The 56924-nt window shown below is 72.5% G+C and carries 49 protein-coding genes and 1 pseudogene (2 of these 50 running past the window's edge); 27 read left to right on the forward strand and 23 right to left on the reverse strand.

From position 1 onward, the window contains the following. A protein-coding gene (locus ACWDRB_RS09690; protein ID WP_364249057.1) for an FkbM family methyltransferase crosses the window boundary here: on the forward strand, nt 1–133 show its 3' end. It extends 851 nt beyond the left edge of the window; only the last 133 of its 984 coding nucleotides appear in the window; its start codon lies beyond the left edge, outside the window; the stop codon is at nt 131–133. 26 nt (nt 134–159) lie between these two features. Here the strand turns inward: ACWDRB_RS09690 and ACWDRB_RS09695 are convergent, their stop codons facing one another. Together ACWDRB_RS09695 and ACWDRB_RS09700 are read right to left on the reverse strand one after the other, a co-directional pair. Next, on the reverse strand, nt 160–798 hold the full coding sequence (locus ACWDRB_RS09695; protein WP_449892660.1) for a response regulator: 639 nt from the start codon (nt 796–798) through the stop codon (nt 160–162). After that, nucleotides 738–1865, reverse strand: coding sequence for a sensor histidine kinase (locus tag ACWDRB_RS09700; RefSeq protein ID WP_449892662.1), 1128 nt, complete (start codon nt 1863–1865; stop codon nt 738–740). The genes ACWDRB_RS09695 and ACWDRB_RS09700 overlap by 61 nt, the downstream gene beginning before the upstream one ends. 90 nt (nt 1866–1955) lie before the next feature. Between ACWDRB_RS09700 and ACWDRB_RS09705 the strand changes: the two genes are divergently transcribed. Both ACWDRB_RS09705 and ACWDRB_RS09710 read left to right on the forward strand, forming a co-directional pair. Beyond that, entirely contained in the window at nt 1956–5444 is a 3489-nt protein-coding gene (locus ACWDRB_RS09705) for a protein kinase domain-containing protein (RefSeq protein WP_449892663.1), read from the forward strand. A 51-nt stretch (nt 5445–5495) separates the two neighbouring features. Beyond that, nucleotides 5496–6032, forward strand: a complete 537-nt coding sequence (locus tag ACWDRB_RS09710) for a GNAT family N-acetyltransferase (protein WP_449892664.1) — start codon at nt 5496–5498, stop codon at nt 6030–6032. Between the two features lie 9 nt (nt 6033–6041). Here the strand turns inward: ACWDRB_RS09710 and ACWDRB_RS09715 are convergent, their stop codons facing one another. Further along, nucleotides 6042–7016 (reverse strand): helix-turn-helix domain-containing protein, encoded by a 975-nt coding sequence (locus ACWDRB_RS09715; protein ID WP_364249047.1) that lies wholly within the window; start codon nt 7014–7016, stop codon nt 6042–6044. A 154-nt stretch (nt 7017–7170) separates the two neighbouring features. Between ACWDRB_RS09715 and ACWDRB_RS09720 the strand changes: the two genes are divergently transcribed. After that, nucleotides 7171–11133 (forward strand): S8 family serine peptidase, encoded by a 3963-nt coding sequence (locus tag ACWDRB_RS09720; protein WP_449892665.1) that lies wholly within the window; start codon nt 7171–7173, stop codon nt 11131–11133. A 39-nt stretch (nt 11134–11172) separates the two neighbouring features. On the opposite strand, the gene ACWDRB_RS09725 is transcribed toward ACWDRB_RS09720, so the two are convergent. Both ACWDRB_RS09725 and ACWDRB_RS09730 read right to left on the reverse strand, forming a co-directional pair. Continuing rightward, nucleotides 11173–11649, reverse strand: a complete 477-nt coding sequence (locus ACWDRB_RS09725) for a hypothetical protein (RefSeq protein ID WP_449892666.1) — start codon at nt 11647–11649, stop codon at nt 11173–11175. A gap of 7 nt (nt 11650–11656) precedes the next feature. After that, a complete protein-coding gene (locus ACWDRB_RS09730; protein WP_449892667.1) occupies nt 11657–12460 on the reverse strand; it encodes an SAM-dependent methyltransferase in 804 nt (267 codons plus the stop codon). Between the two features lie 250 nt (nt 12461–12710). Here ACWDRB_RS09730 and ACWDRB_RS09735 point away from each other — a divergent pair, with 250 nt between their 5' ends. After that, nucleotides 12711–13556 (forward strand): PP2C family protein-serine/threonine phosphatase, encoded by an 846-nt coding sequence (locus ACWDRB_RS09735; RefSeq protein ID WP_350742927.1) that lies wholly within the window; start codon nt 12711–12713, stop codon nt 13554–13556. A 45-nt stretch (nt 13557–13601) separates the two neighbouring features. Continuing rightward, on the forward strand, nt 13602–14456 hold the full coding sequence (locus ACWDRB_RS09740) for an aldo/keto reductase (RefSeq protein ID WP_449892668.1): 855 nt from the start codon (nt 13602–13604) through the stop codon (nt 14454–14456). A gap of 61 nt (nt 14457–14517) precedes the next feature. Here ACWDRB_RS09740 and ACWDRB_RS09745 read toward each other — a convergent pair whose 3' ends face one another. The 4 genes from ACWDRB_RS09745 to ACWDRB_RS09760 are packed head-to-tail and all read right to left on the reverse strand — an operon-like array spanning nt 14518 to nt 17562. Then, entirely contained in the window at nt 14518–15300 is a 783-nt protein-coding gene (locus tag ACWDRB_RS09745) for an IclR family transcriptional regulator (RefSeq protein ID WP_449892669.1), read from the reverse strand. Nucleotides 15301–15314: 14 nt separating this feature from the next. Further along, the gene (locus ACWDRB_RS09750; protein ID WP_449892670.1) at nt 15315–16262 is read right to left on the reverse strand and encodes a PDR/VanB family oxidoreductase; all 948 of its coding nucleotides are present in this window, start codon (nt 16260–16262) and stop codon (nt 15315–15317) included. Then, nucleotides 16259–16489 (reverse strand): hypothetical protein, encoded by a 231-nt coding sequence (locus tag ACWDRB_RS09755; RefSeq protein WP_449892671.1) that lies wholly within the window; start codon nt 16487–16489, stop codon nt 16259–16261. Before ACWDRB_RS09755 ends, ACWDRB_RS09750 begins: the two co-directional genes overlap by 4 nt. 20 nt (nt 16490–16509) lie before the next feature. Then, nucleotides 16510–17562 carry a Rieske 2Fe-2S domain-containing protein gene (locus tag ACWDRB_RS09760; protein WP_449892673.1) on the reverse strand — a complete coding sequence of 351 codons (1053 nt, stop codon included), beginning with the start codon at nt 17560–17562 and terminating at the stop codon, nt 16510–16512. A 269-nt stretch (nt 17563–17831) separates the two neighbouring features. Here ACWDRB_RS09760 and ACWDRB_RS09765 point away from each other — a divergent pair, with 269 nt between their 5' ends. From ACWDRB_RS09765 to ACWDRB_RS09775, 3 genes are all read left to right on the forward strand, one after another. Further along, nucleotides 17832–18947, forward strand: coding sequence for a glycoside hydrolase family 53 protein (locus ACWDRB_RS09765; protein ID WP_449892674.1), 1116 nt, complete (start codon nt 17832–17834; stop codon nt 18945–18947). Nucleotides 18948–19072: 125 nt separating this feature from the next. After that, complete coding sequence (locus ACWDRB_RS09770) at nt 19073–20068, forward strand: hypothetical protein (RefSeq protein WP_449892675.1); 996 nt, start codon at nt 19073–19075, stop codon at nt 20066–20068. Nucleotides 20069–20261: 193 nt separating this feature from the next. After that, a complete protein-coding gene (locus tag ACWDRB_RS09775) occupies nt 20262–21926 on the forward strand; it encodes a VanW family protein (protein ID WP_449892676.1) in 1665 nt (554 codons plus the stop codon). A gap of 36 nt (nt 21927–21962) precedes the next feature. Here ACWDRB_RS09775 and ACWDRB_RS09780 read toward each other — a convergent pair whose 3' ends face one another. Continuing rightward, nucleotides 21963–22769, reverse strand: coding sequence for an isocitrate lyase/PEP mutase family protein (locus tag ACWDRB_RS09780; RefSeq protein ID WP_449892677.1), 807 nt, complete (start codon nt 22767–22769; stop codon nt 21963–21965). A gap of 242 nt (nt 22770–23011) precedes the next feature. Beyond that, entirely contained in the window at nt 23012–23629 is a 618-nt protein-coding gene (locus ACWDRB_RS09785) for a DUF305 domain-containing protein (protein ID WP_449892678.1), read from the reverse strand. A gap of 174 nt (nt 23630–23803) precedes the next feature. Here ACWDRB_RS09785 and ACWDRB_RS09790 point away from each other — a divergent pair, with 174 nt between their 5' ends. Further along, a complete protein-coding gene (locus ACWDRB_RS09790; RefSeq protein WP_397369286.1) occupies nt 23804–24076 on the forward strand; it encodes a GlsB/YeaQ/YmgE family stress response membrane protein in 273 nt (90 codons plus the stop codon). Between the two features lie 18 nt (nt 24077–24094). Here the strand turns inward: ACWDRB_RS09790 and ACWDRB_RS09795 are convergent, their stop codons facing one another. After that, complete coding sequence (locus ACWDRB_RS09795) at nt 24095–24901, reverse strand: ion transporter (protein WP_355195490.1); 807 nt, start codon at nt 24899–24901, stop codon at nt 24095–24097. Nucleotides 24902–25023: 122 nt separating this feature from the next. On the opposite strand from ACWDRB_RS09795, the gene ACWDRB_RS09800 reads away from it, so the two are divergent. Then, nucleotides 25024–25998: a GlxA family transcriptional regulator gene (locus ACWDRB_RS09800; RefSeq protein ID WP_363964931.1), complete on the forward strand. Its 975-nt coding sequence runs from the start codon at nt 25024–25026 to the stop codon at nt 25996–25998. Here the strand turns inward: ACWDRB_RS09800 and ppk2 are convergent, their stop codons facing one another. Then, nucleotides 25999–26793, reverse strand: a complete 795-nt coding sequence (ppk2, locus tag ACWDRB_RS09805; protein WP_355195486.1) for a polyphosphate kinase 2 — start codon at nt 26791–26793, stop codon at nt 25999–26001. A 73-nt stretch (nt 26794–26866) separates the two neighbouring features. On the opposite strand from ppk2, the gene ACWDRB_RS09810 reads away from it, so the two are divergent. Continuing rightward, complete coding sequence (locus ACWDRB_RS09810; RefSeq protein WP_449892679.1) at nt 26867–28531, forward strand: SulP family inorganic anion transporter; 1665 nt, start codon at nt 26867–26869, stop codon at nt 28529–28531. A 7-nt stretch (nt 28532–28538) separates the two neighbouring features. On the opposite strand, the gene ACWDRB_RS09815 is transcribed toward ACWDRB_RS09810, so the two are convergent. Continuing rightward, nucleotides 28539–31622 carry a BTAD domain-containing putative transcriptional regulator gene (locus ACWDRB_RS09815; RefSeq protein ID WP_449892680.1) on the reverse strand — a complete coding sequence of 1028 codons (3084 nt, stop codon included), beginning with the start codon at nt 31620–31622 and terminating at the stop codon, nt 28539–28541. Between the two features lie 315 nt (nt 31623–31937). On the opposite strand from ACWDRB_RS09815, the gene ACWDRB_RS09820 reads away from it, so the two are divergent. The 7 genes from ACWDRB_RS09820 (at nt 31938) to ACWDRB_RS09850 (ending at nt 38607) form a co-directional block, all read left to right on the forward strand. After that, complete coding sequence (locus ACWDRB_RS09820; protein WP_449892860.1) at nt 31938–32414, forward strand: anthrone oxygenase family protein; 477 nt, start codon at nt 31938–31940, stop codon at nt 32412–32414. A gap of 91 nt (nt 32415–32505) precedes the next feature. After that, nucleotides 32506–34833, forward strand: coding sequence for a GAF domain-containing sensor histidine kinase (locus tag ACWDRB_RS09825; RefSeq protein ID WP_449892861.1), 2328 nt, complete (start codon nt 32506–32508; stop codon nt 34831–34833). Continuing rightward, the gene (locus ACWDRB_RS09830) at nt 34808–35449 is read left to right on the forward strand and encodes a response regulator (protein WP_449892681.1); all 642 of its coding nucleotides are present in this window, start codon (nt 34808–34810) and stop codon (nt 35447–35449) included. The genes ACWDRB_RS09825 and ACWDRB_RS09830 overlap by 26 nt, the downstream gene beginning before the upstream one ends. 76 nt (nt 35450–35525) lie before the next feature. Beyond that, nucleotides 35526–36062, forward strand: coding sequence for a hypothetical protein (locus tag ACWDRB_RS09835; protein WP_363964921.1), 537 nt, complete (start codon nt 35526–35528; stop codon nt 36060–36062). Then, the gene (locus ACWDRB_RS09840; RefSeq protein WP_355195477.1) at nt 36059–36511 is read left to right on the forward strand and encodes a hypothetical protein; all 453 of its coding nucleotides are present in this window, start codon (nt 36059–36061) and stop codon (nt 36509–36511) included. Before ACWDRB_RS09835 ends, ACWDRB_RS09840 begins: the two co-directional genes overlap by 4 nt. A gap of 5 nt (nt 36512–36516) precedes the next feature. Next, nucleotides 36517–37983: a multicopper oxidase family protein gene (locus ACWDRB_RS09845; protein ID WP_449892683.1), complete on the forward strand. Its 1467-nt coding sequence runs from the start codon at nt 36517–36519 to the stop codon at nt 37981–37983. A gap of 12 nt (nt 37984–37995) precedes the next feature. Continuing rightward, entirely contained in the window at nt 37996–38607 is a 612-nt protein-coding gene (locus ACWDRB_RS09850) for a hypothetical protein (RefSeq protein ID WP_449892684.1), read from the forward strand. A 56-nt stretch (nt 38608–38663) separates the two neighbouring features. Here ACWDRB_RS09850 and ACWDRB_RS09855 read toward each other — a convergent pair whose 3' ends face one another. Then, entirely contained in the window at nt 38664–39560 is an 897-nt protein-coding gene (locus tag ACWDRB_RS09855) for an SDR family oxidoreductase (RefSeq protein WP_449892685.1), read from the reverse strand. A gap of 100 nt (nt 39561–39660) precedes the next feature. Here ACWDRB_RS09855 and ACWDRB_RS09860 point away from each other — a divergent pair, with 100 nt between their 5' ends. The 3 genes from ACWDRB_RS09860 to ACWDRB_RS09870 all read left to right on the forward strand — a co-directional run bounded on the left by ACWDRB_RS09860 (nt 39661) and on the right by ACWDRB_RS09870 (nt 41797). Beyond that, entirely contained in the window at nt 39661–40239 is a 579-nt protein-coding gene (locus ACWDRB_RS09860) for a helix-turn-helix domain-containing protein (RefSeq protein ID WP_449892686.1), read from the forward strand. Between the two features lie 158 nt (nt 40240–40397). Beyond that, the gene (locus ACWDRB_RS09865) at nt 40398–40832 is read left to right on the forward strand and encodes a MerR family transcriptional regulator (RefSeq protein WP_449892687.1); all 435 of its coding nucleotides are present in this window, start codon (nt 40398–40400) and stop codon (nt 40830–40832) included. Continuing rightward, nucleotides 40832–41797: an NAD-dependent epimerase/dehydratase family protein gene (locus ACWDRB_RS09870; RefSeq protein ID WP_449892688.1), complete on the forward strand. Its 966-nt coding sequence runs from the start codon at nt 40832–40834 to the stop codon at nt 41795–41797. Before ACWDRB_RS09865 ends, ACWDRB_RS09870 begins: the two co-directional genes overlap by 1 nt. A 105-nt stretch (nt 41798–41902) precedes the next feature. Here the strand turns inward: ACWDRB_RS09870 and ACWDRB_RS09875 are convergent, their stop codons facing one another. From ACWDRB_RS09875 to ACWDRB_RS09885, 3 genes and pseudogenes are all read right to left on the reverse strand, one after another. Next, nucleotides 41903–42862 (reverse strand): YceI family protein, encoded by a 960-nt coding sequence (locus ACWDRB_RS09875; protein ID WP_449892689.1) that lies wholly within the window; start codon nt 42860–42862, stop codon nt 41903–41905. A 63-nt stretch (nt 42863–42925) separates the two neighbouring features. Then, entirely contained in the window at nt 42926–43537 is a 612-nt protein-coding gene (locus ACWDRB_RS09880; protein WP_449892862.1) for an MSCRAMM family protein, read from the reverse strand. A 231-nt stretch (nt 43538–43768) separates the two neighbouring features. Beyond that, nucleotides 43769–45220: pseudogene (locus tag ACWDRB_RS09885) on the reverse strand (MFS transporter); the annotation flags it as partial. Between the two features lie 163 nt (nt 45221–45383). Here ACWDRB_RS09885 and ACWDRB_RS09890 point away from each other — a divergent pair. Both ACWDRB_RS09890 and ACWDRB_RS09895 read left to right on the forward strand, forming a co-directional pair. Next, entirely contained in the window at nt 45384–46034 is a 651-nt protein-coding gene (locus tag ACWDRB_RS09890) for a TetR/AcrR family transcriptional regulator (protein ID WP_350738041.1), read from the forward strand. A 116-nt stretch (nt 46035–46150) separates the two neighbouring features. Beyond that, nucleotides 46151–47476 (forward strand): phytase, encoded by a 1326-nt coding sequence (locus tag ACWDRB_RS09895; protein ID WP_449892690.1) that lies wholly within the window; start codon nt 46151–46153, stop codon nt 47474–47476. 50 nt (nt 47477–47526) lie between these two features. On the opposite strand, the gene ACWDRB_RS09900 is transcribed toward ACWDRB_RS09895, so the two are convergent. Next, entirely contained in the window at nt 47527–48684 is a 1158-nt protein-coding gene (locus ACWDRB_RS09900; RefSeq protein ID WP_449892691.1) for an alkaline phosphatase PhoX, read from the reverse strand. A 180-nt stretch (nt 48685–48864) separates the two neighbouring features. On the opposite strand from ACWDRB_RS09900, the gene ACWDRB_RS09905 reads away from it, so the two are divergent. The 3 genes from ACWDRB_RS09905 to ACWDRB_RS09915 all read left to right on the forward strand — a co-directional run bounded on the left by ACWDRB_RS09905 (nt 48865) and on the right by ACWDRB_RS09915 (nt 53573). After that, complete coding sequence (locus ACWDRB_RS09905) at nt 48865–49800, forward strand: hypothetical protein (RefSeq protein WP_449892692.1); 936 nt, start codon at nt 48865–48867, stop codon at nt 49798–49800. A 161-nt stretch (nt 49801–49961) separates the two neighbouring features. Beyond that, nucleotides 49962–50996: a glycosyl hydrolase 53 family protein gene (locus ACWDRB_RS09910; RefSeq protein WP_449892693.1), complete on the forward strand. Its 1035-nt coding sequence runs from the start codon at nt 49962–49964 to the stop codon at nt 50994–50996. Nucleotides 50997–51014: 18 nt separating this feature from the next. Next, a complete protein-coding gene (locus ACWDRB_RS09915; protein WP_449892694.1) occupies nt 51015–53573 on the forward strand; it encodes a sugar-binding domain-containing protein in 2559 nt (852 codons plus the stop codon). A 17-nt stretch (nt 53574–53590) separates the two neighbouring features. Here the strand turns inward: ACWDRB_RS09915 and ACWDRB_RS09920 are convergent, their stop codons facing one another. The 4 genes in view from ACWDRB_RS09920 to ACWDRB_RS09935 are tightly spaced (at most 55 nt apart) and all read right to left on the reverse strand, a layout consistent with a single transcriptional unit that may run on beyond the window. Then, nucleotides 53591–54379 (reverse strand): N-acetylmuramoyl-L-alanine amidase, encoded by a 789-nt coding sequence (locus ACWDRB_RS09920; RefSeq protein ID WP_449892695.1) that lies wholly within the window; start codon nt 54377–54379, stop codon nt 53591–53593. Nucleotides 54380–54406: 27 nt separating this feature from the next. Then, nucleotides 54407–55063, reverse strand: coding sequence for a response regulator (locus ACWDRB_RS09925; RefSeq protein ID WP_449892696.1), 657 nt, complete (start codon nt 55061–55063; stop codon nt 54407–54409). Beyond that, nucleotides 55060–56319: a sensor histidine kinase gene (locus tag ACWDRB_RS09930; protein WP_449892697.1), complete on the reverse strand. Its 1260-nt coding sequence runs from the start codon at nt 56317–56319 to the stop codon at nt 55060–55062. Before ACWDRB_RS09930 ends, ACWDRB_RS09925 begins: the two co-directional genes overlap by 4 nt. Nucleotides 56320–56374: 55 nt before the next feature. After that, nucleotides 56375–56924: the final stretch of an FAD-binding oxidoreductase gene (locus tag ACWDRB_RS09935; RefSeq protein ID WP_449892698.1), read on the reverse strand. 1082 nt of this gene lie beyond the right edge of the window; 550 of the gene's 1632 nt are visible here — the last part of the coding sequence; the start codon falls outside the window, past its right edge; the stop codon is at nt 56375–56377.

Here is a 56924-nt window from a genome sequence, read left to right on the forward strand (position 1 = left end):
CCTGCGGCCGTGCACGCGGGCCGAGCTCGACGACCCGCACGCGATCGGCCTCTACCGCTCCAACCTCGCCGCCGTCGGCAGGCCGGAGCACCTCGACGCGTTGCGGCAGTGGCACGGCCTCGGCTCACCCTGAGGGATCACTGAGGGATCACTGAGGAATCACGGCTCGGCCCTGCCGGTGGCCCAGGCCCACGCGGCGATGGCGACCCGGTTCCTGGCGTCGATCTTGCGCTGGATCGCGGCGATGTGGTTCTTGACCGTGCCCGGCGCGAGGAAGAGCTCCGCGGCGATCTCGGCGTTGGTCCTGCCGTGCGCCACCATCGCCACGATCTCGTCCTCGCGCTCGGTGAGGACGACGTGCGGCGCCCCGGGGGGTGTCTCGGGCAGGCCGCGCTGCCGGAGCAGCCGGACGGTGAGCTGGGGGCTGATGAGCATGTCGCCGTTCATCGCGGCCCGGACGGCCTCGACGAGCAGCGCGGGGCCGGAGCGCTTGAGGATGAATCCTGAGGCGCCGTTCCGCAACGCCGCGTCGACGTACTCGTCCAGCCCGAACGTGGTGACGATCACGACGTGGACGCCGGTGCCGGCCAGCGCGCGGGCCACCTCGATGCCGTCGGCCCCGGGCATGCGGATGTCGGCGAGCACGACGTCGGGCCCGATCGCCCTGGCGGTCTCGATCGCGGCCCGGCCGTCGGCGGCCTCGGCCACGACGGTCATGTCGGGCTGGGCGTCGAGGATCAGCCGGAAGGCGGCGCGGATGCCTTCCTGGTCGTCGGCGATGAGGATGCGGATGGCCACCCCGGCGATTGTGCCAGCGGCAGGCGGGCGGTCAGCGACCACCCGTCCGGTACGGCCCGCGCCACCAGGTCACCGCCCTGCTCCCGGACGAGCTCGGCCAGCGCCGGCAGGCCGGAGCCGCCTCGCCGGCCGCCCCGCGTTCCCGCCGCGCCGTCGTTGGTCATGGTGATCTCGAGCGCGCCGGACCCGGCGGTCACGGCGAGATCGACCCGGGCCGCCCCTGGGGCGTGCCGCCGCACGTTGGTCAGCCCCTCGATCACGATCCGGTAGGCCAGGGCCCCGGTGTCCGCGGGCACCGCGGGCAACGCGGGCAACGCGTCCATGCGCAGGCGGACCTCGGCGGGTCCCGCCTCGGAGAAGCGCTCGGCGGCGGCGCGGATGCCGTCGAGGTCGCCCGCGGGGGTGAGGGGCCGGTCGTGGTGCAGCGTGTCCAGGGTCCGGTCCAGCATCGACAGGGCGCGCTGGCCGGCCGCCTCGACGCGTTCGAGGGCGTCCAGCGGATCGCCCGCCACCATGCCCGCCTGGGCGTGCGCCACCATCTCGCTGATGTCGTGGGCGACGAAGTCGTGCAGGTCCCGGGCCAGTCGCAGCCGCAGCTCGGTCCGGGCGTCGGCCGCCGCACGCGCCTGCCGTACGTCGAGGAAGCGCAGGTAGCCGCCCACGGCGGCGGCCAGGAGCGCGCCCAGGCCCCAGAACGCGGACGCGCCCACCGCTTCCAGCCACGAGACCGGGAAGAAGAACCGCAGCAGCCAGGCGGCCCCGGCCAGGCCCGCCGCCGACGCGGCCGGGGCCGCCCGCCGGGGCGGGGCGTACCGGACGACCAGGCCGGCCAGCGCCGCGAGCGCCAGCCCCTCGGCCATCCCCAGCGCGTCGGCGCCGGGCGCCGCCTCCACCGCGCCCATGACGTGGGCGAGCGTGACGGCCAGGGAGACGGCCGCGGCCAGGAGCGTCAGCTCGGGCAGGCGCGACCTGAGCCGCGGACGGAACGACGTGGCCCCCACCAATGAAACCGCGAACGAGACCGCGGCCAGCGCCGGTACGGCGTCGGCGACCCACATCAAGCTCACCGGACCGACGATACGCGCAGACCGGACACCGACCGGAACTCCCCGCGTGCTCACCGCAACTTTGGCGGATCCGGGGGCATCTAACCCGCCGTGGAGGCGCTGATCGCGGGGGATCCGCAGCAGATCGGGGACTACTGGCTGGCCGGGCGGCTCGGCGCGGGAGGTCAGGGGGTCGTCTACGACGCCTACGACCCCGACGGGCGGCGGGTGGCGGTGAAGGTGCTGCACGCGGCGGGCGACCGCGGGCGCTTCGCCAAGGAGGCGGCCGCGGCGGAGCGGGTGGCCTCGTTCTGCACCGCCCGGCTGCTGGCGGCCGATCTCGACGGCGGCAAACCGTACCTGGTCTCGGAGTACGTGGCGGGCCCGAGCCTGCGCGAGGCCGTGCGGGAGGGGCGGCGCTTCACCGGCGACGACCTGCACCGGCTGGCGACGGCGGTGGCCACGGCGCTCACCGCGATCCACGAGGCGGGCGTCGTCCACCGCGACCTGAAGCCGGACAACGTGCTGCTCGGCCCGGACGGGCCACGCGTGATCGACTTCGGCATCGCCAGGACGGCGGAGATGTCGCTGACCAGGACCGGCGAGCTGGCCGGAACGCCCGGTTACATGGCGCCAGAGGTGCTGACCGGGCAGCGGGCGGGGACGGCGGCCGACGTCTTCGCGTGGGCCGCGATCATGGTGTTCGCGGCCACCGGGCAGGACGCCTTCGGCGGCGAGAACCTGGGCGGCGTCATGCACCGCGTGCTGACGCACCACCCCGACGTGAGCGCGCTGCCCCCGGGGCTGGCCACGCTGATCGAGGCCGCGCTGGAGAAGGATCCGCGAGCCCGGCCGTCCGCCCGCGACCTGCTGCTGGCGCTGGTCAGCGGCGACGGGTCCGACGTGGGCGGACTGCTGGCGGCCGGCAGCCGCCGCGCCGGGGGGATGCGGGCGCCCGACCGGGACGACCCCGCGCTGGGCGCGATCGCCGAGGACGCCTACGGCTCGCTCGGCCCGGAGGCGCGCGACCTGGCGGCCGAGGTGTTCCTGCGGCTGGTGGCGGTGAACGCCGAGGGCCAGGAGACGCTGCGGCGGGCCGGCCACGAGGAGCTGTTCGGCGGCCGGCCGGACCACGAGGCGGCGGCCGTCCAGCGGATCCTGGAGGCGTTCTCGTACGTGGTCACCACCAGGGACGGGTCGGTGGCGCTGGCGCGTCCCGGCCTGGTGCGGGCCTGGCCGCGCCTGCGGACGTGGATGGATGCCGAGCGCGCCGGGCTGGCGATGCTGGACGAGATCAACGCGGCGGCGCGGCACTGGGCGGAGCACGGCCGGCGCGACGGCGACGTGCTGCAGGGCAGCCGCCTGGAGCAGGCGCTGAGCTGGGCGGCGACCGGCCGCAGGCACCTGACGCTGACCCCGTTCGAGCGCGATTTCCTGCGTGCGGGCACCGAGCTGACCAGGAGGCGCGGCCGGCGCAGGACGCTGGTCACGTCGGCGCTGGCCGGGCTGCTGGCGGTGGCGCTGGTGGCGGGCGGGCTGGCCGTGTGGCAGCGCCGGCAGGCCGTCGAGCGGCTCGACATCCTGACCGCCAAGCAGGTGGCGGCCGAGTCCGACCGCATGCGCACCGCCGATCCGGGCCTCGCGATGCTGCTCAGCGTGGCCGCGTACCGGGTCTCGCCGCAGCCGGAGGCCCGCTCCAGCCTGATGGGCTCGCTCCAGCAACTGGAGACGGCCGCCTTCCGCGACCCCCCGGTCAAGGGCATGGGCCGGCGGACGCTGAGCCGCGACGGGCGCACGCTGGTCAGCTTCAGCGAGGGCGGCGTCAACGTCTACGACGTGCGCACCGGCAGGCGGACGGCGAGCTGGCCCGGCATGACCCTGCGCGGGACGATCATCCAGGGCCCCGCGCTCAGCCGCAGCGGGCGCCTGCTCGCCCAGACCACCTCGGACGAGCTCGGCGTCTGGGACCTGAAGACCGGCAGGACGCTGGTGCGCAGATCTCTTGAGCCGACCGGGAACGGCGGCTACGGCGTCGTGTTCGGCGAGCACGAGACGACGCTCGTCGTCACCATGGCCGACGACGTCCCCTTCCTCATCGACGTGACCACCGGGAAGCAGTTCGGCCGGATGGTCTACGCGGACCGGACGATGGCGCAGACCCCCGCGCCGCTCGTGGATCCGACGGGGAGACACCTGCTGCTGCCCGGCTACCGGTTCGACCAGATCGGCCTGCCCGGCTGGACCACCGAGCGCCCCTTCCCCGCCTGCGTGAAGAACCACGTGCTGGCGGCCTACAGCGCGGACGGAAAGACCCTGGCCTGCTCCGACGTCGCGGGCGACATCGTCCTCGTGGACGCCGTCACCGGGCGCCAGCGCAAGCTGAAGGAAACGCTGAACTGCGGGATCTGCCACGACTCCGGACGGCTCCGGTTCAGCGCCGACGGGCGCTACATCGCCGGCTTCTACGGCCGCGACCTGGAGGTCATGCGGATCAGCGACCAGCGGACCGTCCTGCGCTACCGCGCCGAGGGCGAGTTCGGCGACGTCCGCTTCGACCCCGACGGCAGGACGCTGCGCTACCTCGTCGACGACACCGTCATCAGCGTGGACCTCATGCCGCGCACCCCGTCCGTCGCCGTGCCCGACACCCCGACGCTCAGCCGCGACGCCCACTGGGCGGTGTCCTGGACGAACGGTGCCGAGCTGAGCGTGTTCGACCTGCGGACGCGTAAGGAGGCGGGCCGCCTGCGGGTCGGGGAGGAAGGGTCCATCCTGGGCATGGACGACGCCGGCACCAGGCTGGCCGTCGCCGGCATGGACCGCACGATCACCCTGTGGGACCTGGCGAGCAGGAGGAAACTCTGGTCCAAGCGGGTGGGGGAAGGCGACTACCAGCCGGCGTACGTCAACTTCACCCCCGACGGGCGCAGGATCGCCATCACCCTCCTGCTGGGCGAGAGTCCGTTGATGAGCGTGGTCGTGCTGGACGCCGCCGACGGCCGCGCGGTGGCCGCGTACAAGACCCGGCTGAGCATCGGCCCCTTCCTTCCGGGACGGCAGGTGTTCGTCTCGGGAGACGGCAGGCTCGTCGACGTGATGACCGGCAAGGCCGTCGGCTCTGGGCTCGGCGACGCCGGCACGCTGGCCGTCAGCCGTGACGGGCTCCTGGCCGTCCAGGAGTCCGCCACCCACCGGATCGGGCTGTGGGACGTCAAGGGCCCGACCCCGCTACGTCCCGTCCTGCCCCGCGCCGCCGGCGCCAGCGACGTCATCGTCTTCTCGCCGGACGGCAGGACCCTCGCCACGTCCACCGACGAGGGCGTGCTCGAGCTCTGGGACGTCCGGTCCAGGCGCCGGCTCGGCAGTTCGTACCGGGTCGGGGAGTTCGCCCCCTCGTCCATGGCCTTCGGCGCCGACGGGAGCGTCCTGTACGTCGGCATGCAGGACGGCCTGGTGGCCGGGGCCGTGCGCGAGGTGCCCGTCGGCGACGCGCTGATGATCGGGAAGGTGTGCGCGCGGGCGGGTCGCACGCTCACGCCAGCCGAATGGGACCGGTACCTCCAGGACGTGCCGTACCAGGACGTGTGCGCGGCCCGATGACAGAATGCATTACTCTTGCTCTTGCGAAATACTCGCAATTAGGCTTCGCGTGTGCATCACGACGGACCTGGCATCACCGCGATATCCGCCCAGATCATCGACCTCTACCAGCGTTGCTACGCCGCCCCGCCGTGGTCGGAGGCTCCCGAGCAGCTCGGCCGCTACCCCGCCAAGCTCGCCGCAGGCGCCGCCAAACCGGGTTTCAGCGCGCTGACCACGACCGACGACGCCGACCGGCTCACCGGCGTCTGCTACGGCTGGCCGACCCCGGACGAGCTGAGCGGCAACCGCGTCTATGACGCCCTCGTCACGGCCTTCGGCCTGCCCGCGGCGACCGCGCTGACCCGCGGCGCCTTCGAGGTCGTCGAGCTCTTCGTCCACCCCGGCCACCAGGGCCAGGGGATCGGCGCGCGGCTGCTCGACGGGATGACCGCCGGCCGGCCCTCCGCCTGGCTCATCACCGACCCCGGCGCGCCCGCCGCCGGCCTCTACCGCAGGCTCGGGTGGCGGGAGGCGGGCCCGCTGCCGGCCGGCTTCTACCCGCAGTCGCGGGCGTCGGTCTTCACCCTGACCCGTCCGGACGCGTGATGCCCGGGTCTAGATCCACCCGCGCTCCCGGGCCGCCAGCCCCGCCTGGAAGCGGGTGATGGCGTTCAGCTCCTGCATGACGGCGTGGATGCGGCGCTGAACGGTGCGCAGCCCGAGCCCCAGCGCCCGCGCGATGGCCTCGTCCGTCAGGCCGCCCGCGAGCAGCGCGAGCAGGTCCCTGGTCAGCTCGTCGGGCTCGCCGGGGCCGGCGGCGGGCCGGGGCTCCCCGCGCAGCGGGAACCCCCGCCGCCACTCGAGCTCGAACAGCGCGATCAGCGCGTCGAGCAGGGCGGACCGGTGCAGGATGAACGCCGCGTCGATGGAGTACGCCCCGTTGCGGATGGGGATCAGCGCGAGCGCGTCGTCGGCGATCCACATCTTGGCCGCCGCCCCGGCCACCACGCGGGCCTTCTCGCCGTGGGCCACGGAGTCCTGGACGAGCCGCAGCTTGCCGGGCAGCGCCAGCGACTCCAGGTCGTACACGCTGCGGTAGTCGATGCCCGACCTGAGCATGCGCCGCTCGCGCTCGACGTTGTCGGCGTGGCCGCGCATGACGTACGGGGGCTTGTCGATGTTGCGGAACATGGTCTGCGCGCTGTCCTGGAGCGCGTACGCCCTACTGATGATGTTGTCGGTCCCCGTGACGACCTCGACCTGCTCGGCCGGGTGCGCCGCGTAGCGGGAGGCCAGGTGGAACGACGTGGTGAGCTCGTGGATGGCCGTGCGCACCTGGTGGAGCTCCTCCTCCTGGCGGGTGAGCAGCGGCCTGAAGGCGATGTCGGGGGCGACGGCGACGTAACGGGCGCGGCGGCCCGGCAACCTGCTGGCCAAGCCGCGCCGCGCGAAGGCCGCCAGCGTCCGGGCCGCCAGGGGCGTCGAGACGCCGCAGTGGGTGGCGAGTTCGGCGGCGGATGATCGCGGGTTCTCGACGAGCGTCGCGTACAGGCGGCTCTCTGCCGGTGACAGGCCGATCGCTTTGAGCATCGGCGACGCCCTTCCTCCCGCCGCGGGGATGGCGGGTTACCGCCACCTGGCGGGTTTTGGCCCGTTCGGCGGACTTGTGCCCTGACTCAATCCCAGATTAGGTCAGCGAGGAAACGATCTCCGGCGTTTCCCAGGTCTGGAGAAAGGTGTGCGTATGCTGTCCACCCCCCGGCGCCGCGGACTCGTGGCCTTATTCGCGTCCTTACTCGCGGCGCCGCTCGCCGCGGTCCCGCAGGCGGCCGTCGCGGCGACCGTCACGACGGCGACCACGACGGCGGCCACGAGGGCGAACGCGCCGGTGACCGGCCTGCCGGCGGTCAAGATCACGCTGATCACCGGGGACACCGTCACCTACGCGAAGGACGCCTCGGGCCGCGCCTCGGCCACGCTGGAGCCCGTCGAGGGTGCGGAGGCGCGGACGTACCAGGCCCAGCAGGACGACCACGGCTACTACGTGATCCCCGCTGACGCCGCCCCTTACGTCAGCGGGGGCCTGCTGGACAAGGAGCTGTTCAACGTCGGCTACCTGGCGGCCAACGGCTACGGCGACGCCAAGACCGCGCAGCTGCCGCTCATCGTCCAGTACCAGCCGCAGACCAAGGCCGCCGACCTGGCGGGCAAGGCCAGGTCGCTGAAGGGCGGCACGGAGCCGATGGTGCTGGAGAGCATCGACGGCGCCGCGATCAAGGTGGACAAGAAGCAGGCCGCCGCGTTCTGGCAGTCCCTGGGAGGGGGCCGGAACGACGCCAGGGCCCTGACGAGCGGCCTGCGCAAGGTGTGGCTCGACGGCAAGGCCAAGGCGCTCGACGACGTCAGCAACCCGCAGATCGGCGCCCCCGCGGCCTGGGCGGCCGGCTACGACGGCACGGGCGCCAAGGTCGGCATCATCGACAGCGGCATCGACCTGGCGCATCCCGACCTGCAGGGCAGGATCGTCGCGTCCCGCAACTTCGTCCCGGCCGGCATGCCGGGCGGCGGCAACCCCGACGAGGTCACCGACCGGGTCGGTCACGGCACGCACGTGGCGTCGATCATCGCCGGCAGCGGCGCCGCCTCCGGCGGCAAGTACAAGGGCGTCGCCCCCGGCACCAAGCTGACCATCGCCAAGGCCCTGGACGACACGGGCAGCGGCAACAACTCCGAGATCATCGCGGCGATGCAGTGGCAGGCGGCCACCGAGCGCGCCCGGGTGGTCAACATGAGCCTGGGCAGCAGCAGCCCGACCGACGGCACCGACCCGCTGAGCCAGGCGGCCAACGAGCTGACCGCCGAGTACGGCACGCTGTTCGTGGTCGCGGCGGGCAACTCGGGCCCCGGCCGGTACACCATCGCCTCCCCCGGCGCGGCGACCTCGGCGCTCACCGTCGGCGCGGTGGACTCGGCCGACAAGATCGCCTCGTTCTCCAGCCGCGGCCCGCGCCTGAGCGAGGACTTCGCGATCAAGCCGGAGATCACCGCCCCCGGCGTGAACATCATCGCCGCGCGCGCGGCGGGCACCTCGCTGGGCGAGGGCAGCAGCGTCCCGGGCGGCGGCCCGATCGACGACAACTACACCGCGGCGTCCGGCACCTCGATGGCCGCCCCGCACGTGGCCGCCTCCGCCGCAATCCTCGCCGTCCAGCACCCCGACTGGACGCCCGAACAGCTCAAGACCGCGCTGACGGGCACCGCGAAGCCGACCGACGGCACGGTCTACGACCAGGGCTCGGGCCGGCTGGACATCGGGCAGGCCGTCACCCAGCAGGTCTTCGACGACCTGGCGACGGTGCACGCGGGGTTCACCGACCCGTACACCGGCCAGACGCTGGCCAGGAAGGTGACCTTCCGCAACACCGGCAAGGACCCCGTCACGCTGGCCCTGTCGATGACGCTCAAGCGTGGTGACGCCCAGCCGCCCGCCGGGATGGCCACGCTCACCCCGTCGTCGCTGACCGTCCCCGCGGGCGGCACCGCGAGCGCGGACCTCACCATCGAGCCCACGCTCGGCGACCCCGGCTGGTACGAGGGCCGCCTGACGGCCACCGCGGGCACGACCCGGTTGACCGCGCCGATCGCCCTCCACAAGGGCGCCAAGCTGGACACCGTACGCGTCAAGCTGGTCGGAAAGCCGGAATGGACGCTCAACCCGGGGGTCCTGACCGCCCTCCGGGTCAGCGACACCGACCCGCTCCTCCAGGGCGAGCCGATGACCACGGCCACCGGTAACTGGCGGACCACCGACACGCCCGGCACCGTGGAGACCGAGCTCAAGCTCGCGCACGGCGGCGTCTACTCCATCGGCGACATGCCCTGGTGGTACACCAGGCCGGACCGGCAGATCCAGTACGGTACGCTGCTCGCCCCCGAGATCAAGCTCGACGGCGACACCACGGTGACCCTGGACGCGACCGCGCTCGAGCAGATCCAGGTGAGCACGCCCCGCACGTCGGAACCGGTGTTCATGAACCTGATGGTCGCCCGCACGACCGCCTCGGGCCAGATGTACGCGGGCGCGTCGCTCCTCAGCTACGAGCCCGTGAACAGGGGCAGGTTCTGGGTCACGCCGGTGCGCAAGGCGCCCACGGTGGGCACCTCCACGGTGCTGTTCGACCAGATCCGCCGGGCGCCGGAGGTCGAGCTGGCCGTGCCGGGGCTCCGGCTCAACCCGCACTACGTCAGCGAGCACGACCCGCTGGTGCCGAAGTTCGCCGCCGACCAGCGCCTGAGCCTGACCACGGGCGACGACGTGCGCGGCGGCGCGGACGCGCGCGGCAAGCTCGTCTACCTCCCGGCCAGGGACTCGCTCGACCTCTTCACGGCCGACGTGGACCTGGCGATCAAGGTGGGGGCCGCCGGCGTGGTCACCAGCGACCGGTTCGCCTGGCTGCTCAGCGACTCGCACTACACGGACCACAACAAGATCCCGGTGCTGTGGATCGACAGCGGCGAGGCGGACCGGCTCGGCAAGGCCCTGGCCCGCAAGCCGTACCCGAGCGCCGCCCTGCGCGTCACGCCGACCACCCCGTTCGAGTACAAGCTGGCCTACTACGTGAAGGGGACCACGGCGGGCCGGCTGAACTTCGCCCCGAAGGCGCGCGACCTCACCGAGATCGACACCACCTACCACGCCCGGTTCGCCCCCCAGCCCGGCACGTGGGGCCCGTACACGAACTTCACCGAGGTCAACCACACCTACAACCCCGAGCAGCGCTTCAGCATCCGCGGCTCGCACGCCTTCGCCGGGCCCACGGCCAGGACCGAGTACTACAACGCGCCCGGCCGGGACGTGCTGTGGGAGCGTGAGTTCACCTTCATCGACCCTGCCTCGGGCGGCGCGCGCTTCGCCGCTTCGGCCCGCGGCTTCAACCACGCGACCAAGGAGCGGGAGGACTGGAACGAGGCCATCATGCCCTCGCAGTTCGCGGCCGGCGCCGGCCTGCCGGACTGGGTCACCCCCATCATCTACTGCGACGGCTGCCGCCAGGGCGACCGGCTGCGGCTGCGCGCGCTCAGCCCGATCGGCTTCGGCTACTACTCCGACGCCTCCGACCCGACCCACATGTACCAGGGCGCGCCGGGGACCGAGGAGCTCCGGCTGTTCAGCGGCGCCGCCGAGGTCAAGCCGCAGTACGACGACCTGGGCGTGCCCTACTACGGCGTCCCCGCCGGGTCCGGCACGTACCGGCTGACGAGCTCGTGGAAGGACGCGTTCCCCGGGAAGCACGCCGGCACCGGCGTGGAGACCAGCTGGACGTTCCGCTCCGCCCGCCCCACGGGCGACAGCAACCCCTACCCCTGCCTGGACTCCGTGCTGTGGGAGGACAAGCAGCCCTGCGCGCAGGTGCCGATGATCCGGCTGCGGTACGAGCTCGGCCTGCCGGAGAACGACACGGTCCAGGGCGGCGGGCCGTTCGCCTTCACCGTCAGGACCGAGGGCGGCCGCTCGTCGTCGCTGCGGGCGGTCTGGATCTCCGGTGACAAGGGCGCGCACTGGACCCGGGCCACGGTGCTGCCCGGCGGCAAGGTGCTGGCGCTCAACCCCAAGGGCCCCGGCAGCATCTCGATCAAGGTCGAGGCGCAGGACAAGGACGGCAACTCCGTCCAGCAGATCCTCTCCGACGCCTACCTCGTGAAGTGAGGGCGGTAGCGGGGGCCGGGACACCCCTGGCCCCCGCTCTCAGCCGCCGGGTCCTCTCCGCCGGATGGGAGCGGCGTCGCCGTTCCGGGGCAGATCGCCGCGCTCCACCGGGGCCGGTGGCGAGGGAGCGGGCGGGCCCGTGCCGGTCGCCGGGCGGGCGCCTTGCGCGGCCTGCTTCAGCACCGCCCGGTCCACCTGGCCGACCGGGCAGATCAGCCGGATGTGGTGGTCCTTGCGCACGGCGACGTACTCCTGGTCGCCGCCGTTCACGACGTACCAGCCGCCGCCGTCGCGCTCGCACGGGCCCGTGCGCACGTACGGCCCGCGGTCGATCCGCAGCTCCACCCGCTTGCCGTCGGGCGAGGTGTAGACCGCGCCGAAACCGTCGTCGTTGATCACGCCGACCGACTGCTCGGACACTTCGTACCCGGGCAGGTCCACCACGTACATCAGCTCGGGAGCCGCGCCCTGCCGCCGGGCCAGGTCCATGGCCGCCCGGCTCAACGCGGTCCTCACGCCGCGGTCAGGGCTTGCGGGCGATGCCGCCGAACATGAGGCGCTGGCCCACGGTCAGCTCCTCGGGGACGTCCGTCTCCGGACGCCACAACGGCAGCGGCACGACGCCCGGCTCCACCAGCTCGAACCCCTCGAAGAAGCCGGTGATCTCCGCGACGGTGCGGAACCTGCCGGTGCCGAGGAGCGCGAGGTACTGCTTCTCCGCGTCGCGGGACTCCTGGCTCGAGTCGCAGAAGTGGGTGATGAAGAGGTAGCTTCCCGGCGGGACGGCGGCCATGTACGCATCGACGATCCCCTGCGGGTCCTCGTCGTCGTGCAGGTGGTGCAGGATGCCGACCAGCATCACGCCGACCGGGCGGTCGAAGTCGATGAGCTGCTTGACGGCCTCGTCGCCGAGGATCGCCACCGGGTCGCGCAGGTCCGAGGTGACCACCGCGGTGCGCTCGTTCTCGGCCAGGAGGGCCCGGCCGTGGGCCAGCACCATCGGGTCGTTGTCGACGTAGACCACGCGGGCCTCGGGGTTCGCGCGCTGCGCGACCTGGTGGGTATTCTCCACGGTCGGCAGCCCCGAGCCGAGGTCGATGAACTGCGTGATGCCCTGGTCGATCATGAAGCGGACGCCGCGGTCCAGGATCTGGCGGTTGTAGGCCGCCACGTCGTAGATCTCCGGGATGACCTTGACGATCTCCGCGACGAAAGCGCGATCGACCTCGAAGTTGTCCTTGCCGTGCAGGACGACGTCATAGGCCCTGGCGATGCTGGGCCTGGTCGTGTCGATCGCGCTCTTCCACTCATCCGACTTCTCGCCCACAGGTGCCCTTCCTCACGGAGTCGATCATCAGGATCATAGGGCGGATCCGGCCCGACAAATGCGCTTATCACCGCATTGTCGCCAGCCGTCTGCTTCGCCGCGCGGCACGCCGTACGCGCCGCGGCCCCGGAAGACGGCTTCGGCCCGGCCTCCCGGTCTAAGCTGATCACGGCGGTGAGCGAGCTGGCCCGCGACTGCTACGGACAGGGGGGCTGGTGGTCGAGCAGCCTCGGCATGGGCGGGGGGCGGTGTGAAGTCCGTCCCCGATGAGCCGCTGCGGCGGATCCGCACGCTGGAGGGCGAGCTGGCCGACGCCCGCCAGGACGTGCTGGCCCTGGTCGCGGAGCTGGAGGAGCGCGACGTACGGCTCAGGCGGGCCCACCGGGCGATCTTCCGCGAGCTGGAGGACGCCCTGCGCCCGCCGATCCCGCACGTGGAGCAGGCGCGGCTGGCGGTCTACTACTCCTCCTCCGAGGACGACGCGCCGACCGGCGGCGACCTCTACGACGTGGTGATCATGCCGGGCGGCGAACTGCACGTCGTCGTGGTGGACGCGGCCGGCCACGGCGTGGCCAGCACCCGCGCCGCGCTCAACATCATCCACGCCGTCCGCGTGCTCTCCCTGGCCGGGCTGCCGCTGGAGAACGTCGTGGAGCGCGCCGCGGCCATCCTGCAGCCGGTCTACCCCGATCTGGCCGGCACCGTACTGGTGGCCCGCTTCGACCCCCGTACCGGCGTGCTCCGGGTGGCCACCGGCGGCCACCCGCCACCGCTGATCGTGGCGCCCGGCGAGCCGGCGACGTACCTGGAGGCGTGGGGGCGCGGCCTCGGCTACCCGGATCCGGGCAGCGACCACGTGGCCGAGCGGTGGCTGGGGCCCGGCACGCTGGTGCTGTTCTACACCGACGGGCTGGTGGAGGCCCGGCGCGACCTCAACGCGGGGCTGGACGAGCTGGCCGAGCTGGCGGGCCGGCACCGGGACCTGCCGGTGGACGAGCTGACCGACACCCTCGTACGGATGATGCGCCGCGAGGTGCTGCACAGCGACGACACCCTGCTCCTGGCCATGCGCTGGACGCCGGCGCGCGAAAGTTGACCTGGAGCGCGCTCCAGCAGGCAGGGTGGACCCATGCACAACGCCATGCGAACGCGCACCATCGGAAACCGCCAGGTCGGGGCCGTCGGGCTCGGCGCCATGCCCATGTCGGTGGCCGGGCACATGCCCGACGAGGACCAGTCGATCCGCACCCTGCTCGCGGCCCTGGAGGCCGGTGTCACGCTGATCGACACGGCAGACGCCTACACGCCTTCGCACGACGACGTCGGCCACAACGAGCGCCTGGTCGCCCTCGCGCTGGCCCGCTGGGGCGGCGACGCCGACACGGTGCTGGTCGCGACCAAGGGCGGCCACACCCGCGTCGCCGGGGGCGGCTGGTCCGTGAACGGCGACCCGTCGTACCTCAAGGAGGCCTGCGAGCGCTCGCTCAAGGCCCTCGGCGTGGAGAGCATCGGCCTCTACCAGCACCACCGGCCTGACCCGAAGGTGCCGTACGCGGAGACCATCGGCGCGCTGAAAGACCTGCACGACGCCGGCAAGATCCAGATGGCCGGCATCTCGAACGCCGATCCGGAGCAGATCAGGCTCGCCCACGACATCCTGGGTGAGCGCCTGGTGAGCGTGCAGAACGAGTATTCTCCGCGCTTCCGCTCCAGCGAGCCCGAGATCGACGTCTGCGCCGAGCTCGGCCTGGCGTTCCTGCCCTGGTCGCCGCTGGGCGGCATCGGCCGTACCGGGGAGCTGAGCCAGAGGGACGCCTTCACCGAGATCGCCGAGACGCGCGGCGTATCCCCCCAACAGGTCTGCCTCGCCTGGGAGCTGGCCCGCAGCCCGGTCGTCATCCCCATCCCCGGCGCCAGCCGGCCGGAGACGATCCTCGACTCCATCGGCGCCGCCGACCTGGAGCTCACCGAGGAGGAACTGGCCCGCCTCGGCTGACCTCAACCGTCACGACCCGAGCGTGACCGGGCCCGTCACGAGCCGAAAGTGACCGGGCCCGTCACGAGCCTCGGGTGGACGGCGGCAGCGCGCGGGAGATGGCGCGGGCGCTGGTGCGCAGGAGCGGGGCGAGCGCGTGGGGCGACGTGCTGCCGTGGTGGACCACGAGGGACACCGCGGCCACGACGTCGCCCCGGGCGTCGTGGATCGGCGCCGCGACCGACACGGCGTCCATGGTGACCTGCCGGTCGCTGACGGCGTAACCGCGGGCACGGGTGTCGGCGAGCGCGGCGCGGATCTGCCGCGGGGTGGTCATGGTCCGTTCGGTGTAGCGGGTCATGGGGCCGGCCACGACCTGCTCCTGCACCTCGGCCGGCGCGTACGCGAGCAGCACCAGGCCGACGCCCGTGGCCGTGAGCGCGAAGCGGCCGCCGACCCGGGTCAGCACGGGGACGGCCTTGCTCCCGGCGATCCGTTCGACGAACACCACCTCGGTGCCCTCCCGGACGGCCAGCTGCACGTTCTCGCGGGTGACCTGGGACAGGTCCTCCAGGTACGGCAGCGCGGCCTCGCGCAGGCCCAGGCCGCGCGGGGCGAGCGAGCCGATCTCCCACAGGCGCAGGCCGATGTGGTAGCACCCGGCCGGATCCCGTTCGAGCGCGCCCCAGGCCAGCAGCTCGGCGGCCAGCCGGTGCACCGTGGAGACCGGCAGGCGGGAGTGCCGGGACAGCTCGCTGAGGGTGAGCGAGCGCCGGTCGGGCGTGAACGCGCCGAGGATCTGCAGCGCGCGGGCCACGACCGGGCCGGTGCGTTCGGCCGTTTGCCTGGGGGCTGGGATCTGCATCGGCGGCTCCCTGGTCAGAGTTCGAGGACCAGCTTGGGGCAGGCGGCGCGGGAGACGCAGACGAACATGGTGTCGTTCACCGCCCGCTCCTCGGAGGTGAGGAGGGAGTCGCGGTGGTCGACCGCGCCGGCCAGCACCGCGGTCTCGCAGGTGCCGCACGTCCCCTCATGGCACGAGGATAGGACCTGAACGCCGGCCTCCAGCACGACGTCGAGGATCGAGCGGTCCGGGGGCACGGTGAGGGTGACGCCGGTGACGGCCAGTTCGACCTCGAAGGACTCCGCCCTTACGGGGTCGGCCGCCTCCTTGGGCTCGAAGCGCTCCACATGCAGCGTGCCGGACGGCCGGTCCGCGCAGCGGCTCTCGACCGCCGCCAGCAGCGGGGCGGGGCCGCAGCAGTACACGAGGGTGTCCGGGGTGGCCCGCGCCAGGAGGGCGTCGAGGTCGAGCAGGCCGTGCTCGTCCTGCGGGCGCAGCTCCACCCGGTCTCCGTGCGCGGCTTCGAGGTCGCGGGCGAACGCCATCGAGCCCGCCGTACGACCGCCGTAAGCCAGATGCCACCGGGCGCCGGCGGCGTCGGCGGCCCGCACCATCGGCAGGATGGGCGTGATGCCGATGCCTCCGGCGACGAACAGGTAGCGGGGCGCCGGGTGGAGCGGGAAGTGGTTGCGCGGGCCTCGGGCGAGGACCGTCGTGCCCGGGTGGAGGTCCTCGTGCACGTACGCCGACCCGCCCCGGCCGTCCGGCTCGCGCAGCACGGCGACGCGCCAGGTCGTGCGGTCGGCCGGGTCGCCGCACAGCGAGTACTGGCGGACGCGGTCGCCGCCGAGCACCAGGTCGATGTGCGCGCCGGGCTCCCACGCGGGCAGCTCGGCGCCCGCCGGGTCGCGCAGGTCGAGCGCGACGACCCCGTCGGCGACCGGGTCCCGAGCCTGCACGACCAGCTTGCGCTCAGCGCTCATCGGGCGGCTCCCGTCCCCGACAGGGCGTCCGGACGCGCCGTCCCGATAGGTGCGCCGGGTGGCGGCGGGTTCGTGGGGGTGTTGTGGCCGGTCGGGTGGCCGAGGAGCCATTCCCAGACCTCGACGGGCCCGTCGGCGACGTGTACGGCGCCGCAGTGGCAGGTGCCCTGGAGCAGGTCGCTCCCCGGCAGCCACACCACGCGGAGCAGCCCACGCCGGGTGGGCACGCGTCCGGGCTCCATGCCCGTCACGCCTGCCGGGCCGGGGCGCCCTGCCCCGCCAGTCCGGCCAGCATGCGCCGGGCCGCCAGCCCGCCCGTGTCGATGTTGATCGACAGCTCCTGGTAGCCCGCCGGCTCGGTCGCGATCACCCGTTCCAGCACGTCGAGCGCGGCCACGTCCTGCAGCACCACCGTGCGGTTCTGTTCGGCCAGGAAGTCGGACACGCCCTGGTCGTCCAGGGCGAAGTCGCGGGCCACCGCCCAGAAGTCGTGCGTGGAGTGCTCGGTCTCGGGCGTGATCGCGTACACGACCTCGACGTGGAAGGCGTCCGGGTCGCCGCCGTCGGCGTTCGGCAGCACGCCGAGCGGGGCGATGCGGGAGTGCAGCTTGTACAGGCACGGCGGGGTGTACTCGATGTCCTGCCAGCGCATGATGCGGCCGGTCAGCCCGGTGGACTTGGCGTAGAACGGCGGGCATTCGGCGTCGTCCATGTGGCGGCTGACGTGCACGATCCCGGCCTCCTCGTCCACCGTGGTGGTGATCGGGGTGGCGGCCACCTCGGGGGTGCCGATGTACCCGCCGTGCAGGTACGTCTCGTGCGACAGGTCCATGAGGTTGTCCGCCAGCAGCCCGAACCGCGCCTGGAGCGGCTCCATCCCCGACACCGTCGTGTACTCGGGCGAGTCCAGCCAGGGCGCGCGCGGGATGCGGGCCGCGTCGGCCCGGGCGGGGTCGCCGATCCAGACCCAGACGAAGGAGTCCAGCTCGACGACCGGGTAGCTCTTCAACCGGGCGGTACGCGGCACCCTGGTCTGGCCGGGGACGGCGACGCAGCCGCCGTCGGCGCCGTAGGTGAAGCCGTGGTACCCGCAGACCACCTGGTCCTCGACGAGTCGGCTGGGCGGCTGCGACAGCGGGAACCGGCGGTGCACGCAGCGGTCGGACATGGCGGTGACGGTCCCGGCGCGGGTGCGCCAGAACAGGATGGACTCGCCGCATATGGTGCGGGTGAACAGCTCCTGGCCGATCTCTCGCCCGTACGCGGCGACGTACCACTGATCGCGGGGGATGCTCGACACGGCGACTCCTTCGTGGTGCGGCTGCCGGTGGGAACGATGGTGGCTCGGCCGCCCGGAGCGCGGAACAACGATTCCCGGATGCCGGAAAACTCGCCCTTCCCGAGTGCCGGATTCTTCTTTATCCTCATGCTCAAGCAGTCTGTGAACGTTCACAGTATGCATAAGGCCGATTTCGCCCCCCAAAGGCGCATTTTTCGGGCTGCTCGTCGCCACATGCGTCCGTGAACGTGCACACAGTCCGGAATTCGGCTCTATCAACGGGACCGATCATGACCACGTACCACTTACGAAGGATCCGGGTCACCCTCCTGCTGACACTCGCGGCGCTGATCGCGGTCGCGCCGGCGACGCCCGCCCAGGCCGCCACGCTGAGCATGCGCGGCGCCGACATCTCCTCGCTCCAGCGGAGCCTGGACCTGGGGGCCAAGTACTACAACGCCTCCGGGACGGCCGCCGACCCGCTGGACATCCTCATCGGCGCCGGGGTCAACTACGCCCGGCTGCGCATCTGGAACAACCCGGCCAGCGGCTACAACAACAAGGCGAAGGTGCTGGCCTACGCCAGGACGGTCAAGGCCAAGGGACTCGGCCTGATGATCGACTTCCACTACTCGGACACCTGGGCCGACCCGGGCAAGCAGTTCAAGCCGGCGGCCTGGGCCAGTCACGGCATCGCCCAACTCCAGACGGACGTCTACAACTACACGTACGACATCTGCACCAGCCTCAAGGCGCAGGGCACCACGCCGGACAGCGTGCAGATCGGCAACGAGATCAACGTCGGCATGCTCTGGAACGACGGCAAGGTCATCAACAACGACTTCACCAACCTCAGCCTGCTGCTCAAAGCCGGTTACAACGCGACCAAGGCGTGCAACAGCGGCACCCAGGTGATCATCCACACCGCGGACGCCGACAGCCTCGCGAACGCCCGCTGGTTCTACGACGGGATCCGCGCCAAGGGCGTGCCGTGGGACATCACCGCCCTGTCGTACTACTGCATGTGGCACGGCTCGCAGTCCACCCTGTCCAGCGTGATCAACGACGTGCGGACCCGTTACGGCAAGCCCGTCATCGTGGCGGAGACCGCCTACCCGTTCACCGCGAACAACGCCGACAGCGAGCCGAACGCGATCAACGGCTCGGCGCCGTGCTCCGGCTACCCGGCCACCTGGGCGGGGCAGGCGAGCAACTTCACCGCCGTCCAGAACACCGCCCGCGGCGCGGGGGCGATCGGCGTCTTCTACTGGGAGCCGACCTGGTACGCCATCCAGGGCAACGGCTGGGACCCGGCCAACATCAACGGCACCGGCGACCAGTGGGACAACATGGCCACCTTCAACTGGACCGGCGGCGTCAACCCCGGCATCAGATGGACCCCCTAGCCTGACCCGCTCCCCGGCTCGATACGGCGTCGAGCCGGGGTCCAAGACGTCCGCAAGTGAGCGCCAAGACGTTCAGGAGAAGCCTTCCGCACACTGTCTCCGGAGGGACGGAAGGGAGACAGGCGATGATCACAGGCTTCACGACCACAGCCCCTGCGGGCGGGGTCCTGCCCGCGGAGGTGCGGCAGGTGTTCGAGCGCTCGTCCGTGTGCGAGTACACCTCGCTGACCCGGACCGGCCGCCCGGTGACCTGGCCGGTCACGCCGTACGTCGGCGAGGGCGGGACGCTCGACGTCACGACCGGCCTGTCCTACCCCGACAAGGCCGAACGCGCCCGCCGTGACCCGCGGGTGGCGCTGCTGTACTCCGACCCGGCGGGCAGCGGCCTCGACCGGCCGCCCGTGGTGCTCGTCCAGGGACGGGCCGCCGTACGCGACGCCGACCTGCAGGCCAACACCGACCGGTACGTGCGCGAGGCGCTGACCAAGGCCGGGAGCGGGCTCGCCGACGCGCCGCTGTTCCTGCTCAGGGGGCTGACCTGGTATTTCGCCCGCATCTACGTGGAGGTGACCCCCGAACGCGTCACCTGGTGGCCGGAGGGCGACCTCTCCTCCGCGCCCCGCACCTGGACCTGCCCGGGCGGGACGAGCTTCCCCCGGTCCGACCTGGCGCCGTCGGGGCCCCGGCTGCCGAGCCGGTCGGCGCCGCCGGTGGACTGGCGGCCCTACGCCGCGCGGGCGATGGGGCTCGGCGCCCCCGTCGTCTCGATGGTGGCCGACGGCCTGCCGGTGACGGTGCGTGCCCGCTCGGTCGTCCGTACCAGGCGGGGGTTCGAGGTGCTGCTGCCCGCCGGGGTGACGGGCTCGCCGGGGCCGGTGTGCCTGACGTTCCACCGGTCCTCGGGGACCGGAGGGCAGGAGAACGTCGTGCTGCTGGGATCGACGACGGGCTCGGGCGACCTGCTGGAGGTCGAGGTGGAGCGGGCGCTGAACGACTGGAGCCTGGCCGGCGGTCCGGTGGGCCGTACCTGGTCGTTCGTCCGGCACGCGAAGGAACTGCGGAAGCGGGTCAGGGCGGAGGCCGCCCGCCGTGACCAGCCGGTGCCCGTCGTCCGGCGGTGACGCGCCTACTACATCTGCTAGTACACTCCGTCACTATGCGCGACCCCCGGGCATCATCGCAGGTCAGGTCGGCGGAGAACTCTCAACGGGTCGCCAGCCGTATCCAAGACCAAATGGACATCACAGTTACCGGATCCGGGCCCCTCCCGGCCGGCGGCCCGCACCCGGGCCACATGCACACTCAGGCGCCGTCGTGAGCGCCCCTCGCTCGCGGCGCGTGCTCATCATCACCGCCGCCGTCGTCCTGGTCGCGGTGCTCGGCTACGCCGTGCCCGCCATCTCTCTCTCCGGCAAGGTTCCCCCGGGCACGCGCGTGGACGGCGTGGACATCGGCGGGCTGGCGCCCGAGGCCGCCCGCTCCCACCTCGACCGGCAGCTGGCCCAGCGCGTACGGCAGCCGATGACGCTGGTCGCGGGCGACAAGCGGGTCCAGCTCACGCCCGCCGAGCTGGGGCTGGACTTCGACGCCCGGGCCACCATCGAGGCCGCGATGGCCGGGGCCGCCACCCCGGCCGGCATCGCCCGCTCCCTCTTCGGCAGCCGGCAGCTCCCGCCCCGGGTCATCGTGGACGAGCAGCGGCTGGCCGCCGGACTCGCCGGCCTGGCCAAGAGCGTGGACACCAAGCCGGTGCAGGGCGGCGTCCGCTACCAGGGGCTGGAGCCGCGCACGGTCCTGCCCAAGCCCGGACGCGCGCTGGACCGCGACGGAGCGGCCCAGGCGGTGCGGGCGGCCTTCGCGGCCGGGCGCAGTTCCGTCGAGCTGAAACTCCAGGTGACTCCTCCCGCGCTCACCGCCGCCCAGGTCAAGGAGGTCGCCTCCGCCACGGCGCGCACCGCGATCGCCTCCCCGCTCACGCTGGCCAGCGGCGGCAAGCAGGCCACCGTGTCCAGGGAGCAGCTGGCCGCCGGTCTCCGCTTCGTCCCCGACGGCAAGGGCGGCCTGCGCCCGTCGTACGACGCCGGCAAGATCGCCGCGGACATGGCCAAGTCGCTGCTGATCACGCCGCCCAAGGACGCCTCCTTCACGATCGTCAAGGGCAAGCCGAAGGTCGTCCCCTCCCGGGCCGGCCACGGCGCCGACATCAAGACACTCGGCCCGGCCATCGCCGAGGCCGTCGCGGCGGGCAGCCGCCGCGTCGACCTGCCCGCCACGGCCCGGCAGCCCCGGGTGACCACCGCCGAGGCGGCCAAGCTCGGCGTCAAGGAGCAGGTCAGCTCGTTCACCACCCAGCACCCGTGCTGCGCGCCCCGCGTGACCAACATCCACACCATCGCCGACATCGTGGACGGCTACGTGGTGCAGCCCGGGGAGACGTTCTCCCTCAACGACGTGGTCGGCAAGCGCGACAAGGCCCGCGGCTTCGTCGAGGCGCCGATGATCCTCAACAACCGGTTCGTCAACGACGTCGGCGGCGGGGTCTCCCAGTTCGCCACCACCATGTTCAACGCCGTCTTCTTCGGCGGCTTCCAGGACGTCCAGCACCGGGCCCACCAGTACTACATCTCCCGCTACCCGGCCGGGCGCGAGTCCACGGTCTCCTTCCCCCAGCCGGACTTCCGCTGGCGCAACGACTCCCGCCACGGCGTCCTGATCAAGACCTCGTACACGAGCACCGCGGTCACCGTGCAGTTCTGGAGCACCAAGCGCTACGACATCGAGTCGCAGAGCTCCGACCGCTACAACGTCAAGCCCGTCGAGACCCTCAGCGAGAAGGGGGACGAGTGCATCCCCATGGACGGCTCGGAGGGCTTCGCCATCGACGTGTGGCGCATCTTCAAGAAGGACGGCAAGGTCCTGCGCAAGCAGCGCTTCCACACCGTCTACGACGCCGAACCCCGCCTCACCTGCGAGAAGTGACCTCGGGACCGGTGAGCGCGGGCGAGGACGGTGTCCTCATCGGAGGAGGGCGTTGAGGCCGCCGTAGTCGAGGCCGCCGTCGAGCGTCGCGTACGTGCCGCCGCCGAGCAGTTCGGCGGCCGCCCGCGCGGCGCAGGCGTAGGCGGCCTGGGCGATCGCCGAACCGACGCTGACCCGCGCCACGCCGGCCGCCGCCAGCCGCTCCACCGGCGGGGCTCCGGGCCCGGCCATCACGTTCAGCGGCAGCGGCCCGCCGGCCAGGCGGGCGATGGCGTCCAGGTCCAGCAGGCCCGGCACGAACAGCCCGTCGGCCCCGGCCTCGGCATAGACCCGCGCCCGCTCCTCGACCTCGGCGAGCCGGTCCCCCGGAGCACCGGCCAGGTAGACGTCGGTGCGGGCGTTGACGAACAGCTCGACCCCCGCGGCGTCGGCCGCCGCCCGCGCCGCGGCGATGCGCCGGGCCTGGTCCGCGGGTGACAGCAGCGGTGCGCCGTCGGGGCCGGGGGAATCCTCGAGGTTGACGCCGACCGCGCCGGCCTCGATCACCGCGTGAACGGTGCCCGCGACGTCGCCGTACCCGCCCTCGATGTCGGCGGTGACCGGCACCGTCACGGCCGCCACGATGGCGGACACGGCGGCCACCATCCGCTCCCGGCCGAGCCCTTCCGCGTCCGGCGCCCCGTTGGCCCAGGACACGCCGGCGCTGGTCGTCGCGATCGCCTGCGCGCCCGCGGCCTCGATCAGGGCGGCGGAGGCGGCGTCCCAGGCGTTGGGGAGCACGAGGACCGTGCCCTCGTGCAGGTCTCTGAACCGGGCGGCCTGGGTGACCGTGGTCGGCGTCATGCGGATCTCCTTGGCGAAGCAGCTCTACGGACACCAAAGGATCTTCTGTGCCGCAGGCTCAGGTCCGGCCATATCCGGACATCCCGCTGTGACCGTGCCGCTGGCCACCAGAGCGCACGCGACCTCGAAAACAGTCAGGGCGCGGCTGACGGGCAACTCCCCGTCGCGCGCCCCGACCAGCGTCCCCCGCCCGGACGCGAGGCCGGTCACCCGTGACCTCCCGCCCGGTCGAGACCCTCGCGTCATGGAATCCGGGCGAGGAGCTTCTTCATCTGCGTCACCTGGGTCTGCTGTTCCTTCATGATCCGATCGGCCAGCTTCTTCGCCTTCGAACTCTTCCCGTGCTTCCGCTCGACCCGCGCCATGGCGATCGCCTCCTCGTGATGATCGACCATCATCGTGAGGAACTCCTTGTCGAAGGCCGAGCCCCGGGCGTCCAGCAGTGTCTTGATGTTCGCGTCGGATATGCCGGCCGCCGCCTCGTGCCCCGCCTCGCTGATCGGCGTGGTCTTGCCCCACTCCTTCAACCAGCCCTGCAGGGTCTCGATCTCCGGCTGCTGCCCGGACTTGATCTTCTCCGCCAGTTCTTTGGTCTCCTCGTACGTTGCCCGCGTCGTGGCCAGCTCGGCCATCTCGATGGCTTCCTGGTGGTGCGCGATCATCATCTGCGCGAACATCACGTCGGCGTCGTCGAAAGCGGGTTTCGACTGAGCGCTCGCCGTCGCGACCGGCACGGCTCCGGACATCATGGTCGTGTCCCGCCGCGCCGGGCTACTGCCGCAGGCGGCGAGGGCGAACGCCCCCACCGCCAAGGACGTGGCCAGTGAGACGCCGTGCACTGCCGCTGGTTTTATGGTCATCGCCGCTGAACCCCCCGATTTCAGCACGTCAGCCCAAGCCGTCTACGCGGGGCTGACCTGGCCATATGTTCCCCGGGAAGGGCCGTTGCTACCGTGCTGGGAGCGTCAGGAACCGGCCGTGGAGCGCGTTCGTTGTGCGGGACAGACGGACCACCGAGCGTCGGGGAGTTCAGCATGGCGATCACCGGCATCATTTCCGGACTCATCATCGGCATCGTGATCGGCGCCCTCGGGCGGCTGGTCATCCCGGGGCGGCAGCGCATCCCCGTCTGGCTGACGATCGCGATCGGCGTCGTCGCGGCGCTCGTCGGCACCGCGATCGCCTCCGTTCTGGGCGTCGCCGAGACCGGCGGCGTCGACTGGATCGAGCTCGCCATCCAGGTCGCCCTGGCGGCCCTCGGCGTCTCGCTGACGGTCGGCCTCTACGGCGGCAAGCGGCGAAGGTAGCGGCGGCAGCCGTCCCCGTCAGGGGCCCTTGCCGCCCGCGGGCGTGGGCTCGCGCGTCAGCAGCTGGTCGAGCTTGGCGTTGACCGCCGCCAGCTCCTGCTTCACCTCTTCCAGCTCCGCCTGCGCGCGGGTCTCCGCCGGGGACGGCTCCGTCTCGTGCATGGCGTTGACCACCACCGCGATGAACAGGTTCAGCGCGACGAAGGTGGACATCAGGATGTAGACGATGAAGAAGACCCACGCCCACGGCTTGTGCTCCATCACCTCCTGCGCGACGTTGCCCCAGTCGTCGCCGGTCATGATCTGGAACAGGGTGAACAGCGAGCGCGGCAGGTCGGCGAAGCGGTCGGGCACGAGCTCCCCGAACAGCTTCGTGGAGATCACTGCCGCGATGTAGATCATCAGCACCAGCAGGCCGATGATGGAGGCCATCCCGGGCATGGCGGTCAGCAGCGCGCCCACCACGCGCCGCATGCTGGGCACCGCCGAGACCAGCCGCAGCGCCCGCAGGATGCGCAGCGACCGCAGCACCGACGTGGGCCCGGAGGCCGGGACGAGCGCGATGCCCACGATGGCGGCGTCGAACCAGTTCCACGGGTCGGCGAAGAACGACTTGCGGTAGGCGTACAGGCGGGCGGCGATCTCGACCGTGAAGATCGCCAGCGCGATCCGGTCGACGGCGTGCAGCAGCCCGCCGACCTGCGCCATCAGGTCCGCGCTCGTCTCGCATCCGATGGTGATCGCGTTGATGACGATCACGGCGATGACGCCGCGCTGCACGAACTTGCTCTCCAGGACGGCACGAACGCGTTCTGGCCCTGACAACTTCTACCGCCCCCGGGTGACGACCACAATTATTGATCATCGTAGTGGGCCGCGGCGCCCGCGCCGGCTGGGCCGGAGGTCCGGGATCGCCGTGGCGAGCGGCGCACCCGTACGATGTGGCCATGGTGGCACGGCTGATCGTCATGATCGGTTACGACGGCATCGAGCTCGTTGACGTGGCGTCCGTGACGACCGGGTTCGACCACGCCAACCAGCAGGGCGCCGACCCGGCGTACGAGGTGGTGTTCGCGACGCCGATGGGCCGGCCCGTGCGCTGCGACTCCGGGCTCGAGCTGTCCGGGCAGCACCGGATCGACCGGATGGACGGCCCGATCGACACCCTGGTCGTCTCCGGCGGGCGGGGACACGCGGCCGCCGCCGCCAACCCCCGGTTCGTCAGCCAGGTCCTGCGGCTCGCCGGGCTGTCGCGGCGGGTCGCGTCGGTGTGCACCGGGGCGACGGTGCTGGCCGCCACCGGGCTGCTCGACCACCGCCGGGCCACCACGCACTGGCACTACGCGGGGCAGCTCGCCGCGCGCTACCCGCGGGTCGACGTCGACCCGGCGCCGATCTTCATCCGGGACGGCGCGGTCGCGACCTCGGGCGGGGTCACCGCCGCCCTCGACCTCACGCTGGCCTTCATCGAGGAGGACCACGGGGCCGAGCTCGCCCGCCGCGTGGCCATGGGCATGGTCGCCTACCTGAAGCGCCCCGGCAACCAGGCGCAGGTGAGCCTGTTCAACCGGATCCCGCGCTCCGACCAGGCCCTGGTCCGGCGGGTCATCGACCACGTGATCAGCAACCTCACCGGCGACCTGAGCGTGCCCCGGCTGGCCGCGCTCGCCGGGGTGAGCGAGCGGCACCTGAGCAGGCTGTTCGTCGAGCACGTGGGCCGGACCCCGTCGCGGCTGGTCCGCGACGCGCGGCTGGAGGCGGCCTCCCAGCTGCTCGCCGGATCGCGCGAGCCGGTCGCGGCCATCGCCCGCCGGTGCGGGTTCACCTCCGCCGAGTCCTTACGGCAGGCGTTCGTGGCGTGGGCCGGCGTCTCGCCGTCGCAGTTCCGCTCCAGGGCCGTCGGACGCGAGCCCGGCCCCTGATCAGGTGAGGTCTCCGGTCACGTCCGGGACCGGCGTCTCCACCCGCGGCAGCCTCCGGTAGCCGCTGGGGGCGGGCCGCGGCGGGATCTTCAGGGGCGCCCGCCGCACCTCCTCGTACGGGATCGTGGACAGCAGGTGGGAGATCATGTTGATCCTGGCCCGCCGCTTGTCCGCGCTCTCCACCTCGTACCACGGCGCCTCGGGGATGTGCGTGTGGATCATCATCTCGTCCTTGGCCCGCGAGTACTCCTCCCACCGCGTGATCGACTCCAGGTCCATCTCCGACAGCTTCCACCGCCGCATCGGATCCTCCAGCCGCGACCGGAACCGCCGCTCCTGCTCGTCGTCGCTCACCGAGAACCAGTACTTGCGCAGCAGGATCCCGTCCTCCACCAGCAACCGCTCGAAGATCGGGCACTGGTGCAGGAAGCGGGTGTACTCCTCCTGCGTGCAGAACCCCATGACCCGCTCCACCCCGGCCCGGTTGTACCAGCTCCGGTCGAACAGCACGATCTGCCCCGCGGCCGGCAGGTGCTCCACGTAGCGCTGGAAGTACCACTGCGTCCGCTCCCGCTCGGTGGGCGCGGGCAGCGCCGCGATCCTGGCCACGCGCGGGTTGAGATATTCGGCGACCCGCTTGATCGTGCCCCCTTTGCCCGCCGCGTCCCTCCCCTCGAAGACCACGACCACCCGCTGCCCCTCCGCCTTCACCCACTCCTGCAGCTTCACCAGCTCACCCTGCAACTGGAGCAGCCGCTTCTCGTAAGGCTTGCGCCGCAACCCGTCAGAACTCATGCCTTCGGACTCCCTCCACCGGTCAGGGCGCGTGATGCTGGCGCCCGCGTGCCATCATGCGCCATCCTCGGGCGTGATCCGTTTTCTGCCCGGCCTGGCCACCCTGACCGCCTACCGGCGCGAATGGCTGCGTGGCGACCTGCTCGCCGGGCTGACCGTCGCCGCCTACCTCGTCCCCCAGGTCATGGCCTACGCCACCGTGGCCGGGCTGCCGCCGGTGACCGGGCTGTGGGCGATCCTGGCCCCGCTGGCCCTGTACGCCCTGCTGGGCTCCTCCCGCCAGCTGTCGGTCGGGCCCGAGTCGACCACCGCGCTGATGACCGCCGCCGCCATCGGCCCCCTGGCCGCCGGGAACCCGGCCGGATACGCGTCCCTGGCCGCCTCGCTGGCCCTCATCGTCGGGCTGCTCTGCCTGGGCTGCCGGCTGCTGCGGCTGGGCTTCGTCGCGGACCTGCTGTCCAGGCCGATCCTGGTCGGCTACCTCGCCGGCGTGGCCGTCATCATGATCGCGAGCCAGCTCGGCAAGCTCATCGGCGCCCCGGTGACGGGAGAGTCCCTCATCGACCAGGTGTCGTCGTTCGTCCGCCTGCTGCCCCGCGCTCATCCCGGCACCGTCATCATGGCGGCCGCGGTGCTCGCCTTCCTGTTCCTGCTGCAGTGGCGGCTGCCCGCGGCCCCGGCGCCCCTGCTCGCCGTGCTGCTGGCCACGCTGAGCGTGTCGGTGTTCCATTTGGAGGTGCGGGGCATCAAGGTGGTCGGCGCGATCCCCGCCGGGCTGCCCGCCCCCTCGCTGCCGCCGCTGGAGAACCTGCTGCTGCCCGCCGTGGGCGTCTTCCTCGTCGGCTACAGCGACAACATGCTGACCGCCCGCTCCTTCGCCGCCCGCCACCACCAGGAGGTCGACGCCAACCAGGAGCTCCTCGCGCTGGGCGCGGCCAACCTGGGCGCGGGCGCGCTGCACGGCTTCCCGGTCAGCAGCAGCGGCAGCCGCACCGCCCTCGCCGACGCGGCCGGCGCCCGCACCCAGCTGTACTCGCTCATCTGCCTGGTCGCCGTCGTCGCGGTGCTCATGTTCGCCGGGCCGCTGCTGGCCGACTTCCCCACCGCCGCCCTCGGCGCGATCGTCGTGTACGCCGCCACCCGGCTCGTCTCACTGCCCGACTTCGTGCGGCTGGCCCGCTTCCGCCGCACCGAGCTCCTGCTCGCCCTCGGTGCCTTCGCCGGGGTCCTGATCTTCGACATCCTGTACGGCATCCTGCTCGCCGTGGCCCTGTCGGTCGCCGAGATGCTCGCCCGGGTGGCCCGCCCGCACGACGCGATCCTGGGCGTGGTGCCGGGCCTGGCGGGCATGCACGACATCGACGACTATCCGGCCGCCCGCACCATCCCCGGCCTGGTGATCTACCGCTACGACTCGCCGCTGTTCTTCGCCAACGCCCAGGACTTCCACCGCCGCGCCCTGGCCGCCGTCGACCAGCAGGACACCCCCGTCCGCTGGTTCGTCCTGAACACCGAGGCCAACGTCGAGGTGGACATCACCGCCCTGGACGCCGTCGACTCCCTGCGCCAGGAGCTGGAGCGGCGCGGCATCGTCTTCGCCATGGCCAGGGTCAAGCAGGACCTGCGCACGTACCTGGACGCCTACGGCCTGACCGCCACGGTCGGCGAGCAGCGGCTCTTCCCCACACTCCCGACCGCGGTCGCCGCCTACCGGCAGTGGGAGCGCGAAGCGCCCTGATCAGCGCTCATCGCGGGGAGGGGCCGAGCGCGCGAGGGGCGTCCACGGCGGCCAGCCTGAGTTGCAGGCGGGTGTGGAAGGACAGCGTGGAGACGAGCGTCTGGTGGCCGGCCCGCGGCATGGCGGTGCGGAACGCCTCGTGGAGCAGGTCGTCGGCGCCGGCGACGCATCTGATCTCGTGGCTGACGGTGAGAGCGCGCCGGAGGTAGCGCGTGGTCTCCGCGTTCCGCCCCGAGGCCAGGCTGGCGAACCCCATGGCGGTGAGCGCGAGGCTTTCGCTCCAGCGGTCGCCGATCTCGCGGGAGATGGCGAGCGCCTGGCACAGCGGGTGGGACGGGTCCCCGTACTCGCCGTTGATCAGCAGGCCGAGGCCGATCACGATGAGGGCCATGCTCTCCCCCCAGCGGTCGCCCATCTCCCGGGAGATGGTGAGTGCCCGGTAGAGAGGGCGGGTGGCTTCCGCGCCGTAGCCGCCGGTCAGGCGGGTGAAGCCGATGGCGGTGAGGGCCAGGCTCTCGCCCCAGCGGTCGCCGATCTCGCAGGTGATGGCGAGCGCCCTCTTGAGGTGGACCATGCTCGCGCTGTGGTGCCCGAGCTGGCGGTAGGCGTTGCCGATGCCGACGAGCGCGCGGCCCTGGCCGCACAGGTCGCCCGCCTCCCGGTAGCGGGAGAGGGAGCGCTGCTGCTGGCGCAGCGCCTCGGCGAAGTGGCCCGCGCGGTCGTGGATGAACCCCAGATGGTTGCGCGTCTTGGCCTCGCCCCAGCCGTCGCCGCTCTCCTGGTCGAGGACGAGCGCCCGCCTGTGGTGGTCCAGCGCCTCGGAGAGGTGCCCGGCCCGCCAGTACGCGAAGCCGAGGTTCTTCATCGTCTCGGCCAGGACGCGGGGGTCGCCGATGTCGCGCGCGGCGTCGAGCGCCCGGAGATGCGTGTCGACCCAGTCGCGGACGTGCCCGGTGATGAGGAAGAACCGCCAGAGCGCATGCGCCAGCCGCCAGGTGAAGTCCTCCCAGCCGTGCTCGGCCGACAGCGCGACGGCCGCCACGAGGCCGGCCCGTTCCTCCTCCACCCACATCAGCGCGCCTTCCGGGCCCTCCAGCGCGGGCGGCTCGGCGGGGGCGCGGTCGATCACGTCGGGGAAGCGTCTCCTGGTGGGTTCGACGAGGTCCGCGGCGCGGCTCGCCGTGTGGAGGTACCAGTTCAGCACGCGACGGACGGCGGCCGTCCGTTCGGCCGCGCCGTCGGTCTGGGCGCTCTGCTCGGCGGCGTACGCGTGGAGCAGGTCGTGGAAGCGGTGCCGTTCCCGGCCCTGTTCCCGGCCCTGTTCCCGGCCCTGTTCACCGCTGGGCCTCTCGAGCAGCGACCGGTCGGCCAGGACGTCGAGCAGCCGCCGCGCCTCGGCGACCGGGACGCCCGCCAGCGCGGCCGCCGCCCCCGGGCCGACGTCGGGACCGGGATGCAGGCTCAGCAGGCGGAACATCCGGGCCGCCGGCGGCTCCAGCGCCAGGTACGACCAGGAGAGCACCGCCCGCACGCTCGCCTCGTGGTCGTCGGAGGTGTCCAGCGCGTCCAGCCGGGTCCGCTGGGCCCGCACCTCCTCGGCCAGGCTCTGCAACGGGCTGTCCGGGCGGTACATCGCGTGCTCGGCCGCGATCGTCAGCGCCAGCGGCAGGTGGACGCACGACCGAGCCAGCTCGGCGGCGGCCCACGGCTCGGCGCCGATCCGTTCCGGGCCGAGGATCGCGGCCAGCAGGGCGGTCGACTCGCCGGGCGAGAACCGGCCGAGCACGAGGGGCCGCGCCCCCTCCCGTACGGCCAGGCCGCGTAGCTGGTTGCGGCTGGTGACCAGCACGAACGAGCGCGAGCCCGGCAGCAGCGGACGCACCTGGGCCGCGTCGCGGGCGTTGTCGAGCAGCATCAGGACCCGCCGCCCGGCCAGCACGCTGCGCAGCAGCGCCGAGCGGGCGTCCGTCTCCTTGGGAACCCGCTGCCCGACCACGCCCAGCGCGTTGAGCAGCAGCTCCAGCGCGGCATGGGGCTCGACGGGGTTGCCCGGGCCGAAGCCGCGCAGGTTGAGATGGAGCACGCCGTCGGGGAATCGGTCGGCGACCGAGTGCGCCCAGTGCACGGCCAGCGCCGTCTTGCCCACTCCGCCCATGCCGCTGACGGCGGCGATCACGATCGGCGGCGACGCGTGAGCGTCCTCGCGGTCGAGGAGGGCGTTCAGGGCAGCGAGCTCGTCGCGGCGCCCGGTGAAGGAGGCGAGGTCGGAGGGAAGCTGCCGCGGGCGTACCGGGCTCGGCGGCGGGTCGTCCGGCTGGGAGGCCGGCGGGAGGTGGCCGTCATCGAGCACGCGCGCCGCCTCGGGGTCGCCTGCCAGGATGGCGGAGTGCAGGCGGACCAGCTCCTGGCCGGGGTCGACGCCCAGCTCATCGCGCAGGAGGGCGACGACGCTCCGGTACGTCTCCAGCGCCTCCGCCCGGCGGCCGGACCGATGCAGCGCGACCAGGAGCTGCGCCCACAGCCGCTCGTGGAACGGATGCTCCGCGGTCGCCTCCTTGAGCACCTTGACCATCTCGTCGTCACGGCCGAGCCGCAGGCCGAGCTGGAACCACCGGTCGACGGCCCGCAGCCGCTCCTCCACGACCGGCGGCACCTCGTCACGGTGCAGCGACTCCGAAGGAACGCCGGCCAGCACGGGGCCGCGCCACAGCCCCAGCGCGCGGCCGAGGAGATCCGCCGCGCCGGCGGCGTCCGTGCCGGCGCCGGCGCGCGCGACCAGCGCCCGGAACCGCGACAGGTCCAGCGCCTCGGGCGGCACATCGATGACGTAGCCGTCGTCGGACGTGCGGATCAGCCGGTGGGAGCCGTCACCGCCCGGGTCCTCGCCCAGCGCGCGCCGCAACCGCGCCACGTGGGTGTACAACGCGCTGCGGGCGTTGTGGGGAACGTCGTCGGCCCACAGCCGCTCGATCAGCTCGTCCGGCGAGACGTTCCGGTTGGCGCGCAGGAGCAGCGTGGCGAGCACGATCCGCTGCTTGGCTGCCGGAAGGGAGATCGGCCGGCCGTCACGTACGACTTCGAGCGGGCCCAAAATCCCGAACCGAAATCCGGCATTCGACCTTATGTCCACATTCATCCTGACGTCGCGAAGTGATGGACGACAGCACGGGCGGGTGGGACGTCGTCGTGCCGCAACCGGTCCATCGACACGTGCCGCTACGAACTACGGTAGCCACCGGCGACGCCATCGTTCTTGCACAAACCTTGCGTCGCGCGGACCGCCTCCTTTCGCCGGGTTTCGGCGTGGCCCGGGCGACAGGTTCAGGACAGGTCCACGAAAGGAGCCGATGGGATCGTGAGGACCGGACGACATCGCTGAGCCCGCTGGGAGGACTCTGTGGAAGGCATGCGGATCACGGCGCTGATGGCCGCCACGCTGTCGATGGGCCTCGTGGCGGGGGCCTTCGCCCTGTACGCGCACACGGTCATGCCGGGCCTCGAGCGGACCGACGACCGCACCTTCGTGGGCGCGTTCCAGGCGCTCGACCGGGCGATCATCAACCCGTGGTTCATGGGAGGCGGCTTCCTGGGCGCTCTGCTGTTCACGCTCCTCGCCGCGGTGGCCCATCTCGGCCGCCCGGCCCTGCCGTGGATCGTCGCCGCGCTCGTCCTGTACGTGATCACCGTCGTCATCACGCTGGTGGTCAACGTGCCGCTCAACGACGCGCTCAAGGCGGCAGGGGATCCCGGCCGCATCGACGTGGCCGCGGCGCGCGAGGCGTTCGGCGAGATGCGGTGGCGGAGCTGGAACCTCGTCCGCGTGGTCGTCTCCACGACCGCGTTCGGCCTGCTCGCCTGGGCTCTCACGTTGTCCGGGAAATAGAACCGGCCCCTGACACGCCTTTCCATCCAAACCGTAGGCGTCCGGGTGATGGTTTTCCGGCCGGGGTGTCGGTCACGATGTGTGCGTGTCCATGTGGCGACTGTGGCCGGGCCCGTCAGGGTGGTCGCGCCGGATTCCGGCGGGAGCGGCGATCCTCCTGGTGGTGCTGGGCGTGGTGGCGACCGCCGCCGGGCTGGACGCGCCGTCGGACGGCAGCGTGGTGCCGCTGGGCTGGCGCGCCGACGGCGTGGTGGTGAACGTCCCGGGCACCCCGGCAGACGTCGCCGGCACTCCGGTGGACGTCCCCGGCGCCCCCGTGAGCGCGCCGGGCGCGTCCGGCGGGGTGGGGCTGCGGACCGGTGACCTGGTGACCGGTGTGGCCGGGCATCGGCTCGCCGACGGCCTGGGCGTCGTCCCCCGTCCGCGGCCGGGCACGACCCTGGTCTACGACGTGGTCCGCGAGCGGCCGACGACGGTGGCGGTCCGGGTCGGCCGCCCCGATCCGTACCCGCTGCTCATGGAGGGCTGGGGCGACCTCGTCTTCGTGCTCGCGCTGGCCGGGCTGGCCGTCGCGCTGTATCTGCGGCGGCCCGAGGAGCCCGCGACGGCTCCGCTGCTCGTGCTCGCGGCGGGCCTGCTGGGCAGCACGCTCACCGTCACCGCCGGGCTGCCCGTCCTGGCCCTGGCCACCGGCGGCGCCCAGCTGTGGCTGTTCCACCTCAACACGATCGTGGCGTACTCGATCTCCTGGGGAGGGCTGCTGGCCTTCACGATCGCGTTCACCGCGCCCCGGCCGCTGCCGGCCCGCAGCCGCCGGGCCATGGCCCTCGCGTACGCCGCTCCGCCGGCCGCGATGGCACTCTGGAGCGCGCTCGCCGCGAAACTGGTGCCCAACGCGCTCGGCTGGCTGGGGCTGGTGCACGGCGGCCAGACTGCGGTCGTGGCGGCCGTCCTGGTCACCAGCACGGTGTGGGGCCTCGCCGCCTACCGCCGCAACCCCGATCCGCTGATGCGCGCCAGGATGCGCTGGCTGGTGGCGGGCGGCGCGGTCGCGACGCTGCTGAGCCTGGCCGGCTGGCACCTTCCCGAGCTGCTCGCCGCGGCGCATCCCCTGCCGCCGGGAGCCCTCGGGCTGTCGGGGCTGCCGTTCGTGGCCGGGATCGGGGTGGCGCTGCGCCGCCATCGCCTGTTCGACATCGAGCGGCTGGCGAACCGGTCGCTCGTGTACGCCAGCGTGGTCGCGATCCTGGTCGCCGGGTACGCGGCCGTCGTGGCGCTGCTGGTCAGCGGGCTGGGGTTGTCGCAGCCGGTGGCCGCCGCGCTCACCGCGGCCGGTGCGGCGCTCGCGCTGGCGCCGCTGCGCGCGCTGGCGCAGAGCACGGTCAACCGGGTGATGTACGGCGACCGCCGCGACCCGTCCGCGGCACTGACCCGCCTCGGCACCCGCTTACAGGCGGTGCTGCTGCCCGCCGACGTGCTGCCCGCGATCGTCGAGACCGTGGCCCGGTCGCTGCGGGTCCCGCATGCGGCCATCGACCTGGTGGACGGCTCCGGCGCCGGTCACCTGGCCACGCAGTACGGCGTCCCCGTCGGCGAGGTGCACGTCGAGCCGCTGCGCTACCACGGCACGCTCATCGGGCACCTGCGCGTCTCGGCCCGCGGCAGCGACGATCCGCTCGACCCCGTCGACCTCGGCCTGATCGCCTCCCTGGCACAGCAGGTGGGCACCGCGGTGCAGGCCGTGCGGCTGCATGACGACCTGGTCAGGTCCCGCGCCGAGGTCGTGGCCTCGCGCGAGGACGAGCGCCGCCGCTTACGCCGCGACCTGCACGACGGTCTCGGCCCGACCCTGGCCGCGATCCGGATCAAGGCCGGCCTCGCCGCGCGGGACGTACCGCCCGGCTCGGCGGCGCGTCCGCTGCTCGACGAGATCTCCGCGGAAGCCGCCGCGTCGCTGACCGATGTGCGGCGCCTGGTCGAGGCGCTGCGCCCGCCCGCGCTGGACGAGCTCGGCGTCGTCGGCGCGATCCGGGCGCGGGCCGCGGCCCTGTCGGGCGCCATGTCCATCGAGGTCGTCGGCGCCGAACCGCTGCCCGCGCTGCCGGCCGCGGTCGAGACGGCGGCCTACCGGATCGCCGTCGAGGCGATCACGAACGCGGTCCGCCACAGCGAGGCGACCCACTGCACGGCCACCGTCACGCCGTCGGACGGCGGCGTGGAGGTGACGGTGCGGGACAACGGCCGCGGGCTCGACCCCGATCGGACGGCCGGCGTGGGGATCCGCTCCATGCGGGAACGGGCCGCCGAAGTGGGCGGGGCCTGGTCGATGCGCTCCCCGCCCGGCGGCGGCACCCACATCCGCGCCTTTCTGCCGACGAGCCTGGGAGGGGACCATGATCAGGCTGATCCTCGCCGATGACCACCCGGTCTTCGTGTCGGGCCTGCGGGCCCTGCTCGACGCCGAGGCCGGGATGACCGTGCTGGCCGTGGCCGCCACCGGCGCGGACGCCCTGCGCCTGGCCGTGGACCACCGGCCCGACGTCGCCGTGCTCGACGTGAACATGCCCGGCGGCGACGGCCTCACGGTCACCGCCCGGATGCGCGCCGCCGGCCTGCCCACCCGTTCGCTGATCCTGACCATGTACGACGACGACGAGAACGTCCTGGCCGCCCTGCGCGCGGGCGCCCATGGGTACGCGCTCAAGGGCGCCGGGCCCGAGGAGATCGTGGCCGCGGTACGCGCGGTCGCCCGTGGCGAGGCGGTCTTCGGCGCCGGCGTGGCCGCGCGGATCCTGGCCCACTTCGCCCGGGTCGCGGTGGCGTCGCCGTTCCCGCAGCTCACCGAGCGCGAGCACGAGGTCCTGGGGCTCGTCGCCCGCGGCCTGGACAACATGGCGATCGCCCAGCGGCTCGGCGTGAGCGGCAAGACCGTACGCAACTACGTCTCGAACGTCCTGACGAAGCTGCACGTCACCGACCGGTCCGCGGCCATCGTCCGGGCCCGCGAAGCGGGACTCGGCGGCGAACCCCGATAGCGGGGCCCGGCCTCCCGGGCCGGCTGGGACATCTGCCCCGTGACGCCGGGACGCGGTGGCGCCGACGCTGGCGGTCATGAGGACGCGGGTGGCCGGCGGGCTGTGCCTGCTGGCGTCGTCGGCGCTCTGCCTGGCCGGCTGCCTGGCGGGCGAGCCGGCCCTGTGCCCGGCCGGGCGCCTGGCGGGCGGGCCTGCCCTCGGGTTCGTCCGCGTCACCGGTGCGTGGCTCGCCGTCGTGGCCGTCTCGCTCGTGTACCGCGACCTGTCCGCGTGGGGACCCCGCCACGCCGGCCGCGCGCCGGCCGCCGTGGTCCTGGCCCTGCTGGGCCTGGTCGCCTCGGCGGCGACGGTCGAGGCGGCGCTCCACGTCGCCGGCCCGGTCCTGCCGCCCGCGCTGGCCGTCGGCGCGGCCTCCGCCCTCGCGGGGCTGTCGTACGTGGCGGGCCGGGCCGGGCTGGCGCACCCGGTCATCGGCGGGATCGCGGCGGTGGCCGCCCTGCTCGGCGCGCTCACCGCCGACCTCGCCGTCCCCTACCTCCTCGGCGCCGCCCCGCTCGGCGCCGCCCTGCTCGTCAAGGCGCTCCGCTCCCCGTCGAAAGGACAGGAACCATGAGAATCGTCTACAAGGTCTTGGCGTACGCCGTCGCCGTCGAGGTCGCCGTCCAGGCGGCGGCGATCGTCCTGGCCATCGCCGGGCTCGGCAAGTGGGTCTCGGCCGGCAACGTGTTCGACAAGGCCGTCATGGAGAGCGACGACCTGGCCTTCCCGGAGGTCGTCGGCCTCATCGTGCACGGCATCAACGGCGGGCTCGTCATTCCCGTCGTCGCCCTCCTCCTCCTGATCGTCTCGTTCTTCGCCCGGATCCCGGGCGGGGTCAAGTTCGCCGCGTTCGTGCTGCTCCTCGTCGCCGTCCAGGCGATGCTCGGCTACTCGGGCCACGACCTGCCGTGGGTGGGCGGGCTGCACGGGCTCAACGCGATGGCGCTGTTCGCGGTCGCCCTGCACGCGGCCCGGCGCGCCCGGCCCGTCGCCGCCGAGGCGCCCGCCTCGGCGGCGGTGTGAGGGTCATGGTCCTCACCCGTCGCGTGCGGCTGGTCGCGGCCTGCGCCGCGACGCTGGCCGTCGTCGTCCCGCTGGGCTGGCTGTGGCAGGCGAGCCGGCTGCCGCGGTCGTACTCCGTCATGGACATGGGGTACGCCGACGGCGGCCGGCAGGCGGTCGCGCCGCACCACCACCGGAACGCCGCCACCCGCGACATCACCACCCTGGTCGCCGACCCGGCGCGCAGGCCGGACGTCGAGGTGACGCTGACCGCGCGCGAGCAGCGCGTGCGGCTGGCGTCGGGCCGCGAGATCGACGGGTACACCTTCAACGGCCGCTCCCCCGGCCCGCAGATCACGGCCGTGGCGGGCCAGCTCGTACAGGTACGGCTGGTCAACGCGTCGGTGCCCGGCGGGGTCACCCTGCACTGGCACGGCGTGGACGTCCCGGGCGGCGAGGACGGCGTCGCCGGGGTCACCCAGGACGCGGTCCGGATCGGCCGGGACTTCGTCTACCGGTTCGTCGTCCGCCGGGCCGGGACGTTCTGGTACCACTCCCACCAGCTGTCGCACGAGCAGGTCGCGGGCGGCCTCTTCGGCGCCCTGGTCGTGCGGCCCGCGCGCCCGCAGGCCGCGCTCGACGTCGTCGCCCTGTCGCACCTCTACCACGGGATCCGCACCGTCAACGGGTCCGAGTCCGACGTCACCGCCCCGGCCCCGCCCGGTGCCACGGCGCGGGTACGCGTGATCAACACCGACAACGGCCCCACCCCGGTGTGGGTCACGGGGGCCGCGTGGCGCCTGGTCGCCGTGGACGGCACCGACCTGCACGGCCCCACGGCGGTCGAGCACGCCGCCGTCCTCGTGACGGCGGGCGGCCGGGCCGACCTCGAGGTGACCATGCCGTCCGGCGGCGGCTCCGTACGGGTGCAGATCGGCGGGCCGCTGTCGGTGGTGCTCGGCCGCCCGTCCGACGTCCCGGCGAGCGCCCGCCCGGCCGCCACGCTCGACCTGCTGACCTACGGCACCCCCGCGCCCCTCGGCTTCGACCCGGCGCACCCCGACCGCGCCTTCCGCTACGAGATGGGCCGCCGGCCGGGCTTCCTCGACGGCGTCCCCGGGCTGTACTGGACAGTCAACGGCCACATGTATCCGGACGTGCCGATGTTCACGGTCGCCGACGGCGACGTCGTCCGCATGACGATCGTCAACGACAGCGGCGAGGTGCACCCCATGCACCTGCACGGCCATCGCGCGGTGGTGCTGGCCCGCGACGGCGTGCCCGCCACCGGGAGCCCCTGGTGGGTCGACTCCCTGAACGTCGAGGACGGCGAGTCCTACGACATCGCCTTCCTCGCCGACAACCCCGGGATCTGGGTCGATCACTGCCACAACCTGCCGCACGCGCGTGAGGGGCTGCTCGTCCACCTCATGTACGAGAACGTCACCACCCCGTTCCTCATCGGCGGCCCGGCGGGCAACTCGCGAGAGTGAAGGAGGAAACCGGTGAAGACAGACCCGCACCCGCTGCCCGCGTCGCTGCGCCGGCAGGCGGTGGCCGGCGGGGTCACGGGCCTGGTCGCGGACGCGTTCCTGGTCCTGTTCTACGTCGTCGCGCGGCCCTGGGCCGACGACCCCGGCGACAGCTGGCTCGGCCCGGCCAACGACGTCCTCGTCCTGCTCCAGTACCTGGCGCTCGTGCCGGTGGTCCGCGGCCTGGGCCGCCTCATGGCCGGCGACGCCCGCGCCCGCGGGTGGACCAGGATCGGCCTGGTCTCCGCCGTCCTGGTCGTCGTGCTGCAGGCGCTGCTGCTCACGGGCCTGATGCCGTTCGAGTACCAGGTCGTCCCGGTGAGCCTGAGCGCCGTCGCCGGCATGTGCTGGGCGGGCGCGATCAGCGCCGCGGGGGCGCGCACCGGCACCCTGCCCGCGGCCGTGACCCGCCTCGGCCGCGCCATCGTGATCGGGCTGCCGGTCGCCGTCGGGGCGTTCGGCGTCGGCTTCCTCGTCACGGTCGTCTTCGACGTGTCGTGGGCCTGGGCCGCCGGCGGGATCCCGGGCGCCGTCGTCTGGACGATGTTCCCCGCGTGGACGCTGCTCGTGGGCCTGCGCCGGTGATGCCGGTGGGGGTGGGCGGCGCGGCCGGCACCGCGTCGCCCGTGATCACGGTCGGTTCAGGGTTGGTCGTAGTGGCCCGCGGCGATGTCCTCCAGGAGTGTGGGGCCGGTGGGCCGCCAGCCGAGCAGTTCGCGCGTGATCGTGCTCGTTGTAGGGAAGTCGGCGGCCAGAAACCCGCCGATGAACGGGATCTCGTCGGCGATCTGCTTCGCCGGGGCGGGCTTCGCCGGCACGCCGAGGCGGTCGGCGAGCGCTTCGGCGATCCGCCGGACGGGCACGCCCTCTTCGGCGGCGGCGTGCAGGATCGTGCCGGCGGGGGCGTCCTCGAGCCCCAACCGGACCAGGCGCGCGGCATCGGAGCGGTGGACGGCGGGCCAGCGGTTGTGCCCCTCGCCGGGGTAGACGGAGGCTCCGCGCCGTCGGGCGGCCTGGGCGATGATGGAGATGAAGCCGTGGTCGCCTTCGCCGTGGACGGTGGGGGCGAAGCGGGCGGAAATCACCCGTACGCCACGGTCGGCGTAGGTGAGGGCGAGGTTCTCGGCACCGCCGCGCGGTGAGTCCGGGCCGACGGCGGGACTGGGATCCCGCTCCGTCGACGGGCGTCCGAGGCCGGGCAGAGCGAGGCCGGCCGCGAGCACGAACGGCCGATCGGACCCGGCGAGCGTGTCGCTGATGGTCTGGACCGCGGCCCGCTCGGCGCGGTTGGAGATCTCGGGGTGGGCGAAGTCGTGCTTGTTCGCGAGGTGGACGACGCCGTCGGCCGCGTTCGCGCCCTGACGGATCTGGTCGAGGTCGTCGAGGTCGCCGGGGTGGACGTCCGCCCCGAGGTCCTTGATGACGGATGCCGATGCCTCGGAACGGGCCAGTCCGGTCACCTCGTGACCGGCGGCGATGAGCTCGGCGACGACGGCGCGGCCGATGAATCCGGAAGCTCCGGTGACGAAAACGTGCATGGTTGGGCTCGCTTCCAAGAATGATGTCAGGGGCTGACATCACCAGCATAGCCGTGATGTCAGGCTCTGTCATCACCTCGGTTCGGGCTACGATCCGGACATGGCACGTTGGGCACCTGGAGCGTCGGATCGTCTGCAGCGGGCGGCGATGGAGCTGTTCGCCGAGGACGGCTTCGAGGCGACGACCGTGGCCGGGATCGCCGGGCGGGCCGGGGTGACCGAGCGGACGTTCTTCCGGCATTTCGCGGACAAGCGCGAGGTGCTGTTCGCCGGCGGGGAGCAGCTCGAAGCCGCCTTCGTGGGCGCGATCGCCGACGCCCCGGCGGAGGCGTCCATGGCCGGTCTGCTCGCCGCGGCGCTCGATGCCGGGGGCCGGGTCCTGCAGGACGGACGGGGCCGGGATTTCTCCCGCATGCGAAACGGGATCATCACGGCGAACGAGCAGTTGCGGGAGCGCGAGCTACTCAAGCTGGCCAAGCTCTCCCACGCCGTGACCGCCGCGCTCGTCGCCCGCGGCATCGCCCAGGTGACCGCTTCCCTGGCCGGCGAGCTGGGCGTTCTGGTGTTCAAAACGGCCTTCGCCCGGTGGATCGCGCCCGATGAGACCCGCGATCTGCTCGACCTGCAACGCGAAGGTCTCGCCGCCATCAGCGACCTGACCCGTGCCGAGACCGTGTGACCCGATGTTGACGCTGTCGCTCTCCGCTCAGTGCGCCGGACCGGGCGGCACCCGCTGAGATCGGTGGCGGCGCCCGGCGCTGTACCTGGACGTCACCGGTCCGGGCGCACAGACCCCGCGTTTGACCTCAAGCGCTTGAGGTGTGTTTCGCTGACCGCATGGCAGTTTTGACCATCCATGAGATGTCCCGGCGCAGCGGGCTGAGCGAGCCGACCCTGCGCTACTACGAGGAGGTCGGGCTGGTCGGCCCGATCGACCGTGACGAGAACAGCGGGCACAGGCGTTACCACGACCAGGATCTTCACGTGATCGAGGCGCTGGCCTGCCTTCGCGCGGTCGGCGTGGGCATCGAAGACATGCGCACCTACCTGGCGAACCGTACCCGCGGGCGGCTGGCGGCGGCCGAACAGCGCGATCTGCTGCTGCGTCACGCGGAGCGCATCGAGGCCGAGATCCTCGCCCAGCATGCCCGGCTGGCCTATCTGCGGGAGAAAGCGGCGCTGTGGGACGCTCGCGACCGCGGCGACACGGCCGCGGAGTCCGAGGCGACGCGGCGTTCCATCGACGCGGCCGGTCGCTTGGGGGTGCTGTGATGAGCCGGGTCCTGGTCACCGGCGGGGCCGGCTACGTGGGGACGCACCTGATCGCCGCACTGCTGCGGGCCGGGAGACCGGTACGCGCCACGGTGCGCCGGACGGCTCAGGAGGCCGAGCTGCGTGCGGCGGTGCGCCGCGGCGACGCCGACGACGCCGGCCTGGAGATCGTCACCGCCGACCTGGTGGCCGACGACGGCTGGCCCGCCGCGGTGGCCGGGTGCGAGGAGGTCCATCATGTCGCCTCGCCCATCCCGGTCGCCCAGCCCGAGAACCCTGACGAGCTGATCGTCCCCGCCCGGGAGGGCACGTTGCGGGTGCTGCGTGCCGCGCGCGACGCGGATGCCCGGCGCGTCGTGCTCACCTCGTCCTTCGCCGCGGTCGGATACACGCCCAAGCCGGGCGCCGAGTTCACCGAAGACGATTGGACCGATCCCGACACGCCGGGCCTGGCGCCATACCCGCGTTCCAAGGCGATCGCCGAGCGGGCCGCATGGGCCCTGATGGAGCGCGACGGCGGCGACACCGAACTCGTCGTGGTCAACCCGACGGCCATCTTCGGGCCCACCCTCACGACCGGCCTGCGCTCCTCGACGCAGCTGATCAAGGCGATGCTCGACGGAACGATGAGCCTCGCGCCCCGCCGGCGATTCGGCGTCGTCGACGTGCGCGACGTGGCCGACCTGCACCTTCGCGCCATGGCGGAGCCCAAAGCCGCGGGCAAGCGCTTCCTGGCCGTCGCCGACGGCGCGACGCTGAGCTTCCTGGAGGTGGCCCAGATCCTGCGCCGACGGCTCGGCCCGGCGGGCGCACGCGTACCCACGCAGGAGGTGCCGGGCGAGGACCCGCCACGGCCGATCATCCACAACGACCGGGCCCGCAGCGAGCTCGGCTGGCGTCCGCGGCCCGCCGAGACGACGATTGCGCAGACGGCGCAGAGCCTGCGCGACCTCGACCTGGTGTAGGCGACGGAACCCACCATCGCCGGGGTTCCGCACGGGCGGCACGGTCCGCGGGCCCGCCCGTCGTCTGGTTGCCTGCCTGGTCTGCCGGTCCCAGGAAACTCTCGCCTAGGGCAGGGACGCCCCCTGCACGGCCTGGATGTCCAGCTCCACCTTCAGCGTCGACCCGATGAGGTTGACCCCGGCCCGCACGACCTGGTTGTACGTCATCGCGAAGTCCTCGCGGCGCAGCTCCGTCTCGGCCCGGAACGCCGCCCGCAGGCCGCCCCACGGGTCGGGGCCGGTGCCGAGGTAAGCCAGGTCGAGGTCGACCGGCCGCTGTACCCCGGCGAGCGTCAGCGTCCCGTGCACGATCCACCGGTCGGGGCCCGCGGGCGTGAGCCCGGTGCTGCGGTAGGAGATCATCCGGTACGCGGCGGCGTTCAGGAAGTCGGCCGAGCGGAGATGGTCGTCGCGGGTGCCGTTCCCCGTCTCGATCGAGGCGGCCACGATGTCGGCGGCCACCGACGAGGTCTCCGGGTCCGTGCCGACCTCGATCCGCCCGGCGAACTGGGTGAACCGTCCCCGTACGGTGCTGAGCCCCAGATGCTGGGCGGTCGCCGCGATCGTGCAGTGGGCCGGGTCGAGCGTCCAGATCCCGGGTGGGGGAAGGTCGACGCCGCCCTGCCGGGCCAGCACCACCGTGCCCAGCTCGGCGGCGCCGGACCCGGTCGCGATGGCCGTCATCGCGGCCGGTGTGTATCCGGCCGCGGTGGCGACGGCCGTGTAGACGCCGGGCGGCAGCGGGCCGGTCGACACGACGCCCTCGGCGTCGGCCTCGGCCCGCGCGACCTGCTGCCCGGTCAGGTCGGTCACCGTGACGATCGCGTGCTGCACGGCCCACCCGTCCTTGGTGCGGATCAGGGCGTGCAGGCCCCGGCGGCTGGCCGGGGCGCTCTGCCGGTCCCCCGGAGTGCCCCGCTCGCCCTGCCGACCCGCCGGGGCGCTCTGAGGGCTCCCCGGAGCGCTCCGCTCGGTCTGCCGGCTCGCCGTGGCGTTCCGCCCGGCCTGCTCTTGGCTGGTGTACATGGTGCTCCTGCTCTCCCTGCTTTCCTTGCTCGTCCCTTCGAGCGGTCGTCGCGGTGTCGGGTGTCAGTCGGCGTGGACCAGCCACAGGTCGCGGTCGTCGTCGTCGCGGCCGTTGATGCTCACGGTGTCGGCCACGGGCGGGTATCCGGTGGCGATGAGCGTGTACTGGCCGCCGGTCAGGTCGGCGAAGGCGTACGCGCCGTCCTCGCCGGTCGTCGTGGTGCCGACCACGTTCCCGGCCGCGTCCAGCAGCGTCACCCGCGCGTCGTTCAGCGGGCCGCCGTCGCCCACCCGTACGGTGCCGCGGATCCGGGCGCCGGGCCGCAGCTCGACGTCCTGCCTGGTCTGGCCGGCGCCGGCGACCTCGACCGGGACGGCGGCCGGGCGGAAGGAGTCCGCGCTGACCGCGAGCGTGTAGCCGCCCGAGGTCACGCCGGACAGGCTGTAGGAACCCTCCCCGTCGGTCGCGCCCGTGGTGACGACCTCGCCGCGGACGTCGGTCAGCACGACGACCGCCCCGGGCACCGGCTTGCCCTCCAGGTCGCGCACCACTCCGGTCAGCCTGTTCGAGCCGGTGAGGATCAGGTTGAAGTCGACCGGCCGGTCGCCCACGACGAGGGTGGCCACCTGCGGGTCGCGTTCGGCGGCCGACGCGATCAGGACGTAGGTGCCCATGCCGGGCGTCCAGATGGCGTACCCGCCGTCGGCCAGGGTCACGGCCCGGGAGAGCTGGCGGCCACGCGAGTCGATCAGCGTCAGCGTGGCATGACCGACCGCGTGGCCGTCGTCGCCGCTGACGATGCCGCGGATCTCGACGCCGCCGTCCGGCGCGTCCGTCCAGGCGGTGCCCACCGACGCGTACGCGGGCTCATCCACGTGCGCTGGCCCCTGCGCGGAACCGTGCGCGGAAGGCGCCGGAGCCGCGGCGTGCGCCGTGGCGGGGGCGGCGGCGCTCCGGCGCGGGAGGAAGGCGGCCAGGACGAAGGCGAGGAGGGCGGCTCCGGCGCCGATGCCCATGACGACGCGGAAGCCGTCCTCGGAGGGGAGGGCGACGGGGCCGAACGTGGTGGTCATCTGCGACAGGACGACGCCCGCCACGGCGCTGGAGACGGAGGTGCCGACGGCGCGCATGAGGGTGTTGAGGCTGTTGGCGGCGGCCGTCTCGGACACCGGCACGGCCCCCATGACGAGGGCGGGCATGGAGGCGTAGGCGAATCCGATGCCGGCCCCGATGATGCAGGAGACCAGGACGAGGTGCCAGAGCTCGGACATCAGCCCGATGTTGAGCGCGTAACCGGCGGCGACGATGACGGCGCCGATCATCAGGGTGACCTTGGGCCCCTTGGCCGCGGACAGGCGGGCCGACAGCGGCGCCAGCACCATCATCACCAGGCCGGACGGCGCCATCACCAGGCCCACCGCCAGCATCGACTGGCCCAGTCCGTAGCCGGTGGCCTCCGGCAGCTGCAGCAGCTGCGGCAGCACCAGGGACATGGCGAACATCGAGAAGCCCATCATGGTGGAGGCGAGGTTGGTGAACAGCACCTGACGCCGCGCGGTGGTACGCAGGTCCACCATCGGCTCGCGGGTGCTCAGCTCCCACCAGCCCCACAGCAGCAGCACCACGACCGCCGCGGCGAACAGCCCGATCGTGAGCGGGTCGCCCCAGCCCCAACTGGCGCCCTTGGAGATCGCCAGGAGCAGGCACACCAGCGCGGCCGACAGCCCGACGGCGCCGACCAGGTCGAAGCGCCCGCCGCTGCGTACCGCGGACTCGGGCACGAGGGCCAGCACCAGGACCAGGGCCACGGCGCCGAGCCCGGCCGCGGTCCAGAACAGCACGTGCCAGTCGGCGTTCTCGGCGATGAGGGCGGCGGCGGGCAGGCCCAGGGCGCCGCCCACGCCGAGCGAGGCGCTCATGAGCGCGGTCGCGGAGCCGAGCCGTTCGGCGGGCAGCTCGTCGCGCATGATGCTGATGCCGAGCGGGATCACGCCGGAGGCCAGGCCCTGCAGGGCCCGCCCGACGATCATGGGCGTCAGGGAGTCGCTGAAGGCGCACACGACCGACCCGGCGACGAGCAGGATCAGGCTGAGCAGGAGCATGCGCCGCTTGCCGAACATGTCGCCCAGCCGTCCCACCACCGGTGTGGCGACCGCGCTGGCGAGCAGGGTGGCGGTGATCGCCCAGGTGGTGTCGGACGCCGGGGCTCCCAGGAGCTTGGGCAGCTCGGGAACCAGCGGGATCACCAGGGTCTGCATCAACGACACCACGATCCCGGCGAAGGCGAGCACCACCACGAAGGTGCTCGACCGCGGGGGGTCGGCCGCGTGGGCGCGGCGGGCGGGGATGTTGGCCATGCGAGGTCTCCGTTGCGGGGTTGAGGGAAGCAAACGACGAGGTATTAGTAAATCAGTCGCTTGACTTAAGGCTAACAGCGTCGATTTACTGAACACAACCGACGGTCAGGCCCCCGAAGGAGGTCCTCGTGAGCAGGCGTGACGTTCCGGTACGGTGGTGCCGATGACCGGCAAGACCGTACGCGCCGAGCGCGCCGGAGTGACCCGCGAGCGGATTCTCGCGGCGGCGGAGCAGCTGTTCGCCGAGCACGGCGTGCTCGCCGTCTCCAACCGTCAGGTCAGCGAGGCCGCCGGGCAGGGCAACAACGCCGCCGTCGGCTACCACTTCGGCACCAAGACCCACCTCGTACGCGCGATCGCCCGCAAGCACGCCGAGCCGGTCGAGCGGATCCGCGAGCGGATGGTGGCCGAGCTCGGCGACTCCGCCGACGTGCGCGACTGGGTCGCCTGCATGGTGCGCCCGGTCACCGAGCATCTGGCGGACCTCGGCTCCCCCACCTGGTACGCCCGCTTCGTCGCCCAGGTGATGACCGACCCCGCGCTCCGCGCGATCATGGGTGACGAGACCCGCTCCTCCCCCTCACTGCGGCAGACCGTCGAGGGGTTCAACCGGTGCCTGCCCGAGCTGCCCGCCGAGGTGCGGGCCGAGCGCGGCGACATGGCCCGCCAGCTGATCGTGCTCACGTGCGCCGACCGCGAGCGCGCGCTCGCCGAAGGCGCCCCCACACCCCGTGCCACCTGGCACGACGCCGCGACCGGGCTGATCGACGCGCTCGTCGGGATGTGGCTCGCGCCCGTCACGCGCGAGCCCTGACGGGCGCCCCTGCGACTCGCGCCGCGATTTGGGCGGAAGTTCCGGTTCGGTTCATGGTCCGGTCGGCTTCGCTCATGAGGATCAAGGCAGCAAGGTTCCTTGATGAGGAGAAGTCGATGCGCCCCCTGACCTCGCTGGCGTCCGCAGCGCTGACGATCGGCCTGTTCGGTGCCCTGGTCCCACCGGCGACCGCGCAAGACCTGCCCGCCGTCGAGCCGCGGGTCGAGACCCCGCCGCTGTTCGACGACGAGGCCGGCGGCAATGCCAACGGCGACGACCCGGCGATCTGGGTCCACCCCACCTCTCCGGCGGAGAGCCTGATCGCGACCACCGCTAAGGAGGGCGGTCTGTACCTCTATGACCTGGACGGCAGGCAGCTCCAGCACCTGCCCGCACCGGCCGCGCCGGGTCAGGACGACGAGCCGGGCCGGCTGAACAACGTGGACGTCGTCTACGGGCACGCGTCCAAGGCGGGCCGGTCGGACGTCTTCGTCGCCTCCGACCGTGGTTCCGACAAGCTGCGCGTCTACCGGATCAATCCGGCGAAGGCGGGTCAGAACCGGCAGCCACTCACCGACGTCACCGACCCTGCCGCGCCGTTCATCTTCAACGCGACCCAGGCGGAGGTGAACGACGCCGAGACCGTGTACGGCCTCGCGACGTGGAAGCGGAGCTCGGGCACCTACGTCCTGGTCAGCCGCCGGCACACCACGAGGCTCGCGCTGCTGAAGCTCACCGACGCCCCCGGCGGCAAGATCGGCTACACGACGCTCCGGACCATCGATCTCCCGTCGAGCTTCACCCTCCCGAACGGCCAGAGCTGGAGCCCGTGCGACGAGCCGGGCGTGGGCCCGCAGATCGAAGGCATGGTCGTCGATGCCCAGACCGGCACGCTCTACGCGGCCCAGGAGGACGTCGGCATCTGGCGCGTCTCCGGCGATCTCACCGGTTCACCGAAGCTGGCCGACCGTGTCCGCGAGTACGGCGTACCGGCCACCTACGACCCCGCCACCGAGGAGTGTGCCCCCGGAGCCGACCCCGGATACGGCGGCGACAACCTGACGGCGGACGCCGAGGGCCTGACCATCTATTACGGCAAGGACGGCAAGGGCTACGTGATCGCTTCCAGCCAGGGCAGCGACACCTTCGCCGTCTATGACCGCAGGGGTGACAACGCCTACCTCGGCTCCTTCAGCGTCGGCGAGAGCGGCGGCATCGACGGTGTGCAGGGCAGCGACGGGACGATGGTCATCAACGTGCCGCTCGGCCGCCGGTTCCCCAAGGGCCTGTTCGTCACCCACGACGGCGCCAACACCCCCGAGGCGACGGATCCGGAGGGCGAGGTGCGCGAGAACACCAACTTCAAGTATGTGAAGTGGGACGACATCGCTCGCCGTCTCGGGCTGGACGTCGACGTCGCAGGCTGGAACCCGCGCGGCTGACATGAATGGGTCGCCGGATCACTCCGGCGACCCATTCAGGCTTTTCCGGGTCAGGTCCGGAACGGGCCGGTCACGCAGTAGGTGATGCCGCCGGACGACGACCCCGAGGTGCCGCGTTGGGAGGAGAAGTACAGCCGGTTGCCCGCGGGGTTGAAGGCCGGGCCGGTGATCTCCGACGAGCTCTGGCCACTGATCCGCAGGAACGCGGAGATCTTGTCGTCGGGAGTGATCAGGCAGATCTCCATGTTGCCGCCGTCCTCGGCCACGTACAGGTCGCCGTAGGTGGAGCCGGTGACGTTGTCGACGCCGGTGAGCGGCGGGGTGCCGGGGCTGACGAGGCTGTCGTCATAGGCGAGTTCGTAGGTGTTGCCGGCCAGGTTGACCTGCCACACCCGGTTGTCGCCCTTCGTGGTGAACCAGACCGTGTCGTCGGCGTAGTGGCAGCCCTCGCCGCCGTTGAACGACTTGGAGCCGGACACCTGGCTGCGCGTCGCCGTCGGCGAGCCGTCCGGGTCCGGGACGTTCGCCCAGGTGAACGAGCCCGACGTGGCCGATCCCGCCACCAGCACCTGGAGGGTGCCGGAGGACAGGTCGCCCCACGTCGTGGGGACGAACCGGTAGAAACGCCCGTTGGTCTCGTCCTCGGTGAGGTAGATCACCTGCCGTACGGGGTCGGCCGCGGCGGCCTCGTGCTTGAAGCGGCCCATCGCGGGCCGCTGCACGGCGGTGCCGCCGAACGGGTAGGTCTCGTAGACGAAGCCCAGGCTGACCTCCTCGCACGACAGCCACGTGTTCCAGGGCGTCTTCCCGCCCGCGCAGTTCTGCCGGGTGCCGGACAGGATCCGGTTCGCCGAGGTGACGGCTCCGCCGGAGTCGAAACGGATGGCCGAGGCGCCGCCGCCGGGGTTGATCTCGGAGTTGGAGACGTAGATCCAGCCGCTGCCGTCGGCGAAGCAGGCGCCTCCGTCAGGGGCGTTGTGCCAGGTGTAGGACGTGCCCGGGACGGACTGGCCGGAGCGGGCGATCACCTGGCTGGTGAAGCCGGCCGGCAGTTGGATGCCGTTGGCGTCGGCGGCCTGCAGCGGGCCGTAGGGACCGGGGGCGTTCTGCGCCGGTGCGGCCAGGGCGGCGCCCTGCCACAGACTGCCGGAGAAGGCGACGGTGCTCGCGCCGAGCACGGTCGCGCGCAGGAAATTACGGCGTTCCATCGACGAAACCTCCTTGAGGGGGTGCGGCCTCGCCGACAGTATGTCGATCAAACCGACATTCGCCCGTCAGAGAAGTTAACGGGAATAGTGCGCTGGATCACATTCCCGTGCCCGGCGTGGCGTCGCACCCGCCGATGGTCTGAACTGGGGTGGGGACAGCCGTACGACAGGGGAAGGCCGATGACCGCGGGCCGGGTCGACATCATCGAGCAGGGCCCGCGCAGGCCACGCCGGGCAGGGATCGCGGTGCTGGTCGCTCTCGCGGCAGTGTCGCTCATCGGGTCGCTCATCGGGATTCTCACGAGCCGGGACACGAGCCGCCCCGCGCCGGAGCCGCCGGAGCCTAAGCCGGTGCGCGAGGCGGTCACCGTGAATCCCAACGCCGTCTACCCGGAGGCGAGCGGGACGGGCGGGACCAGGACGTTGCGGGTCACGTTCCCCGACGGGTCGCGGGCGGAGGTGACCTACCCGGCCGGCCTGAACCTGGCCTCGCTGGGGGCCCGGCCGTACACCGGCGGCACCCTCACCGGCGCCGGGAAGGCGGAGGGGCACCGGTCCCTCACCGGCGCCGGGAAGGGCGGGGAGTTCCGCTCCCTGACCGCCCCGCTGTACGGCGAGGCCGAGACCGCCGCCGGCCGGCCGATGATCCGCCGCCTCACCGGTGGCGTCACGCTCTGGCCCGGGCCGCTCGGGGTGGACACCGCCGGCCCGGTCCTGCTCTTCGCGTTCGGCGACTGGCGGATCGCGTTGCAGGACGAGCGGGCCGGGATGACCTTCGAGCAGCGGCGGGCCTGGGCGGAGAACCTGCGCGGCACGCTCACCCCCGACGGCTTCCTCACCCTGTCGGCCGGCGGGCCGCTGCGCCTGTCGCGCCCCGGCGAGATCCGCGACGGCGTGCTCGTCGGACCGCAGCTGTGGCTCGGCGGACTGAGCCGCCGCATGCTGGTGCTGGCCCCGGTCCCCGACTGCGAACGGCAGGGCCGAGCGTCCGTCGCCCTCGACCCGCGCCACGCCATCTCGGGCAACGCCTGCCGCGCGGGCTTCTACCTGGCCGCCTCGGGTGACGAGAGCTTCGTGCGGAGCGCGCTCCGGGACGTCCGCATCCGGGCCCGGTGAGCGCGGAAACGCTTTCACGCGACATGAAACTTTCAGCGGGCATCCCCGGCCCAGCAGGCCCGTCTCCCCGCTCTCACCACGTCACTGACAGCCGACCTTGACGCTCCCAGACTCGATTCTTACGGTTAAACCGCTTTAACCCTAGGAAGGGGAAGTCGGTCATGGCAGACATGCGCACGTCCGTACCCGCCGAGCTGAGCAGGCGGGCGGTCCTCCTCGGCGCCGGCGCGCTCGCGCTGGGCGCGGGCACGGGAACGCCGGAGGCTCAGGCGGCGACCTTCGTCAAGGGCGCCGACATCAGCTGGATGCCGCAGATGGAGGCGCAGGGCCGGAGCTGGCGCAACGGCGCCGGGACCGCCCAGGACCTGTTCACCATCCTCAAGGGGTACGGCATCACCGCGATCCGCCTGCGGACCTGGGTCAACCCCTCCGGCGACCCGGTGCACGGCCACTGTGCCGTCGAGGAGACGGCCGCGATGGCCGTACGCTGCAAGAACGCGGGGCTGTCCGTGCTCATCGACTATCACTTCGGCGACACCTGGAACTCGGTCGGGGTGCAGAACCCGCCCGCCGCCTGGGCCTCGATGAGCTACAGCCAGATGCTGGACGCGATGTACGACTACGTCTACCACACCATGAACGTGATCAAGTACAACAACGTCACGCCCGCATGGGTGCAGATCGGCAACGAGACCAACTCCGGCATCTGCAAACCGGTCGGGAGCATCAGCCGCCCCGCCCAGATGACCGGCCTGCTCAACGCCGCCTACGACATGGTCAAGCACGTCTTCCCTGCCACGCCCGTGCTGGTGCACCTGGCCCAGCCGCAGAACCTCGCCAGCGTCCAGAACTTCCTCAACGCCTACCGGGACAACGGCGGCCGGTGGGACATCACCGGCCTGTCCTCCTACGCCCAGGGCGGCAACGTGGCCCCCGTGCTGGACAACATGCACACCATCCAGAGCACGTACGGCAAACCGGTCATGCACGTCGAGTACGGCGGCCCGCTGAACAAGCCCACTCAGGTACGCGACTCGCTCCGCGCCTTCATCACCGGCCTGAAGAGCTTCGGCGGCCTCGGCACGTTCTACTGGGAGCCCGAGGTCTACTCGCCGTTCGCGACCTACGGCAGCGGGGCGTGGGACCCCGCCACCCTGCGGCCCACCGCCGCCATGGACGGATTCCTCAACGTCTGACCCGGCAGGAGAAGACCCATGGGACAAACGATCGAACCCGCCTCCGGCGTGCGCAGGAGGACCGTGCTGGCCGCCGCCGGCGCCCTGGCGCTGGGCGCCGCCGGGCTCACCCGCGCCGACGAGGCGACCGCCGCGACCGCGAGCGGCCGCGTGGTCTACAACCTCAACCCGGACTGGCGGTTCGTCAAGCAGGACGTGGCGAACGCGCAGGCGCCCTCGTTCGACGACTCGGCATGGGCGGCCGTGAGCGTCCCGCACACCTTCAACGACGTGGACTCCTTCGACAACTACATCACCAGCTCCGGCGAGTCCGCCGTCGCGATGCAGCCGGTCTGGTACCGCAAACGGTTCACCCTCCCGGCCGCGCACGCCGGGCAGAAGGTGCTGCTGGAGTTCGAGGGCGTCCGGCAGGCGGCCACGGTCTACGTCAACGGCACCCAGGTGGGCCTGTACGAGTACGGCGTCACGCCGTTCGGCTTCGACATCACCGGCCAGGTGCTCTTCGGCGCCGAGAACGTGATCGCGGTCAAGGCCGACAACACCAAATGGCGGCCCGAGCAGTCCACCGGCACGGCCTTCCAGTGGGACACCCGCGACTTCAACCCCACCTACGGCGGGCTGACCCGCAACGTGCGCATGTACGTGCTGCCCAGGACGTACTTCACGCTGCCGCTATACACCAACCTGCGGACCGCCGGCACGTACGTCTACCCGAGCGTCGTGAACGTCTCCGGCGCGACGGCGACCGTCAACGTCGAGGCCCAGGTCCGCAACGAGCAGACCTCCGCCCGCACCGTCACGGTCTCCGCGAACGTCGTCCAGGCCGACGGCCAGGTCCGCGCCACCATCACCGGATCGCCGGTCACGCTGGCCGCCGGGCAGACGCAGATCGTCAAGCTGTCGCAGCGGATCAGCGGGCTGCGCTTCTGGGAGCCCGGCCGGCCGTACCTCTACACCGTGGAGGTGGTCCTCTCGGAGGGCGGTACCGTGCTGGACGCGTACCCGATCGTCACCGGATTCCGGAAGGCGGAGTTCAAGGGCGGGACCAGCGGCGGCGGCGTCCACATCAACGACAAGCACGTCTTCCTCACCGGCTACGCCGTCCGCGCCACCAACGAGTGGGCCGCCATCGGCGGGGCCGTGCCGGAGTGGATGACGCACCTCGACGGCGAGATGATCCGCGACAGCAACGCCAACCTGATCCGCTGGATGCACGTCGCCACCTCCCCGGCGAACATCCGCATGACCGACCGGTACGGCATCGTCTCCGTCCAGCCCGCGGGCGACAAGGAGTCCGACGCCACCGGCCGGCAGTGGGAACAGCGGGTCGAGCTCATGCGCGACGTGCTCATCTACTTCCGCAACAGCCCCAGCATCCTGTTCTGGGAGGCCGGCAACAACTGGATCACCGCCGATCACATGCGCCAGATGACCGATCTGCGCAAGACCTGGGACCCGAACGGCGGCCGGGCTATGGGCTGCCGCGCCATCTCCGACGACTCCGCGTACGGCGGGACCGCGGCGGTGGACGCCGCCGAATACGTCGGCACCATGCTCAACCGGCACTATTCGGCCTACGCCCGTGACCGCAAGCCCATCATCGAGTGCGAGTACACCCGGGACGAGGCGCCGCGGCGCGTCTGGGACGACTACTCTCCCCCGGACTTCGGCTACGTGACCGGCCCGGACGTCACGTACCACCTGACCTCCGAGGACTTCGCCGGCCCGCACGCCGCCGCCACCCGCTACGAGTTCTGGGGGCAGCGCATCCAGGGGCCCGGCGATCGCCGCTACTCCGGCGCCGCCGCCCTCGTCTGGGCCGACTCCAACCAGCACGGCCGCCAGTACAACTGGGAGTGCGCCCGGCTGTCCGGCCGGGTCGACGCGGTCCGCATCCCCAAGGAGTCACTGCACACCTTCCGCGTCATGCAGAGCCCCACCCCGGACATCCACATCATCGGGCACTGGACCTACCCCGCCGGCACCGCCAAGACCGTGTACGTCATGGCCTCCTCCCACGTCCGCCGCGTGCAACTGCTCGTCAACGGCGCCCAGGTGGGAAACGACACGTCCGCGACCCAGGACTTCCTGTACTCCTTCGCCGGGGTCGGCTGGCAGTCCGGCACGATCACCGCCGTCGGCTACGACGCGGCCGGTCAGGAGATCGTCCGCGCCTCCAAGACGACCACCGGCGCCGCCACCGCGCTCCGGCTGACGCCGCGCACCGCGCCCGGCGGATTACGCGCGGACGGCAGCGACATCGCCTTCTTCGACGTCGAGGCCGTGGACGCGCAGGGCCGCCGGATGCCCACCCACCAGGCCCGGGTCGACTTCACGCTCACCGGCCCGGCCGCCTTCCTGGGCGGCTTCAACCCGGGCAAACCGGGCAGCGTCCACAAGCCCTACCTCGACACCGAGGGCGGGGTGAACCGGGTCTTCATCCGGGCCTCCCGCACGCCGGGCACCATCGCCCTGCGCGCCACCGCCACCGGCCTGACCGCCGCCACCGCGAGCGTCACGTCCGTCTCGTTCGCCGTGACCGCCGGCCTGACCACCCAGCTGCCCGCCACGTACTGACCGGCGCCGCGGCTCGGTCAGGCGCCGGTGAGATAGTTCTTGATCCCGTTCGCCAGCGAGTCGGCGATGCGCTTGCGGAAGGCGACGTCGGTCATCTTGGCGGCGTCGCCCGCGTTGCGCATGTTGCCGCACTCGATGAACACGACCGGCCGCGTCGACAGGTTGAGCCCGCCCAGGTCGGTGCGGGACCGCAGGCCGTCCTCGCCTCGGTAGTTCGCGTACGGCATGCCGGTGCCGTCTCGGTACGCGTCGCGGATCGCCAGCCCGAGTTTGCGGGACGGCTCGATGACCTCGTCGTTGCGCCCGGCGATCAGCCCGGGGGTGATCACGTGGAACCCGTGCCCGCTCGGCTTGCCGCTGTCGCCGTGGATGGACACCACCGCGTCCGCCCTGGCCTCGTTCCCGATGGCCGCCCGCTCGGTGACGCAGGGGCCGATGCCCTCGTCGTTGCTCCGGGTGAGCACGACCTGGGCTCCCATCGTCTCCAGGAGCGGCCTGAGGTGCTGGGTGACGCTCCAGGCGAAGGCGTTCTCCTCGTACCCGTCGGCGGTCTTGAAGCCGACGGCGTTACAGGCCTTGCTCTTGGTGATGATGTCGACCTGGCGGTCGACCTGCTCGGGGTGGGCGGCGTTCCCGCCGTTGTGCCCGGGATCGAGCACCACGACCTTGCCTGCCAGCGGTCCCTTGCCCGTGCCCGGCGGCGCCGGCAGGCCCGCCCCACCAGGGGCCGGCGCGGCGCCACCGCACCCACCGGACAACGCGGCCAGTACGGCGAGTGCCACGAATCCAGGTCGATGAACGTGCATGATCAGACCGTATCCGGCGATGACCCGTCAGGACCCGGGATTTCGTGGGACGAGCAGCCCCCGGTTGAACGCTTCGGTGACGGCGGCGGCGCGGTCGTTCACCCCGAGTTTGGCGTAGATGTTCAGCATGTGGGACTTGACGGTGGCCTCGGTGAGGAACAGCTTGGCCGCCGCCTCCCGGTTCGTGGCTCCGGCCGCCACCAGTCGCAGCACTTCGACCTCGCGCGGGCTGAGCGGCCCCGGGGCGGGCCGGCGTACCCGGCTCATCAGCAGGGCCGCCACCGACGGCGCGAGCACCGCCTCGCCCCGGGCCGCCGCCCGGACCGCGCGCAGCAGCTCGTCGCGGGGAGCGTCCTTCAGGAGGTATCCGGTGGCGCCGGCCTCGATCGCGGGGAGCACGTGGCTGTCGGTGTCGTACGTGGTCAGCACCAGCACGCGGGCCTCGCTGCCCCGCTCGGCGAGCTCCCTGGTCGCGCTCACCCCGTCCATGCCGGGCATCCGCAGGTCCATGAGGATCACGTCCGGACGCAGGGCCTGGGCCAGCCGGACCGCCTCGGCCCCGTCGGCGGCCTCGCCGAGCACCTCGAACTCCGGGTCGCGGGCGAACATACTGGCGAGCCCGTCCCTGACCACCGGATGATCGTCCACGATCAGCAGCCCGATCGGGCCGGCTGGGCGGCTCACGCGCTCACCTCCGCCCGCTCGGCGGGGGCGCGGGCCGAGATGCCCGTGCCGGCGCCCGGCTCCGACTCGACCTGCAGCGTGCCGGACAGGCTCTCCATCCGCTGCCGCATCGCGATCAGGCCGAACCCGCCGCGATCGGCCCGGAAGCCGTCGGCGGCGGCGTCCAGCAGCGCCGGGTCGAAGCCGCCGCCGTCGTCGCGGACGTCCAGGGCCGTCTCGTGCTCCAGGTACGACAGCGTCACCCCCACCCTGGTCGCCCGCGCGTGCTTGGCCACGTTGGCCAGGGCTTCCTGCGCGATCCTGAGCAACGCGGCCTCCGCCTCCGGCCGGATCGGCCGCGCCGTACCGGTCGTCGTGACCTGGACCGGGATCTCGTGCAGCGCCGACCAGCGCTCGGCGACGCCCGCCAGCGCCTCGCTCAGCATGGCCGACCGCAGCGGCTCGGGACGCAGCGCGTGCACCGACCGCCGCGCCTCCGACAGGCTCTCCCTGGCCAGCTTGGTCGCGGCGGCGACGTGCCCGCGCCAGGCCGCCGGATCGTCGGCGGCGTGCTCGGCCGCGCGCAGCTGGCTGACGATGCCGGTCAGCCCCTGCGCCAGGGTGTCGTGGATCTCCCGCGCCATGCGCTGCCGCTCGTCCTGGACGCCGGCGTTGCGCGCCTGCGCCAGCAGCCGTTCGTGCAGGGCCGCGTTCTCCGCCAGCGACGCCGCCAGCCTGCGGTTCGCCTCGCGGGCCTCCTGGAGCGCGCGCTCCCGCTCCTCGTTCTGCCGGGCGCCGCGCCTGGCGAACCAGGCGAAGACGCACATGGGGAGGGCGTTCGCGGCCACGACGGCGGCGTAGGTGGCCAGGCCGGCGACCGTGGTCTTGTCCACGCCGTACGCCTGCGCCGTGCCCGCCACCACCGCCACCGCGCCGACGCCGACCGGCTGCCACGGCCAGCGCAGGAGCCGGAAGACGTAGACGTACCCGGCGGGGGTGAAGGCCCCGAACCACGGGTCCCTGATCGCCAGGATCGCCATGAGCAGGATCAGCACCGCGCAGAACACCGCCATCACCGGCGCCCGCTCGCGCCAGGCGGGACGGAGCGTGAAGACGCCCAGCATCCACGCCGCCATCAGCGCGCACAGGACCAGGTCGACGATCAGGGACTCGCCCGCCGAACCCTTGATGGCCACGGTGACACCGGTCAGCAGCGCCAGCAGCGCGTACGGCCCGACGGTCAACGCCACGGACCACCGTGCCGGCGGATCGCTCATCCGCGTCCTCCTCCCCGGCGCCTGCCCCCGGCGGACAATCTAGCCCGGATGCCGGTCAACCGGCCTGGGGAGGTTCGACGGCCAGCGCGTGCCGGAAGACGTTGCGCGGGTCCCAACGGGCCTTCACCCGCTGCAGGCGCGGGTAGTTGTCCTTGTAGTAGAGCGTCTGCGCGGGCACGCCCGAGGTGTTCCACGCCGGGTCGGCCAGGTCGGCGTCCGGGTAGTTGATGTAGGAGCCGTCATTGACCTCGCCGGGCACGGGCACGCCGCCGGTGCCGGCGTACACGTCGCGGTAGAACTCGCGGACCCAGGCGAGGTTGGCCCCGTCCTTCTTCTCCTCGTCCCAGATCGTCTGGTAGACCGCCTTCATGACCACGTCGCGCTGGGCGATCGCGGTGGCCCCGGGCGCCACCGCGCGGACCTGCCCGCCGTAGCCGACCAGCAGCATGCCGGCGCCCGGCCCGCCGGTCTCGTTCTCCAGGTTGCGGTAGACGGCCGCCAGCTGGGTCTCGGTGAACGAGCGGCGCAGGTAGCCGGCCTTGATCTTGTACCGCCGGGTGATCACGTCGCCCGGCTCGCCGCTGCCCGGCCAGGTCATCCGGTGC

This window comes from Nonomuraea sp. NPDC003707, from assembly GCF_053587055.1.

Bases quoted from the DNA above. Each gene is read 5' to 3' on its own strand.
- ACWDRB_RS09865 (WP_449892687.1), top strand. From the start codon at position 40,398: ATGGCAGTTTTGACCATCCATGAGATGTCCCGGCGCAGCGGGCTGAGC.
- ACWDRB_RS09765 (WP_449892674.1), top strand. From the start codon at position 17,832: ATGACCACGTACCACTTACGAAGGATCCGGGTCACCCTCCTGCTGACA.
- ACWDRB_RS09855 (WP_449892685.1), bottom strand. From the start codon at position 39,560: ATGCACGTTTTCGTCACCGGAGCTTCCGGATTCATCGGCCGCGCCGTC.
- ACWDRB_RS09910 (WP_449892693.1), top strand. From the start codon at position 49,962: ATGGCAGACATGCGCACGTCCGTACCCGCCGAGCTGAGCAGGCGGGCG.
- ACWDRB_RS09890 (WP_350738041.1), top strand. From the start codon at position 45,384: ATGACCGGCAAGACCGTACGCGCCGAGCGCGCCGGAGTGACCCGCGAG.
- ACWDRB_RS09900 (WP_449892691.1), bottom strand. From the start codon at position 48,684: ATGGAACGCCGTAATTTCCTGCGCGCGACCGTGCTCGGCGCGAGCACC.
- ACWDRB_RS09875 (WP_449892689.1), bottom strand. From the start codon at position 42,862: ATGTACACCAGCCAAGAGCAGGCCGGGCGGAACGCCACGGCGAGCCGG.
- ACWDRB_RS09750 (WP_449892670.1), bottom strand. From the start codon at position 16,262: ATGAGCGCTGAGCGCAAGCTGGTCGTGCAGGCTCGGGACCCGGTCGCC.
- ACWDRB_RS09800 (WP_363964931.1), top strand. From the start codon at position 25,024: ATGGTGGCACGGCTGATCGTCATGATCGGTTACGACGGCATCGAGCTC.
- ACWDRB_RS09740 (WP_449892668.1), top strand. From the start codon at position 13,602: ATGCGAACGCGCACCATCGGAAACCGCCAGGTCGGGGCCGTCGGGCTC.
- ACWDRB_RS09930 (WP_449892697.1), bottom strand. From the start codon at position 56,319: ATGAGCGATCCGCCGGCACGGTGGTCCGTGGCGTTGACCGTCGGGCCG.
- ppk2 (WP_355195486.1), bottom strand. From the start codon at position 26,793: ATGAGTTCTGACGGGTTGCGGCGCAAGCCTTACGAGAAGCGGCTGCTC.
- ACWDRB_RS09895 (WP_449892690.1), top strand. From the start codon at position 46,151: ATGCGCCCCCTGACCTCGCTGGCGTCCGCAGCGCTGACGATCGGCCTG.
- ACWDRB_RS09905 (WP_449892692.1), top strand. From the start codon at position 48,865: ATGACCGCGGGCCGGGTCGACATCATCGAGCAGGGCCCGCGCAGGCCA.
- ACWDRB_RS09920 (WP_449892695.1), bottom strand. From the start codon at position 54,379: ATGCACGTTCATCGACCTGGATTCGTGGCACTCGCCGTACTGGCCGCG.
- ACWDRB_RS09820 (WP_449892860.1), top strand. From the start codon at position 31,938: ATGCGGATCACGGCGCTGATGGCCGCCACGCTGTCGATGGGCCTCGTG.
- ACWDRB_RS09835 (WP_363964921.1), top strand. From the start codon at position 35,526: ATGAGGACGCGGGTGGCCGGCGGGCTGTGCCTGCTGGCGTCGTCGGCG.
- ACWDRB_RS09825 (WP_449892861.1), top strand. From the start codon at position 32,506: ATGTGGCGACTGTGGCCGGGCCCGTCAGGGTGGTCGCGCCGGATTCCG.
- ACWDRB_RS09715 (WP_364249047.1), bottom strand. From the start codon at position 7,016: ATGCTCAAAGCGATCGGCCTGTCACCGGCAGAGAGCCGCCTGTACGCG.
- ACWDRB_RS09785 (WP_449892678.1), bottom strand. From the start codon at position 23,629: ATGACCATAAAACCAGCGGCAGTGCACGGCGTCTCACTGGCCACGTCC.
- ACWDRB_RS09720 (WP_449892665.1), top strand. From the start codon at position 7,171: ATGCTGTCCACCCCCCGGCGCCGCGGACTCGTGGCCTTATTCGCGTCC.
- ACWDRB_RS09840 (WP_355195477.1), top strand. From the start codon at position 36,059: ATGAGAATCGTCTACAAGGTCTTGGCGTACGCCGTCGCCGTCGAGGTC.
- ACWDRB_RS09780 (WP_449892677.1), bottom strand. From the start codon at position 22,769: ATGACGCCGACCACGGTCACCCAGGCCGCCCGGTTCAGAGACCTGCAC.
- ACWDRB_RS09770 (WP_449892675.1), top strand. From the start codon at position 19,073: ATGATCACAGGCTTCACGACCACAGCCCCTGCGGGCGGGGTCCTGCCC.
- ACWDRB_RS09880 (WP_449892862.1), bottom strand. From the start codon at position 43,537: ATGGGCACCTACGTCCTGATCGCGTCGGCCGCCGAACGCGACCCGCAG.
- ACWDRB_RS09790 (WP_397369286.1), top strand. From the start codon at position 23,804: ATGGCGATCACCGGCATCATTTCCGGACTCATCATCGGCATCGTGATC.
- ACWDRB_RS09870 (WP_449892688.1), top strand. From the start codon at position 40,832: ATGAGCCGGGTCCTGGTCACCGGCGGGGCCGGCTACGTGGGGACGCAC.
- ACWDRB_RS09860 (WP_449892686.1), top strand. From the start codon at position 39,661: ATGGCACGTTGGGCACCTGGAGCGTCGGATCGTCTGCAGCGGGCGGCG.
- ACWDRB_RS09845 (WP_449892683.1), top strand. From the start codon at position 36,517: ATGGTCCTCACCCGTCGCGTGCGGCTGGTCGCGGCCTGCGCCGCGACG.
- ACWDRB_RS09915 (WP_449892694.1), top strand. From the start codon at position 51,015: ATGGGACAAACGATCGAACCCGCCTCCGGCGTGCGCAGGAGGACCGTG.
- ACWDRB_RS09830 (WP_449892681.1), top strand. From the start codon at position 34,808: ATGATCAGGCTGATCCTCGCCGATGACCACCCGGTCTTCGTGTCGGGC.
- ACWDRB_RS09745 (WP_449892669.1), bottom strand. From the start codon at position 15,300: ATGCAGATCCCAGCCCCCAGGCAAACGGCCGAACGCACCGGCCCGGTC.